The sequence below is a fragment of the Pseudomonas sp. P5_152 genome (assembly GCF_033989915.1).
Lineage (GTDB): Bacteria > Pseudomonadota > Gammaproteobacteria > Pseudomonadales > Pseudomonadaceae > Aquipseudomonas.
This window is the reverse complement of sequence record NZ_JASFAH010000002.1, coordinates 1,095,760-1,152,907: the sequence shown is the minus strand read 5'-3', so window position 1 is coordinate 1,152,907 and position 57,148 is coordinate 1,095,760. Positions and strand designations below refer to the sequence as shown.

General features: G+C 61.6%; 49 protein-coding genes (2 of these 49 running past the window's edge). 21 read left to right on the top strand and 28 right to left on the bottom strand.

Annotated elements, in window-relative coordinates; all coding sequences use genetic code 11:
• From QMK50_RS05015 to QMK50_RS05005, 3 genes are all read left to right on the top strand, one after another.
• Positions 1-557 carry the 3' portion of an NADP-dependent oxidoreductase gene (locus QMK50_RS05015; RefSeq protein WP_320332673.1) on the top strand. 478 nt of this gene lie to the left of the window's left edge, so only the last 557 of its 1,035 coding nucleotides appear in the window; the start codon falls outside the window, past its left edge; its stop codon occupies positions 555-557.
• A gap of 76 nt (positions 558-633) precedes the next feature.
• Positions 634-1,236, top strand: a complete 603-nt coding sequence (gene recR / locus QMK50_RS05010; protein ID WP_095165387.1) for a recombination mediator RecR — start codon at positions 634-636, stop codon at positions 1,234-1,236.
• 114 nt (positions 1,237-1,350) lie between these two features.
• Positions 1,351-2,499, top strand: coding sequence for an acyl-CoA dehydrogenase family protein (locus QMK50_RS05005; protein WP_320332672.1), 1,149 nt, complete (start codon positions 1,351-1,353; stop codon positions 2,497-2,499).
• A gap of 47 nt (positions 2,500-2,546) precedes the next feature.
• Here QMK50_RS05005 and QMK50_RS05000 read toward each other — a convergent pair whose 3' ends face one another.
• The 17 genes from QMK50_RS05000 to ccoN (QMK50_RS04920) form a co-directional block, all read right to left on the bottom strand.
• Positions 2,547-3,095, bottom strand: coding sequence for an adenine phosphoribosyltransferase (locus tag QMK50_RS05000; protein WP_095165383.1), 549 nt, complete (start codon positions 3,093-3,095; stop codon positions 2,547-2,549).
• 78 nt (positions 3,096-3,173) lie between these two features.
• The gene (gene fnr / locus QMK50_RS04995; protein WP_095165381.1) at positions 3,174-3,908 is read right to left on the bottom strand and encodes a fumarate/nitrate reduction transcriptional regulator Fnr; all 735 of its coding nucleotides are present in this window, start codon (positions 3,906-3,908) and stop codon (positions 3,174-3,176) included.
• Between the two features lie 110 nt (positions 3,909-4,018).
• Positions 4,019-5,401, bottom strand: a complete 1,383-nt coding sequence (gene hemN, locus QMK50_RS04990; protein WP_320332671.1) for an oxygen-independent coproporphyrinogen III oxidase — start codon at positions 5,399-5,401, stop codon at positions 4,019-4,021.
• Positions 5,402-5,499: 98 nt separating this feature from the next.
• A complete protein-coding gene (locus QMK50_RS04985) occupies positions 5,500-6,183 on the bottom strand; it encodes a sulfite exporter TauE/SafE family protein (RefSeq protein ID WP_159997070.1) in 684 nt (227 codons plus the stop codon).
• A complete protein-coding gene (gene ccoS, locus QMK50_RS04980) occupies positions 6,176-6,403 on the bottom strand; it encodes a cbb3-type cytochrome oxidase assembly protein CcoS (RefSeq protein WP_095165375.1) in 228 nt (75 codons plus the stop codon). The genes QMK50_RS04985 and ccoS overlap by 8 nt, the downstream gene beginning before the upstream one ends.
• A 22-nt stretch (positions 6,404-6,425) precedes the next feature.
• On the bottom strand, positions 6,426-8,876 hold the full coding sequence (locus QMK50_RS04975; RefSeq protein WP_320332670.1) for a heavy metal translocating P-type ATPase: 2,451 nt from the start codon (positions 8,874-8,876) through the stop codon (positions 6,426-6,428).
• Positions 8,877-9,022: 146 nt separating this feature from the next.
• The gene (locus QMK50_RS04970; protein ID WP_159997066.1) at positions 9,023-9,562 is read right to left on the bottom strand and encodes a FixH family protein; all 540 of its coding nucleotides are present in this window, start codon (positions 9,560-9,562) and stop codon (positions 9,023-9,025) included.
• An 11-nt stretch (positions 9,563-9,573) separates the two neighbouring features.
• Positions 9,574-10,989 (bottom strand): cytochrome c oxidase accessory protein CcoG, encoded by a 1,416-nt coding sequence (gene ccoG / locus QMK50_RS04965; protein ID WP_095165370.1) that lies wholly within the window; start codon positions 10,987-10,989, stop codon positions 9,574-9,576.
• A gap of 305 nt (positions 10,990-11,294) precedes the next feature.
• On the bottom strand, positions 11,295-11,501 hold the full coding sequence (locus QMK50_RS04960) for a hypothetical protein (protein ID WP_159997061.1): 207 nt from the start codon (positions 11,499-11,501) through the stop codon (positions 11,295-11,297).
• 488 nt (positions 11,502-11,989) lie between these two features.
• Positions 11,990-12,967: a cytochrome-c oxidase, cbb3-type subunit III gene (gene ccoP / locus QMK50_RS04955; protein ID WP_320332669.1), complete on the bottom strand. Its 978-nt coding sequence runs from the start codon at positions 12,965-12,967 to the stop codon at positions 11,990-11,992.
• Entirely contained in the window at positions 12,964-13,149 is a 186-nt protein-coding gene (locus QMK50_RS04950) for a CcoQ/FixQ family Cbb3-type cytochrome c oxidase assembly chaperone (protein ID WP_003175465.1), read from the bottom strand. The genes ccoP (QMK50_RS04955) and QMK50_RS04950 overlap by 4 nt, the downstream gene beginning before the upstream one ends.
• Before the next feature lie 5 nt (positions 13,150-13,154).
• Complete coding sequence (ccoO, locus tag QMK50_RS04945) at positions 13,155-13,763, bottom strand: cytochrome-c oxidase, cbb3-type subunit II (protein WP_009042961.1); 609 nt, start codon at positions 13,761-13,763, stop codon at positions 13,155-13,157.
• Complete coding sequence (gene ccoN / locus QMK50_RS04940; protein WP_095165365.1) at positions 13,763-15,205, bottom strand: cytochrome-c oxidase, cbb3-type subunit I; 1,443 nt, start codon at positions 15,203-15,205, stop codon at positions 13,763-13,765. Before ccoN (QMK50_RS04940) ends, ccoO (QMK50_RS04945) begins: the two co-directional genes overlap by 1 nt.
• Before the next feature lie 481 nt (positions 15,206-15,686).
• A complete protein-coding gene (gene ccoP / locus QMK50_RS04935; RefSeq protein ID WP_095165363.1) occupies positions 15,687-16,640 on the bottom strand; it encodes a cytochrome-c oxidase, cbb3-type subunit III in 954 nt (317 codons plus the stop codon).
• A complete protein-coding gene (locus QMK50_RS04930) occupies positions 16,637-16,852 on the bottom strand; it encodes a cbb3-type cytochrome oxidase subunit 3 (protein ID WP_095165361.1) in 216 nt (71 codons plus the stop codon). Before QMK50_RS04930 ends, ccoP (QMK50_RS04935) begins: the two co-directional genes overlap by 4 nt.
• A 3-nt stretch (positions 16,853-16,855) precedes the next feature.
• Positions 16,856-17,464: a cytochrome-c oxidase, cbb3-type subunit II gene (gene ccoO, locus QMK50_RS04925; protein WP_095165359.1), complete on the bottom strand. Its 609-nt coding sequence runs from the start codon at positions 17,462-17,464 to the stop codon at positions 16,856-16,858.
• 10 nt (positions 17,465-17,474) lie between these two features.
• A complete protein-coding gene (ccoN, locus tag QMK50_RS04920; RefSeq protein WP_095165357.1) occupies positions 17,475-18,899 on the bottom strand; it encodes a cytochrome-c oxidase, cbb3-type subunit I in 1,425 nt (474 codons plus the stop codon).
• A gap of 98 nt (positions 18,900-18,997) precedes the next feature.
• On the opposite strand from ccoN (QMK50_RS04920), the gene QMK50_RS04915 reads away from it, so the two are divergent.
• Complete coding sequence (locus QMK50_RS04915) at positions 18,998-19,672, top strand: alpha/beta family hydrolase (RefSeq protein ID WP_320332668.1); 675 nt, start codon at positions 18,998-19,000, stop codon at positions 19,670-19,672.
• 619 nt (positions 19,673-20,291) lie between these two features.
• On the opposite strand, the gene QMK50_RS04910 is transcribed toward QMK50_RS04915, so the two are convergent.
• Positions 20,292-21,857, bottom strand: a complete 1,566-nt coding sequence (locus QMK50_RS04910) for a methyl-accepting chemotaxis protein (protein ID WP_159997057.1) — start codon at positions 21,855-21,857, stop codon at positions 20,292-20,294.
• On the opposite strand from QMK50_RS04910, the gene QMK50_RS04905 reads away from it, so the two are divergent.
• A complete protein-coding gene (locus QMK50_RS04905) occupies positions 21,856-22,038 on the top strand; it encodes a hypothetical protein (RefSeq protein WP_320332667.1) in 183 nt (60 codons plus the stop codon). The genes QMK50_RS04910 and QMK50_RS04905 overlap by 2 nt on opposite strands.
• 43 nt (positions 22,039-22,081) lie before the next feature.
• On the opposite strand, the gene acnA is transcribed toward QMK50_RS04905, so the two are convergent.
• Positions 22,082-24,823, bottom strand: coding sequence for an aconitate hydratase AcnA (gene acnA, locus QMK50_RS04900; RefSeq protein ID WP_320332666.1), 2,742 nt, complete (start codon positions 24,821-24,823; stop codon positions 22,082-22,084).
• A 198-nt stretch (positions 24,824-25,021) separates the two neighbouring features.
• Here acnA and rlmM point away from each other — a divergent pair, with 198 nt between their 5' ends.
• Entirely contained in the window at positions 25,022-26,095 is a 1,074-nt protein-coding gene (gene rlmM, locus QMK50_RS04895) for a 23S rRNA (cytidine(2498)-2'-O)-methyltransferase RlmM (protein ID WP_320332665.1), read from the top strand.
• Between the two features lie 116 nt (positions 26,096-26,211).
• Entirely contained in the window at positions 26,212-26,454 is a 243-nt protein-coding gene (gene tusA / locus QMK50_RS04890; protein ID WP_174244624.1) for a sulfurtransferase TusA, read from the top strand.
• 76 nt (positions 26,455-26,530) lie between these two features.
• Here tusA and QMK50_RS04885 read toward each other — a convergent pair whose 3' ends face one another.
• Positions 26,531-27,946: an MATE family efflux transporter gene (locus QMK50_RS04885; RefSeq protein ID WP_159997051.1), complete on the bottom strand. Its 1,416-nt coding sequence runs from the start codon at positions 27,944-27,946 to the stop codon at positions 26,531-26,533.
• A gap of 148 nt (positions 27,947-28,094) precedes the next feature.
• Between QMK50_RS04885 and pdxB the strand changes: the two genes are divergently transcribed.
• Positions 28,095-29,237: a 4-phosphoerythronate dehydrogenase PdxB gene (pdxB, locus tag QMK50_RS04880; protein WP_320332664.1), complete on the top strand. Its 1,143-nt coding sequence runs from the start codon at positions 28,095-28,097 to the stop codon at positions 29,235-29,237.
• A gap of 63 nt (positions 29,238-29,300) precedes the next feature.
• Here the strand turns inward: pdxB and QMK50_RS04875 are convergent, their stop codons facing one another.
• Positions 29,301-29,480: a PA1571 family protein gene (locus QMK50_RS04875; protein WP_095165344.1), complete on the bottom strand. Its 180-nt coding sequence runs from the start codon at positions 29,478-29,480 to the stop codon at positions 29,301-29,303.
• A gap of 260 nt (positions 29,481-29,740) precedes the next feature.
• Here QMK50_RS04875 and QMK50_RS04870 point away from each other — a divergent pair, with 260 nt between their 5' ends.
• On the top strand, positions 29,741-31,516 hold the full coding sequence (locus QMK50_RS04870) for an ABC transporter transmembrane domain-containing protein (protein ID WP_320332663.1): 1,776 nt from the start codon (positions 29,741-29,743) through the stop codon (positions 31,514-31,516).
• Positions 31,517-31,584: 68 nt separating this feature from the next.
• Entirely contained in the window at positions 31,585-32,643 is a 1,059-nt protein-coding gene (locus QMK50_RS04865) for a Fic family protein (protein ID WP_320332662.1), read from the top strand.
• 72 nt (positions 32,644-32,715) lie between these two features.
• Here QMK50_RS04865 and QMK50_RS04860 read toward each other — a convergent pair whose 3' ends face one another.
• Positions 32,716-34,644, bottom strand: a complete 1,929-nt coding sequence (locus QMK50_RS04860) for a transglycosylase SLT domain-containing protein (RefSeq protein ID WP_095165339.1) — start codon at positions 34,642-34,644, stop codon at positions 32,716-32,718.
• 213 nt (positions 34,645-34,857) lie between these two features.
• Between QMK50_RS04860 and QMK50_RS04855 the strand changes: the two genes are divergently transcribed.
• On the top strand, positions 34,858-36,774 hold the full coding sequence (locus tag QMK50_RS04855; protein WP_095165638.1) for an ATP-binding cassette domain-containing protein: 1,917 nt from the start codon (positions 34,858-34,860) through the stop codon (positions 36,772-36,774).
• A gap of 201 nt (positions 36,775-36,975) precedes the next feature.
• Here QMK50_RS04855 and QMK50_RS04850 read toward each other — a convergent pair whose 3' ends face one another.
• Complete coding sequence (locus QMK50_RS04850; RefSeq protein ID WP_095165337.1) at positions 36,976-37,413, bottom strand: universal stress protein; 438 nt, start codon at positions 37,411-37,413, stop codon at positions 36,976-36,978.
• Positions 37,414-37,517: 104 nt separating this feature from the next.
• Between QMK50_RS04850 and QMK50_RS04845 the strand changes: the two genes are divergently transcribed.
• The 7 genes from QMK50_RS04845 to QMK50_RS04815 all read left to right on the top strand — a co-directional run bounded on the left by QMK50_RS04845 (position 37,518) and on the right by QMK50_RS04815 (position 45,937).
• The gene (locus QMK50_RS04845; protein ID WP_095165335.1) at positions 37,518-37,955 is read left to right on the top strand and encodes a hypothetical protein; all 438 of its coding nucleotides are present in this window, start codon (positions 37,518-37,520) and stop codon (positions 37,953-37,955) included.
• 516 nt (positions 37,956-38,471) lie between these two features.
• A complete protein-coding gene (gene fadB / locus QMK50_RS04840) occupies positions 38,472-40,619 on the top strand; it encodes a fatty acid oxidation complex subunit alpha FadB (RefSeq protein ID WP_095165333.1) in 2,148 nt (715 codons plus the stop codon).
• Between the two features lie 31 nt (positions 40,620-40,650).
• Positions 40,651-41,826: an acetyl-CoA C-acyltransferase FadA gene (gene fadA / locus QMK50_RS04835; RefSeq protein WP_095165331.1), complete on the top strand. Its 1,176-nt coding sequence runs from the start codon at positions 40,651-40,653 to the stop codon at positions 41,824-41,826.
• Positions 41,827-41,925: 99 nt separating this feature from the next.
• The gene (locus QMK50_RS04830) at positions 41,926-42,162 is read left to right on the top strand and encodes a DUF1653 domain-containing protein (protein ID WP_095165329.1); all 237 of its coding nucleotides are present in this window, start codon (positions 41,926-41,928) and stop codon (positions 42,160-42,162) included.
• Positions 42,163-42,276: 114 nt separating this feature from the next.
• Positions 42,277-44,898, top strand: a complete 2,622-nt coding sequence (topA, locus tag QMK50_RS04825) for a type I DNA topoisomerase (protein WP_095165327.1) — start codon at positions 42,277-42,279, stop codon at positions 44,896-44,898.
• Between the two features lie 143 nt (positions 44,899-45,041).
• Positions 45,042-45,563 (top strand): DUF6586 family protein, encoded by a 522-nt coding sequence (locus QMK50_RS04820; RefSeq protein WP_159997041.1) that lies wholly within the window; start codon positions 45,042-45,044, stop codon positions 45,561-45,563.
• A gap of 140 nt (positions 45,564-45,703) precedes the next feature.
• Complete coding sequence (locus QMK50_RS04815; RefSeq protein ID WP_095165324.1) at positions 45,704-45,937, top strand: hypothetical protein; 234 nt, start codon at positions 45,704-45,706, stop codon at positions 45,935-45,937.
• A gap of 107 nt (positions 45,938-46,044) precedes the next feature.
• Here the strand turns inward: QMK50_RS04815 and sulA are convergent, their stop codons facing one another.
• Positions 46,045-46,518 carry an SOS-induced cell division inhibitor SulA gene (sulA, locus tag QMK50_RS04810; protein ID WP_159997039.1) on the bottom strand — a complete coding sequence of 158 codons (474 nt, stop codon included), beginning with the start codon at positions 46,516-46,518 and terminating at the stop codon, positions 46,045-46,047.
• A 10-nt stretch (positions 46,519-46,528) separates the two neighbouring features.
• On the bottom strand, positions 46,529-47,137 hold the full coding sequence (gene lexA, locus QMK50_RS04805) for a transcriptional repressor LexA (protein ID WP_095165320.1): 609 nt from the start codon (positions 47,135-47,137) through the stop codon (positions 46,529-46,531).
• A gap of 252 nt (positions 47,138-47,389) precedes the next feature.
• Here lexA and QMK50_RS04800 point away from each other — a divergent pair, with 252 nt between their 5' ends.
• Complete coding sequence (locus tag QMK50_RS04800; protein WP_320332661.1) at positions 47,390-48,097, top strand: TetR/AcrR family transcriptional regulator; 708 nt, start codon at positions 47,390-47,392, stop codon at positions 48,095-48,097.
• A gap of 197 nt (positions 48,098-48,294) precedes the next feature.
• A complete protein-coding gene (nagZ, locus tag QMK50_RS04795; RefSeq protein ID WP_159997035.1) occupies positions 48,295-49,305 on the top strand; it encodes a beta-N-acetylhexosaminidase in 1,011 nt (336 codons plus the stop codon).
• An 82-nt stretch (positions 49,306-49,387) separates the two neighbouring features.
• Here the strand turns inward: nagZ and QMK50_RS04790 are convergent, their stop codons facing one another.
• From QMK50_RS04790 to mfd, 3 genes are read right to left on the bottom strand one after another with little or no spacing between them, the layout of a single operon-like run.
• Entirely contained in the window at positions 49,388-52,078 is a 2,691-nt protein-coding gene (locus QMK50_RS04790; protein WP_320332660.1) for a DEAD/DEAH box helicase, read from the bottom strand.
• 11 nt (positions 52,079-52,089) lie between these two features.
• On the bottom strand, positions 52,090-52,656 hold the full coding sequence (locus QMK50_RS04785) for a CsiV family protein (RefSeq protein WP_095165316.1): 567 nt from the start codon (positions 52,654-52,656) through the stop codon (positions 52,090-52,092).
• A gap of 10 nt (positions 52,657-52,666) precedes the next feature.
• Positions 52,667-56,116 carry a transcription-repair coupling factor gene (gene mfd, locus QMK50_RS04780; protein ID WP_320332659.1) on the bottom strand — a complete coding sequence of 1,150 codons (3,450 nt, stop codon included), beginning with the start codon at positions 56,114-56,116 and terminating at the stop codon, positions 52,667-52,669.
• Between the two features lie 353 nt (positions 56,117-56,469).
• On the opposite strand from mfd, the gene QMK50_RS04775 reads away from it, so the two are divergent.
• Positions 56,470-57,148: the start of a glyceraldehyde-3-phosphate dehydrogenase gene (locus QMK50_RS04775; RefSeq protein WP_095165314.1), read on the top strand. 785 nt of this gene lie beyond the right edge of the window; only the first 679 of its 1,464 coding nucleotides appear in the window; its start codon is at positions 56,470-56,472; its stop codon lies off the right edge, out of view.

The window sequence follows — 57,148 nt, the reverse complement described above, 5'->3', positions numbered from 1 at the left end:
GGGCCGTGGGCTCGGTGGTGGGCCAGGTGGCGCGGATCAAGGGCCTGAAGGTGGTCGGCGTCGCCGGCGGCGCGGATAAATGCCGCTACGTGGTCGATGAGCTGGGTTTTGACGCGTGCATCGATCACAAGAGCGCGGACTTTGCCGAGCAACTGGCGCAGGCGTGCGGTGCTGGTATCGACATCTACTTCGAAAACGTTGGCGGCAAGGTGTTCGACGCGGTCCTGCCGTTGCTCAATCCCAAGGCGCGGGTCCCGGTGTGCGGCTTGATTGCCCAATACAACGCGCACGAGGCGCCACCGGGCCCGGACCGCATGCCGCTGCTGCAGCGCACGTTGCTGACCAAGCGGGTGCGGATGCAGGGGTTTATCGTGTTCGACGACTATGGTGATCGCCACTCCGAGTTTGCCAAGGCCATGGCGCCCTGGGTACGCGAAGGCAAGGTGAAGTTCCGCGAGGACGTGGTCGAAGGCCTGGAGCAGGCGCCCGAGGCCTTTATTGGCCTGCTGGAGGGGCGCAACTTCGGCAAGCTGGTGGTGCGGGTGGCCAAGGACTGACCGACCGATGAGCATTTGACGCTGGCCAGAGGCGCGGGTATAAACCGCGTCTCGTTGTTTTGTCGGACCTTTGCCCATGAGCTTCAGCCCTTTGATTCGCCAACTGATCGACGCCCTGCGCACCTTGCCTGGGGTCGGCCAGAAAACTGCCCAGCGCATGGCGTTGCAACTGCTCGAACGCGACCGCAGCGGTGGCTCGCGGTTGGCGCTGGCCTTGAGCCAGGCAATGGAAGGGGTCGGTCATTGCCGTCTGTGCCGTACCCTGACCGAAGAAGAACTGTGCCCGCAGTGCTCCGACACCCGCCGCGACGACAGCCTGCTGTGCGTGGTGGAGGGGCCGATGGACGTGTATGCCGTGGAGCAGACCGGTTTTCGCGGTCGCTACTTCGTGCTCAAGGGCCATTTGTCGCCACTCGACGGCCTGGGGCCGGAAGCCATTGGCATTCCGCAATTGCTGGCACGGATCGAAGACGCCGGTACCTTCAGCGAAATCATCCTCGCCACCAACCCGACCGTGGAAGGTGAAGCCACCGCTCACTACATCGCCCAGTTGCTCGCCAACAAGGGCTTGATCACCTCGCGTATCGCCCACGGCGTACCGTTGGGGGGCGAGTTGGAACTGGTGGATGGCGGCACACTGGCGCATTCGTTCGCCGGGCGTAAGCCGATCGCGTTGTAATCCAGCATCTGGTTTGATGCCTTCGCGGACAAGCCTTGCTCCTACGGGCATAAATCTGTTGAAAACCAAGCAAGCGCTCGGTTAACTTCGCTGAACCTTCAGTGGAGTTCGCCGATGCCTGCCTTCCAGGAATACTTCGATCCCAGCCATGAATTGGTCCGCGATAGCGTAAGACGTTTCGTCGAACGCGAGATCATCCCGGACATCGATCAGTGGGAGGAGGCCGAGGGCTTTCCTCGCGAGCTCTACCTCAAGGCCGGCGCGGCGGGCATCCTGGGCATCGGTTACCCCGAAGCGCTGGGTGGTAGCCACGAGGGTGACCTGTTCGCCAAGATCGCCGCCAGCGAAGAGCTGATGCGCTGTGGCTCCGGCGGGCTGGTGGCCGGGCTGGGATCGCTGGACATCGGACTGCCGCCGATCGTCAAGTGGGCGCGGCCCGAGGTGCGTGAGCGGGTGGTGCCGCAGGTGCTCAGCGGCGCAAAGATCAGCGCGCTGGCGGTCACCGAGCCTAGCGGCGGCTCCGACGTGGCCAACCTGCAGACCCGTGCTGTGCGCGACGGCGATCACTACCGGGTCAATGGCAGCAAGACCTTCATCACCAGCGGGGTGCGCGCGGACTTTTATACGGTGGCGGTGCGCACCGGTGACACCGGGTTCGGCGGCATCAGCTTGTTGCTGATCGAGCGCGACACCCCAGGGTTCAGCGTTGGGCGCCAATTGAAGAAAATGGGTTGGTGGGCGTCGGACACCGCCGAGTTGTTTTTCGACGATTGCACAGTGCCCGTCGGGAACCTGATCGGCGCCGAGAACATGGGCTTTGCCTGCATCATGGGCAACTTCCAGAGTGAGCGCCTGGCCCTGGCCCTCATGGCCAACATGACCGCGCAACTGGCACTGGAAGAAAGCCTGAAGTGGGCCCGCCAGCGCGAAGCGTTCGGCAAGCCCATTGGCAAGTTCCAGGTGCTCAAGCATCGCCTGGCGGAAATGGCCACGGCGCTGGAGGTGTCCCGGGAGTTCACCTATCGCCAGGCGGCAAAAATGGCTGCCGGGCAAAGTGTGATCAAGGAAATCTCCATGGCCAAGAACTTCGCCACCGACACCGCGGATCGCATCACCCACGACGCGGTGCAGATCCTCGGCGGGCTGGGCTACATGCGCGACAGCCTGGTGGAGCGGCTGTACCGCGACAACCGGATCCTGTCCATTGGCGGCGGCACGCGGGAAGTGATGAACGAGATAATCAGCAAGCAGATGGGGCTGTAGATTGCGCTGTGGCGGCTTGCCCGCGATGATCTCAGCACCGACACCGGCTACTGTTCGGACAAGGCAAACTGCGTCAGGCAGAACGTCGGGATGCCCATGTCTTCCAGGCGCTGCGAGCCGCCCAGTTCCGGCAGGTCGATGATCGCTGCCGCTTCGAAAATTTTCGCGCCCATGCGCCGGACCAGATTGGCCGCGGCAATCAGGGTGCCGCCGGTGGCGATCAGGTCATCGAACATCAGTACTGAGTCGCCTTCGCACAGGCTGTCGGCGTGGACTTCGAGGAAGGCTTCGCCGTACTCGGTCTGGTAACCCTCGGCCAGTACGTCGGCCGGCAGCTTGCCTTGCTTGCGAAACAGCACCAGTGGTTTGTTCAGTTGATAGGCCAGCACCGAGCCGATCAGGAAACCACGGGCATCCATTGCACCGATGTGGGTGAAATCGGCTTCGACATAACGATGGGCAAAGCTGTCCATCACCAGGCGCAGGGCCTTGGGCGACTGGAACAAGGGAGTGATATCGCGAAAGATCACGCCAGGCTTGGGAAAGTCGATCACGGGGCGGATCAGGGATTTGATGTCGAAGGAGTCGATGAGCATCGTCGAGATGTCCTGGCAGGCTGCAAATGCAGCAGTATAACGGCGGCCGAGCAGGTTCGCTCGGCCGCCCGTGCCTCCTCAGCCTTCGACAGAGCCGCCGGCCAGCGCGCACAGTTGGATCGGGTCGAGGATGTGTACTTCCTTGCCCTCGGCGGCGATCAACTGGTTTTGCTGGAAGCGGGTGAACACCCGGGACACGGTTTCCACCGCCAGCCCCAGGTAGTTGCCGATTTCGTTGCGCGACATGCTCAGGCGGAACTGGTTGGCCGAGAACCCGCGTGCGCGGAAACGCGCCGAGAGGTTGACCAGGAAGGTGGCGATTCGCTCGTCCGCGGTCTTTTTCGACAGCAGCAGCATCATTTGCTGGTCGTCGCGAATCTCGCGGCTCATCACCCGCATCAACTGACGGCGCAATTGCGGCAGTTGCAGGGCCAGTTCATCGAGACGCTCGAAAGGGATTTCGCACACTGAAGTGGTTTCCAGCGCCTGGGCGGACACCGGGTGAGACTCGGTGTCCATGCCCGACAGGCCGACCAGTTCGCTCGGCAAGTGGAAGCCGGTGATCTGTTCTTCACCGCCGTCGCTGAGGCTGAAAGTCTTCAGGGCGCCGGAGCGCACGGCAAATACCGAATCGAATCGGTCACCCTGACGGAACAGGAACTCGCCCTTTTTCAGCGGACGGCCGCGTTTTACGATGTCGTCCAGCGCATCCATGTCTTCCAGATTCAGCGATAGTGGAAGGCAGAGGGGGGCCAGGCTGCAATCCTTGCAGTGAGCCTGGCTGTGAGCGCGCAGTTTAACTGGCTCGGACATTTCTTAGATCCTTGTGGGAAAAACACACATAAGACGTAAGGGTACCCCACGGGAGGACCCGGAGGCCAGACTGCGGCAACATGGCGCAGTCTATTTGTCCGTAGCCTGGGTCAAATTACTCGCGAAAAACGCTGGCGGTTCTGCTGTTCCAGGTATGCGTCGAACACCATGCACACCGATCGCACCAGCAGGCGCCCGGCCGGCAGGATCAGGATTTTCTCGCTATCGAGTTCAATCAGGCCATCAGTGGCCATGGCCTGCAACTGCGGCCAGAGCTCGCCGAAGTAGCCACGAAAGTCGAGGTTGAACTGCTGTTCGATGGTTGCGAACTGCAGATGGAAATTGCAGATCAACTGCTGGATCACCGCTCGCCGGATCCGGTCGTCCTGGGTGCAGACCAGGCCACGGCTGGTGCCCAGTTGGGAGCTGGCCAGGGCATTCTGGTATTCGTTGAGATCGCTGCTGTTCTGGCAGTACAGGTCGCCGATCTGGCTGATGGCCGAAACCCCCAGGCCAATCAGGTCGCAATGTCCGTGGGTGGTATAGCCCTGGAAGTTGCGCTGCAGGGTGGTCTCTTCCTGGGCAATGGCCAGTTCATCGTCCGGCAGGGCGAAGTGGTCCATGCCGATGTAGCGATAACCGGCGGCGGTCAATTGCTCGATGGTGCGCTGCAGCATCTGCAGTTTTTCCGCCGGAGCGGGCAGGTCGCTGCTGTTGATCCGCCGCTGCGGCATGAAGCGCTCGGGCAAGTGGGCGTAGTTGAACACCGAGAGCCGGTCCGGCTGCAGGCTGATGACTTCCTCGACGGTGCGAGCGAAGTTTTCCGCGGTCTGCTTGGGCAGGCCGTAGATCAGGTCGATATTGATCGAGCGAAATTGCAGAGTGCGCGCCGCATCGATCACCGCACGGGTCTCTTCCAGGCTCTGCAGGCGATTGACCGCCCGCTGCACTGCCGGATCGAGGTCTTGCAGGCCGATGCTGACCCGGTTGAAGCCCAGTTCGCGCAGCAGGCCCATGGTCGACCAGTCGGCCTCGCGTGGGTCGATCTCGATACCGTAGTCGCCGGAGTCATCGTCCAGCAGGTTGAAATGCTTGCGCAGTTGCGCCATCAACTGGCGCAACTCGTCGTGGCTGAGGAAGGTCGGGGTGCCGCCACCAAAATGCAATTGCTCGACTTTCTGCTGCGGGTCCAAGTGGCAGGCCACCAGCTGGATTTCCTGCTCCAGGCGTTGCAGGTACGGCAGCGCACGGCCACGGTCCTTGGTGATGACCTTGTTGCAGGCGCAGTAGTAGCAAATGTTCGCGCAGAACGGCACATGCACGTACAGCGACAACGGTCGCTGGGCCTTGCGACTCTCGCGTAGGGCGTGGAACAGGTCGAAGGAGCCGACCTGGCTGTGGAATTGCACCGCGGTCGGGTAGGAGGTGTAGCGAGGTCCCGCCAGGTCGTAACGGCGGATCAGATCTGTGTCCCAACGAATGGCGTCGAGCATGCGGGCATTCCCCGGATAGGCTGGCAGTGACAGCGAGTCTAGGGGGTTGCCAACGTGGGCATGTTGACTTGTATCAAGGGGCGCGGCGGGCGCCGTGCTCAGTGCCCCATCAACCAATGCTGATGCGGCCCCGGCAGGGTCCAGATGCCGAACAGGATCACCAGCAGGCCACCCGCCATGCGCACGCTACGCTTGCGCAGCAGGGCGGTGACTCGTTCGGCGGCCAGCCCGGTGGCCAGCAGCACCGGCCAGGTGCCGAGGCCAAAGGCGAGCATCAGCAGCGCACTGTCCAGCGCATTGCCCTGGCTGGCGGACCACAGCAGGGTGCTGTACACCAGCCCGCAAGGCAGCCAACCCCACAGCGCACCCAGCAGCAAGGCGCGCGGCAGGCTCGAGACTGGCAGCAAACGGTTGGCCACTGGCTGGATATAACGCCACAGGCCACGGCCCAGGCCTTCGATGCGGGTCAGGCCGCTCCACCAGCCCGCCAGGTACAGGCCCATGGCGATCAACAGCAGGCCGGCGAGGATGCGCATGAACATCGCCGCCGGGCTGTTGGCCACTGCCCATCCCGCCAGGCCGATCAGCAGGCCGGCGGTGGCGTAGCTGAGAATCCGCCCGAGGTTGTACGCCAGCAGCAGGCGAAAACGCCGACTGCGTTGTTCCTTGGGGATCGCCAGGGTCAGCGCGCCCATCAGCCCGCCACACATGCCCAGGCAGTGGCCGCCACCGAGCAGCCCGAGGATCAGTGCCGAGACCAGCAGGGGTGCCAGTTCAAGCATGGGGTGGGGTCTTGTCGGTCGGCTTGGCCGGATCCGTCGGGTGGCCGTCGGCTTCGTTGATCGCTGCCTGGTGGTTAGGGTCCTGGTCGTCGAACAGGATGCTGTGGGCCGGTCCGTCGAGGTCGTCGTACTGACCGCTGTCGACCGCCCAGAAGAAAATGTAGATAGCGATGGCGACGATCAGCAGTGCCGCCGGGATCATCACGTAGAGAGCTGGCATCGGGACTCCATGCGCGCGCGGCTCAGGCCGGCAGCGCGGGGGTGTGTGGCGGGGTGCTTGCGGGCGCGCTCGGCAGGCGAGTCAGGCGCAGGGCATTGAGCACCACGGTCAACGAACTGATGGACATGCCGACCGCGGCCCACACCGGAGTGATCCAGCCGAGGGCCGCGAAGGGCAACATGAGGCCATTGTACAGCCCGGCCCACAGCAGGTTCTCGATGATTACCCGACGGGTCCGGCGAGCCAGGCTGAAGGCTTGCACCAGGGCGTCCAGGCGGTTGGACAGCAACACCGCATCGGCGCTGGTTTTCGCCAGGTCAGTGGCCGAGCCCATGGCCACGCTGATGTCGGCGGCGGCCAGCACCGGCACATCATTGACCCCATCGCCGAGCATCAACACCTTGCGGCCTTGCTGTTGCAGTTGCTTGAGCACTTGCAGCTTGTCGTCCGGGCGCAAACCGCCCCGGGCTTCATCGATGCCCAGCTCGGCGGCCACGCTGGCGACCATTGGCGAACTGTCGCCGGACAGCAGCAGCGTACGCCAGCCCCGGGCCTTGCAGGCGGCGAGCAGGGCGGGGGCGTCACTGCGCAGGCGGTCGTCGAGGACCAGCCAGGCCAGTGCGCCGCTGCTGTCACCCAGCAGCAGCCACTGCCCGGCTTCCTCAGGCATGGCCGGCACCGCACAGCCGCTGAGCGCGCAGACGAAGGCCGGTTGGCCAATGCGCAGGCGCTGCTCGCCGACTCGCCCTTCGAGGCCCAGGCCTGGGCTGCTGAGGACTTCTTCGGCGGCCAGCGGGGCGCGGCCGAATGCGCGGGCAATCGGGTGTTCGGAACGGTTTTCCAGGGCGGCGGCGAGGGCCAGGCACTGGTCGCTGTCGAGGCTGGCCAGGGGCCGGATCGAGCGTAAGGCCAGGCGTCCTTCGGTGAGGGTGCCGGTCTTGTCGAAAATCACCGTGTCGATCTGGTTCAGGCCTTCGAGCACATGCCCACGGGTCAGCAACAGGCCGAGTTTGTGCAGGGTGCCGGTGGCGGCAGTCAGGGCGGTGGGCGTGGCCAGTGACAAGGCGCACGGGCAGGTAGCCACCAGCATCGCCAGGACGATCCAGAACGCCCGGGACGCATCCAGTTGCCACCACAGCAGGCCGATCACCGCGGCGGCCACCAGTGACAGCAGGAGGAACCATTGCGCGGCTTTGTCGGCGATCTCCGCCAGCCGCGGTTTTTCCGCCTGGGCCCGCTCCAGCAAGCGGACGATGGCCGACAGGCGCGTGTCCTGGCCGAGGGCCTGGACCTCGACGGTCAGCGCGCCTTCGACATTCAGCGTGCCCGCGGTGACCGCATCGCCACGCGTGCGGGCCTGGGGCAGGTATTCGCCGGTCAGCAGCGACTCATCGACGCTCGACTGGCCGTCGAGAATCCGCCCGTCCGCCGGCAGGATCGCGCCGGGGTGCACCAGCACCTGGTCGCCCAGGCGCAACTCGCTGAGCAGGATCCGTTCGCTTTGGCCATCGGTGCTCAGGCGCAGGCAGGAGGCCGGTAGCAGGTTCACCAGCTGCGCGGTGGCCGCGGCCGTGCGCTCCCGGGCCCGGCGCTCCAGATAACGCCCGGCCAGCAGGAACAGGGCGAACATGCCGACCGCGTCGAAATACAGCTCGCCGGTGCCGGTGATCGAGGTCCAGATGCCCGCCAGGTAGGCGCCGCCAATGGCCAGCGAGACCGATACGTCCATGGTCAGGTGGCGGGTGCGCAGGTCGCGCATCGCCCCTTTGAAGAACGGCGCGCAGCTGTAGAACACAATCGGCGTGGTCAGGAACAGCGCGACCCAGCGCAAGATGGTGTGCAGTTCGGGGCTGAGGTCGATGTTGAATTCCGGCCATGTCGCCATGGTCGCCATCATCGCCTGGAACCACAGCAGGCCGGCTACACCCAGTTGGCGCAGGGCCAGGCGGTTTTCGCTGGCCAGTTGTTCGCTGGCGCGGTCGGCCTGGTAGGGGTGGGCGGCATAGCCAATGTGGCGTAATTCGCTGAGCACCTGACTCAACGGCAACTGGCTATCGACCCAGCGCACGTGCAGGCGATGGTTCGACAGGTTCAGCCGCGCCTCGGCCACGGCAGGCAGGCCGCGCAGGTGTTTTTCGATCAACCAGCCACAGGCGGCGCAACTGATGCCTTCCATCAGTAGCGTGGTTTCGGCCAGGTCGCCGTCGTGGCGGACGAAGGGTTGCTGCACGTCGGCGCGGTCGTACAGTGCCAGTTCGTCGACCAGTTGCACCGGCAAGGCTTCGGGGTTGGCCGAGGCTTCGCTACGGTGACTGTAGTAATGCTCCAGGCCACCGGCGACTATCGCTTCGGCCACCGCCTGGCATCCTGGGCAGCAGAGCTCGCGGGTTTCGCCGAGGATCACGGCAGTAAACCGGCTGCCAGACGGGACGGGCAGGGCGCAGTGGTAGCAGGGGGTCGGGGTGGTGGTCATGGGGTAATCACTAGTACCGCTGGATCTCTATCGTCGGATAGGGCCGCTTCGCGGGCAAACCCGCTCCCACAGGGATCGTTGGCGAGCTCACGACCGCTGATCAACTGTGGGAGCGGGCTTGCCCGCGAATGCGCGAAGCGCAGTTTTTAGTTCTTCAGGTCTTCGGCGCCTTGCAGTGGTTCGTCACCCAACAGCAGGTCCTTGTCGTGGCTGACCTGTTCTTCTTCGAACATGCGCCAGATGTGATCGTCCTGGCTGCCGAGCAATTCGACAAAGCGGCGGCCTTCGACCTTGTCGGTCACCTGGCCGATGTAGCGGCCTGGTTCGGTTTCGCTGCGAGTCAGGGTGATCTTGCGGTCTTTCTCTGGCTGGGTCGGCGAGATCAGGTTCAGCTCCAGGGTCTTGGGCTGGCTGTTGCCGGTCAGGTGCAGGTCGACTTCGCCGGTGACCCCATCCAGGTGCACGCTGGCGCGCAGCAGCAGGGTCTGGGCCAGCAGCTCACGGTCCAGGGAGCGGTTGATGCCTTTGCCAGCCTCGTAGTAATTGTCGTTGACCAGGTTGTCCGGGTTGTTCACCGCGATGGTCACCATCGACAGGGTCAGCGTCACCGAACAGGCCAGGATCGCGATGATGATCCAGGGCCAGAGGTGCTTGTACCAAGGGCTGGTGGCATTTGCTGCAGGCATGATGACTTCTCTCAACGAATTTGTGGGCCGATGAATCGGCTCTTGGCTTCAATGTGGACGCTGTCGTCGTCGGCATCCTTGAGGATGAATTTCACCTCGTTGGTGCTCGACGGCAGTTGCTCCGGTGCACTCGACAACTCGACCGGCATGCTGAAAATTTCCCCGGCGGCGACCTTGATCTCACGCTTGCCTTGCAGCTTGAGGTCTGGCAGGCCAGCGGCTTCCAGCAGGTAGGTATGGTCGCGCTGGTCCTTGTTCATGACTTTGAGGCTGTAGACGTTCTCGATCCGCCCTTCGGCGTTCTCGCGGTACAGCACGCGGTCCTTGCTGACGTCGAAACCCACCAGTGGGCGCATGAAGAAAGCGGTCACCAGGAGGCTGATCATTGCCAGCAACACCAGCGCATAGCCGATCAGGCGCGGTCGCAGTTTATGGGTTTTCTGGCCGGACAGGTTGTGCTCGGTGGTGTAGCTGATCAGGCCGCGGGGGTAGTCCATCTTGTCCATGATGCTGTCGCAGGCGTCGATGCACGCGGCACAGCCGATGCACTCGATCTGCAGGCCGTCGCGGATGTCGATGCCGGTCGGGCAGACCTGTACGCACATGGTGCAATCGATGCAGTCACCCAGGCCCTGGGCCTTGTAGTCCACGCCTTTTTTGCGCGGGCCACGGGCTTCGCCGCGGCGCGGGTCGTAGGAGACGATCAGGGTGTCCTTGTCGAACATCACGCTCTGGAAACGTGCATACGGGCACATGTAGATGCACACCTGCTCGCGCAACCAGCCGGCGTTGCCGTAGGTGGCGAGGGTGAAGAAGCCGACCCAGAAGTACGACCAGCCATCCGCCTGGCCGGTGAAGAAGTCGATGACCAGCTCACGAATCGGCGAGAAATAGCCGACGAAGGTCATGCCGGTGACGAAACCGATCAACAGCCACAGGCTGTGTTTGCTGAACTTGCGCAGGAACTTGTTGGCGCTCATTGGCGCCTTGTCGAGCTTGATGCGCTGGTTGCGGTCGCCTTCGGTGACCTTCTCGCACCACATGTAAATCCACGTCCAGACGCTCTGCGGGCAGGTATAGCCGCACCAGACGCGTCCGGCGTAGACGGTAATGAAGAACAGCCCGAAGGCGGCAATGATCAGCAGGCCCGAGAGCAGGATGAAGTCCTGCGGCCAGAAGGTGGCGCCGAAAATGAAGAATTTGCGTTCAGGCAGGTTCCACCACACGGCCTGGTGGCCGCCCCAGTTGAGCCACACCGTACCGAAATACAGCAGGAACAGCCCGGCACCGCCCATCATCCGCAGATTGCGGAACAGGCCGGTGAAGGCGCGGGTGTAGATTTTTTCTCTTGAGGCGTAAAGGTCGACGCTGTTGTTCGCGTTCTTGGCAGGTGGTGTAACGTCGTGTACCGGAATCTGATTGCTCATCATTGCATCCCACGGCAGTGGAAAAATGCCTCGGTCAGTACGTGCCGACCGCGGTCAAAAAGGCTGTTGCAGTGGCGCAATGATACGCCTGAAGCTCTAGCGCAAGGGTGCGACCTTTGGTCGCGTTGGGGAAAGTGAAAGGATGGTGTAGCAAATGTAACAAAACATGATGCAGGTCAATTGACTCTAGCCGATTCCCCTTTTTCCTTGGCTGCCTGCACATGATTTGGCTCGGGGAGGGGTGTGCGGCGGGTTGGCGCAGCACACCGGTTACCTGTGTAGTTCACTCTGATGATGCGCTGGCGTCAAGGAAGGTTACCGCCTCCGAGAGAATCCAGCCCACCGGTACCGCGTTTTTTATCAGCGGCGCTTTCAATGTCCGCGGAGCGTACTCGGCGCTTTTGGGTATCGGTTTTGTTAGTCTTAGTCGCTCCCTTTGGAGGACGAATCTCGCAATTGATCGTTTGTTCGGTGTTGTTGGGTTCGTTATCCGTGGTGTTGTTTTTACTCATGTCATAACTTCCTTGTTTGTTGGCCCACTGTTTTGTCAGCTTTGATCGTAGTGGCTGGAATATGATTATTTAGCCATTGATCAAGCTGAGTGAGAAGTTATCAGTTGGCGCGAACCTGATCTATTGCTTGTTGATTTCAAGGCGTGAAATTTGTAGTGCATGATGTTTGTAAAAGCGCTCCCCAGCCTATGATAGGTGCTTCTGGTCCGCAGCAGCCTTGGGGGAACGTTCGCCGATGGCAATAGTGTGGATGCCGTTATTGATTACCGGAGTTGTTGTCTTTAATCAGGGTGGTGAAAGTTTTTATATTGAATTGGTGTTCGAGGGTGAATGGGGGGGCGTGATGTGCGGCCCGGGTAATACCGTTGCTTGAAACAGTCGTTAACCAGATCGATGAAGTTGTCCGCGTATTCAACTAACCGGGAAATGCAAACGGCCCCGCCAATTCTCATTGGCGGGGCCGTTTCTTGTTACTTCAAGCGTTTGCCTTACTTGGCGTCCGCTGCCTTCTCGCCGTGCGACAGGCTGTAGACATAAGCGGCTAGCAGGTGAACCTTGTCGTTACCCTGCATTTGCTCTTGCGCAGGCATCTGGCCCTGACGGCCGTAACGGATGGTCTGCTGCAGTTGAGCAAAGCTCGAGCCGTAGATGAACGCGCCCGGGTGAGTCAGGTCAGGTGCACCCATTGCTGGCGTGCCTTTGCCCGCTGGGCCGTGGCAGGCCACGCAGTTGGCGGCGAACAGCTTCTGGCCAGCAACCGGGTCGGCTTTGCTGCCTTCTGGCAGTTTACGGCCATCGAGGTTGGTCAGGACAAATGCCGCAACGTCGCTGACGCCTTGTTCACCGATCACTTCAGCCCAGGCCGGCATCACGGCGTGACGACCGCCGAGGATGGTGGCCTTGATTTCTGCTGGCGAACCGCCCCAGCGCCAGTCGGCGTCGGTCAGGTTCGGGAAGCCATAAGCGCCCTTGGCGTCGGAGCCGTGGCAAACCGAGCAGTTGGAGGCGAACAGGCGGCCACCCATCTTCAGGGCTTGTGGGTCCTTGGCGACCTCTTCGATCGGCATGGCTGCGAACTTGGCGAAGATCGGACCGAACTTGGCGTCCGACTTGGCCATTTCCTTTTCCCACTCGTGAACGCCGGTCCAGCCGGACTGGCCGTTGGCGAACGGGGTCTGCTTCTCGTTATCGAGGTAGCTGTAACCCGGCAGCAGGCCTTTCCAGTTGCCCAGGCCCGGGTACAGCACCAGATAACCCAGGGCGAAGACGATGGTGCCGACGAACAGCATGAACCACCATTTCGGCAGCGGGTTGTCGTACTCCTCGATCCCGTCGAAGGAGTGGCCAACCGTCTCATCTGTCTGCTCGCTGCGCTGGCCCTTGCGGGTCGACAGCAGCAGCCAGGTCAGGGCGAAGATGGTACCCAGACTGAGGACTGTGACGTACAGACTCCAGAACGTAGTCATTCTTTGTTACTCCTAGAAGCTTGCTCGACGTGCTTGATGGCTTCGGGATCATCCGCGAAAGGCAGCAAGGTCGCGTCTTCAAACTCGGACTTGCGCTTGGGGCTGAACACCCACAAGGCCAGACCGATAAAGGCAACCATCACGACAACGGTGCCCAGGCCACGAATCATCCCGATATCCATCTAAATCACCGTTTGCTTTTGATGATGGTGCCCAGGCCTTGCAGATAGGCCACCAGCGCGTCCATTTCGGTTTTGCCCTTCACAGCATCCTTGGCACCGGCGATGTCTTCGTCGGTGTAAGGGACGCCGAGCGTACGCAAGACTTCCATTTTCTTCGCGGTGTCCTTGCCGTCGAGCTTGTTTTCCACGAGGAACGGGTAGGCCGGCATTTTCGACTCGGGCACCACGTTGCGCGGGTTGTACAAGTGCGCACGCTGCCAGTCATCGGAGTAACGACCGCCGACGCGGGCCAGGTCCGGACCGGTACGCTTGGAACCCCACAGGAACGGGTGGTCCCAGACGCTTTCACCGGCTACCGAGTAGTGGCCATAACGTTCGGTTTCAGCGCGGAACGGACGGATCATCTGCGAGTGGCAGCCGACACAACCGTTGGCGATGTAGACGTCGCGGCCTTCCAGTTCAAGGGCGGTACGTGGCTTCATGCCTTCGACCGGCTTGTTGGTGACATCCTGGAAAAACAGCGGGACGATCTGGGTCAGGCCGCCGATGCTGACGGCGATGACCATGAAGAAGGCCAGCAGGCCAATATTCTTCTCGACTGCTTCATGCTTCATCAGTGAGCTCCAACTACAGCAATCTGTTCGGCGGCTTTGGCTTCTGCCGGGTTCGAGGCGCGTACGGTACGGAATACGTTGTAGGCCATGAACAGCATGCCGGAGGCGAAGAATGCACCGCCCAGGGCACGAACGATAAAGCCCGGGTGGCTGGCTTGCAGCGCTTCAACGAACGAGTAGGTCAGGGTGCCGTCGTCGTTGATTGCACGCCACATCAGGCCCTGGGTGATGCCGTTGACCCACATCGAAGCGATGTAGAGCACGGTACCGATGGTCGCGAGCCAGAAGTGGGTGTTGATCAGGCCAGTGCTGTGCATCTGCGCACGACCGAACAGTTTCGGGATCATGTGGTAGATCGCGCCGATCGAGATCATCGCTACCCAGCCCAAGGCACCGGCGTGTACGTGGCCGATGGTCCAGTCGGTGTAGTGCGACAGCGAGTTGACGGTCTTGATGGCCATCATCGGGCCTTCGAAGGTCGACATGCCGTAGAACGCCAGGGAGACCACCAGGAAGCGCAGGATCGGGTCGGTGCGCAGCTTATGCCAGGCGCCCGACAGGGTCATCATGCCGTTGATCATGCCGCCCCAGCTTGGAGCCAGCAGGATGATCGACATCGCCATGCCCAGGGACTGAGCCCAGTCCGGCAGTGCGGTGTAGTGCAGGTGGTGCGGACCGGCCCAGATGTACAGGGTGATCAGGGCCCAGAAGTGCACGATCGACAGGCGATACGAGTAGATCGGACGCTCGGCCTGCTTCGGCACGAAGTAGTACATCATCCCCAGGAAGCCGGTGGTCAGGAAGAAACCTACCGCGTTGTGGCCGTACCACCACTGGATCATGGCGTCGGTCGCACCGGCGTAGGCCGAGTAGGACTTGAAGAAACTGACCGGCAGGGAGGCGTGGTTGACGATGTGCAGCATCGCCGTCACAACGATGAAGGCACCGTAGAACCAGTTACCGACGTAGATGTGCTTGGTCTTGCGCTTGGTGATGGTGCCGAAGAACACCAGACCGTAGGTGACCCAGACGATAGCCAGCAGGATAGCCAGAGGCCATTCCAGTTCCGCGTATTCCTTGGTGGTGGTGTAACCCAGCGGCAAGGTAACAATCGCGCCGACGATCACCGCTTGCCAACCCCAGAAGGTGAAGGCCGCGAGGCTGTCGGAAATCAGTCGCGTTTGGCAGGTTCGCTGCACGACGTAATAAGAAGTGGCAAACAATGCACAACCACCGAAGGCGAAGATCACCAGGTTGGTGTGCAGTGGGCGCAGGCGTCCAAAGCTCGTCCACGGCAGACCGAAGTTCAACTCCGGCCAGACCAGTTGCGAGGCGATGAAGACACCGAGCCCCATGCCAAGGATCCCCCAGACCACCGTCATGATGGCGAACTGGCGGACTACCTTATAGTTATAAGCAGTCGGACTGATTGCTGTGCTCATTCTAAGGTTCCACGGTTTGGGTGTTTTATTAGGGATAAAAATCGGCCGCAAGTATGGAGAAAGCGGGGGGTCATTGCAACGCGCCATGACCTGCGTCAATGCTTTCAAAAGCTGATTCTGCGGCCTTTCCATGCGCCGCGTAGGGACAAATTTGCCCAGGGGGAAAATGTCCCGGCAGGGGAAAAGGGCGAGGGGGTCGGGTCAGTTGTAACGGGGTGTGTTCAAACGAGGCGTGCAGGTGACAGACGGCAACTTGGACGACAGCCGGTGTCTACCGGCCTTTGCGGCCTGTCATCGAACCGAATCGTCGAACCCATCCTTTACGGTTGACCTGTGACCGGCCTTTGCCAGTCCGCTTGGCAGCAAGCTTAGACGTGAATCTGCCGGACGCAAAGGCAGACCTTTTTGGGGTGCGACAATGCGTCGCAAAGAGGTAGGGAACTGCCGCACCAGGAAGGTGCGACAGTAATGCGGTTGCGAGTTATTCGCTTTTGCCCTCTGCCTGCAGCGGCTGAGCGCTGGCACCGTGGGAGAGGCTGTAGACGTACGCTGCCAGCAATTGCACTTTGTCATTGCCGAGCAGTTCGTTCTGCGCCGGCATGTGACCCTGGCGACCATGGCGAATGGTCTGCTGCAACTGGGCCAGGCTAGTGCCGTAGATGAACGCCGCCGGGTGCGTCAGGTTTGGCGCGCCCATCAGTTCCATGCCCTGGCCATTGGCGCCGTGACAGGCTACGCAGGTGGTGCTGTACGCTTGCTGTCCGGCGACCAGGTCGGCACCGCTGTCCTCTGGCAACGGCAGGCCGGCGAGTTCGTGGCGCACATAGGCGGCAACGTTTTTCACCCCGGCATCGCCCAGGACTTCACCCCAGGCCGGCATCGCCGCCATCCGCCCACCCATGATGGTGGTCTTGATCGCCTCCGCGCTACCGCCCCAGCGCCAGTCGCTGTCCGCCAGGTTGGGGAAGCCGAAGGCACCCTTGGCATCCGAGCCGTGGCACACCGAGCAGTTGGAGGCGAACAGGCGTCCGCCCATCTTCAGTGCTTGTGGGTCCTTGGCTACTTCTTCCACGGGCATGGCTGCAAATTTGGCGAAGATCGGCCCGAACTTGGCGTCGGCCTTGGCCATTTCCTTGTCCCATTCCTTGGTCTGGGTCCAGCCGTCCTGATAGCCCGGCAGGATGCCTTTCCAGTTACCCAGGCCCGGGTAGAGGATCAGGTAGCCCACGGCAAACACCAGGGTCCCGGCGAACAGCAGGAACCACCACTGGGGCAGCGGGTTGTCATATTCCTCGATGCCGTCGAAGGCATGGCCCATGGTCTGGTCGACACTGCCCTTGGTCTCACCCTTGCGGGTGCCGACCAGCAGCCAGGTCAGGCCGATCAGGCTGCCGATGGTCAGTACGCAGATCCACGTACTCCAGAAGGTGGTCATGGCCGGGTACTCCTTGTTGCGGGTTCTTGAGTGCTGGCGTCTTCGGCCAGGGGTTCATCGGCAAACGGCAGCAGGCGGGCTTCGGCGAATTGCGCGCTGCGCTTGCTGTTGAACACCCACAGGGTCAGGCCGATAAAGGCCACGAACACCACGACGGTGCCCAGGCCGCGGATCATTCCAGTGCTGATTACGCTCAATATTTCATAGGGCATGGCTCACCTCTTGCTCTTGATCGCAGTGCCGAGCACTTGCAGGTAGGAGACCAGGGCGTCCATCTCGGTCTTGCCCTTGAGCGTGGCGACTGACCCGGCGATGTCCTCGTCGGTGTAGGGCACGCCCAGGGTGCGCATGACCTTGAGCTTGGTTTCGGTATTGCTGCTGTCCACGGCCTGGGTAACCAGCCATGGATAGGCCGGCATTTTCGATTCCGGTACCACGTTGCGCGGGTTGTACAGGTGGGCGCGGTGCCAGTCATCGGAGTAACGACCGCCGACCCGTGCCAGGTCCGGGCCGGTACGCTTGGAACCCCATAGGAACGGGTGGTCCCACACGCTTTCACCGGCTACCGAGTAGTGGCCATAACGTTCGGTCTCGGCGCGGAACGGCCGGATCATCTGCGAGTGGCACTGCACGCAGCCTTCGCGGATGTAGATGTCTCGACCTTCCAGTTGCAGTGCGGTGTAGGGCTTCATGCCTTCGACCGGCTTGTTGGTGACGTCCTGGAAGAACAGCGGGACGATCTGCGTCAGACCGCCGATGCTCACCGCAAAGACCATCAGCAATAGCAGCAGGCCGACGTTTTTTTCAATCGTTTCGTGTTTCATGGTGGACTCCTCAGGCCATCTGCGCCGCGGCGGCGACTTCGGCTGGTTGGGCCTCACGCACGGTGCGCCAGGTGTTGTAGGCCATCAGGAACATGCCGCTCAGGAAGATCGCCCCGCCAACCAGGCGTACGACGAAGCCTGGGTGGCTGGCCACCAGGGTTTCCACGAAGGAGTAGGTCAGGGTCCCGTCTTCGTTGACGGCACGCCACATCAGGCCCTGGGCAATGCCGTTGACCCACATCGAGGCGATGTAGAGCACGGTGCCGATGGTGGCGAGCCAGAAGTGCGCGTTGATCAGGCCGACGCTGTGCATCTGCGTACGACCGAAGATTTTCGGGATCATGTGGTACAGCGCGCCGATGGAGATCATCGCTACCCAGCCGAGGGCGCCGGCGTGTACGTGGCCGATGGTCCAGTCGGTGTAGTGGGAGAGGGCGTTGACGGTCTTGATCGCCATCATCGGGCCTTCGAAGGTCGACATGCCGTAGAACGCCAGGGACACCACCAGGAAGCGCAGGATCGGGTCGCTGCGCAGCTTATGCCAGGCGCCCGAGAGGGTCATCATGCCGTTGATCATCCCGCCCCAGCTCGGCGCCAGCAGAATCAGCGACATCACCATGCCCAGCGACTGAGCCCAGTCCGGCAGCGCGGTGTAGTGCAGGTGGTGCGGGCCGGCCCAGATGTACAGGGTGATCAGGGCCCAGAAGTGCACGATCGACAGGCGATAGGAGTACACAGGGCGCTCGGCCTGCTTCGGCACGAAGTAGTACATCATCCCCAGGAAACCGGCAGTGAGGAAGAAGCCTACGGCGTTGTGGCCGTACCACCACTGGACCATGGCATCGGTCGCACCGGCATACACTGAGTAGGACTTGGTCAGGCTGACCGGCAGCTCCAGGTTGTTGACGATGTGCAGGATGGCCACGGTGATGATGAACGCGCCGAAGAACCAGTTGCCGACGTAGATGTGCTTGGTCTTGCGCTTCATCAGCGTGCCGAAGAACACGATGGCGTAGGCGACCCAGACGATGGTGATCAGGATGTCGATCGGCCATTCCAGCTCGGCGTATTCCTTGGAGCTGGTGTAGCCCAGCGGCAGGGTGATGGCTGCCAGCAGGATCACCAGTTGCCAGCCCCAGAAGGTGAACGCGGCGATTTTTGGCGCGAACAATTGCGTCTGGCAAGTGCGTTGGACCGAGTAGAACGAGGCGGCAAACAGCGCGCAGCCACCAAAGGCGAAGATCACCGCGTTGGTGTGCAGCGGGCGCAGGCGACCGAAGCTGGTCCACGGCAAATTGAAGTTCAGTTCGGGCCAGACCAATTGAGCCGCGAGAAAAACCCCGAGCCCCATGCCGACGATGCCCCATACCACCGTCATAATGGCGAATTGGCGGACCACCTTGTAGTTATAGGCGGTACTTAAAGAAGTGTTCATGGTTCCCCATCCACGGTTCAGCCGAAGTGAAGGCGTCTGCGCAAGGCACGAACGCTCCCTTCGCCTGGAGTTATAGGCAGATTAAAAGCGAGGCAAGCATGGACAAAGAGCACAGGGCCAGTATTGACGGGGATCAATGGGCGCAGTGTGTGCGGGATCATGGATGGTTGTGGAATGCCGCCGCCGCACCGGCTAGGGCAACGCTGATTCTTGCCCATGGGGCGGGTGCGCCGATGGACAGCGCATGGATGGCCGACATGGCTGGACGCCTTGCGGCCCGTGGGGTCAATGTGCTGCGTTTCGAGTTTCCCTACATGGCCCAGCGACGCCTGGACGGCGGTCGGCGGCCGCCCAATCCGGCGCCGAAGCTGCTCGAGTGCTGGCGAGAGGTGTATGCCCTGGTGCGACGTCATGTCGCTGGGCCCCTGGCCATTGGTGGCAAGTCCATGGGCGGGCGGATGGCCAGTTTGCTGGCGGATGAGTTGGGGGTGGATGCGTTGGTGTGCCTGGGGTATCCGTTTTACCCCGTGGGTAAGCCGCAGAAACCGCGAGTGGAGCATTTGGCCGGATTAAAGACCCGGGCCTTGATTATCCAGGGTGAGCGGGATGGGTTGGGTAATCGGGATACGGTGGAGGGTTATGACTTGGCGCCTTGCATCGAGTTGATGTGGCTGGTGGCAGCGGATCATGACTTGAAGCCGCTGAAGGCTTCTGGGGTTAGTCATGAGCAGCATTTGGCTGCTGCGGCTCAGAGAATTGCGGCATTTTTGTAGTGGTCGATTGAGTGTGATGGCTACAGGGGGTGGTGGGCATATCCGTTGCTGCGGTGATGGCTACTTAGGGTTCCGCCCTTACGGCGGGTCACTTGGAAAAGCGGAACGCCGCCCGGCCCCAAGTAACCAAGGGCTCTGTCCCCTGACGTACGGCCCCTCGCTACGGTGCCTGCCGATGGGGCAGGTAGATCAAGATCAAAAGCCAGAGCACGGCGACCTGCCGGTCGGCCTGAGTGGTAAGGGCGGGCGAGGCGGCCTACCGGCCTGCCTGCTTTTCTGGTCGGAGTATTTCTGTGGGAGCGGGCTTGCCCGCGATGGACGTCAACGATTACGCGAAAATCCAGGACGAGCGCGGTGTGCTCGAGACCATCGCGGGCAAGCCCGCTCCCACAAGCATCCGGGATAAACCTGGCAATCGGCAGGAGCAAATACGGACGCCGCAAAAGCTCGGCAAGCCTTGCTCCTACGGTCCTCGGGGTGCCGCATGCCATATGGACACAAAGGACTCTGTGGGAGCGAGCTTGCTCGCGATAGGGCCAGCACAGCCAGCATTCATGGCCCCTGACACACCGCCATCCGGGGCAAGCCCGTTCCCCCAGGGTCATGCGATCAATCGCAATCAGCGGTTGAAGCGCTCCACCAGTGAATACTGGGTATTTGCGGTCCGGGTCAGTTCTTCGCTGAGGAGGGCCGAGTTCTGCGCCTGTTCCGAGGTCTGGTCGGCCAGTTCGGAAATGTTGCTGATGTTGCGGCTGATCTCTTCGGCCACCGCGCTCTGCTCCTCGGTGGCGGCGGCGATTTGAGTGGTCATGTCGGTGATATTGGCCACCGCTTCGCTGATGCCCACTAGGGCCTGGTCTGCCTCAAGGACCCGCGCCACGCCTTCTTCGGCCTGGCGATGGCCGGCTTCCATGGTTTGCACGGCGGTGCTGGCGGTTTGCTGCAGCTTGGCGATCAGGCTGTGGATCTGCCCGGTCGACTCGCTGGTGCGTTGTGCCAGTTGGCGGACTTCGTCGGCCACCACCGCAAAACCCCGGCCCATTTCGCCGGCGCGGGCGGCTTCGATGGCGGCGTTGAGGGCCAGCAGGTTGGTCTGGTCGGCAATGCCTTTGATCACATCGACCACACCACCGATTTCGTCGCTGTCCTTGGCCAGTTGGGTCACCGTCAGGCCGGTTTCCCCGACTACTACCGACAGGCGCTGGATGGCGTCGCGGGTTTCCCCGGCGATATCGCGACCACGCCCGGTCAGGCGGTTGGCTTCCTGGGTCGCGTCTGCGGTGCGCTGGACGTGGCTGGCCACTTCCTGGGTGGTGGCGGCCATCTGGTTGACGGCGGTGGCCACCTGCTCGGTTTCCACGCGCTGACGTTCCAGGCCAGTGGAGCTGTTATGCGCCAGTTGGTCAGATTGACGTGCCTGCTCCGTCAGGTGCTCGGCGGTGTCCTGCAGGCGGGTCAGGCAGGTTTTCAAGCGGGCTTCCTGGCTGAGGATCGACATCTCCAGGCGCGCCTGGGCGCCACGGCTGTCGGTGTACATCTGGGCGATCAGCGGGTCGGAGGTGGTCTGCTCGGCGAGGCGCAACAGGCGCTTGAGACCGCGTTGTTGCCAGCTCAGCCCCAGCAGGCCCAGCGGCACCGAAAGGCCGGCAGCGAGGGCAAAGCCCCATTGCGAATTGAGGGTGGCGCCGATCATGAAGCTCAACTGGCTGACCAGGATGAATGGCAGCCAGTCCTGCAGCACGGGCAGCCATTTGTCACGCTGGGGAACGGCGGACTTGCCCTGGTTGATGCGCTGGTACAGGGTCTCGGCGCGGCGGATCTGCTCGGCGGTGGGCTTGACCCGAACTGACTCGTAGCCGATCACCTGGTTGCCGTCGAATACCGGGGTCACGTAGGCGTTGACCCAGTAATGGTCACCGTTCTGGCAGCGATTCTTGACAATGCCCATCCATGGCAGGCCTTGTTTTAATGTGCCCCACATATGCGCGAAGACCGCCGACGGGACGTCGGGGTGACGGACCAGATTGTGCGGCGCACGGATCAGTTCTTCACGGGAGAACCCACTGATCTCGACAAAAGCGTCGTTGCAGTAGTTGATCACGCCTTTGGCATCGGTGGTGGAAATCAACCGTTGCTGAGCCGGGAAGGTCCGTTCGCGTTGAGTGATGGGCTGGTTATTACGCATGGCTTTTTCAATCCGCAAGGCTTTGACAGGGTTTCGGCCAGCCCGCTGGATTATTGAAATTTTTTTTCAAGAAATCGGCGCTGCGTCGCAAAACGACTGGTGCGTCATTTGCCGTCAGATAAACCCTTGCGGGTTGAGGCAGGCGTTTTTGGCCCTGCCAATCATGTACTCGCGCGGCTGAAAAGGCAGCGCGAGTACCCACCGAAAAGCGCTCGGGGCTGCCCTTATGAGGCAATCAACTGGCGCAACACGTAGTGCAGGATCCCCCCGGCCTTGAAGTACTCCACTTCATTGAGGGTGTCGATCCGGCACAGCACTTCGACTTTCTCGCGGCTGCCGTCCTCGCGGGTGATGATCAGGGGCAGGTTCATCCGTGGCGTCAGTTCCACGCCGCTGAGCCCCTGGATGCTCAGGGTTTCCTTGCCGGTCAGGTTCAGGCTCTTGCGGTTCTGGTCGAGCTTGAACTGCAGCGGCAGGACGCCCATGCCCACCAGGTTGGAGCGGTGAATTCGTTCGAAGCTTTCGGCGATCACCGCCTTGACCCCCAGCAGGTTGGTGCCCTTGGCCGCCCAGTCGCGGCTGGAGCCGGTGCCGTATTCCTGCCCCGCGATCACCACCAGCGGCGTGCCGGCGGCCTGGTAGCGCATGGCCGCGTCATAGATCGCCATTTTCTCGCCAGTGGGGATATACAGGGTGTTGCCGCCTTCTTCGCCGCCGAGCATTTCATTGCGGATGCGAATGTTGGCGAAGGTTCCGCGCATCATTACTTCATGGTTGCCGCGCCGTGAGCCGTAGGAGTTGAAGTCCCGTGGCTCGACCCCTTGCTCGCGCAGGTAGCGGCCGGCCGGGCTGTCGGCCTTGATGTTGCCGGCGGGGGAGATGTGGTCGGTGGTCACCGAGTCGCCGAGCAGCGCCAGTACCCGGGCGTGGCTGATGTCCTCGACCACTGGCGGAGGGCCGTCGATGTGGTCGAAGAACGGTGGGTGCTGGATGTAGGTGGAGTCTGGCTGCCAGACGTAGGTAGCCGCTTGCGGCACCTCGATGGCTTGCCACTGCTCGTCGCCGGCGAACACTTCGGCGTACTCCTTGTGGAACATCGCGGTGTTGACCTGGTTGACCGCTTCGGCGATCTCTTGCGTGCTAGGCCAGATGTCGCGCAGGTACACCGGGTTACCGTCCTTGTCGTCGCCCAGTGACTCGCGGCTGATATCGATGCGCACCGTGCCGGCCAATGCATAGGCCACCACCAGCGGTGGCGAGGCGAGCCAGTTGGTTTTCACCAGGGGGTGGACCCGGCCTTCGAAGTTGCGGTTGCCCGACAGCACCGAAGCGACGGTGAGGTCGGAGCCCTGGATGGCTTTTTCGATCGGCTCCGGCAAGGGGCCGGAGTTGCCGATGCAGGTGGTGCAGCCGTAACCCACCAGGGCAAAGCCCAGTTGATCGAGGTATTGGGTCAGGCCGGCGGCCTTGTAGTAGTCGGTCACGACCTTGGAGCCGGGCGCCAGGGAGCTCTTGACCCAGGGTTTGCGCTGCAGGCCTTTTTCCACGGCTTTTTTTGCTACCAGCCCGGCGGCCATCATCACGCTGGGATTTGAGGTGTTGGTGCAGGAGGTGATGGCGGCTATCACTACCGCGCCGTTTTTCAGGCGATAGGTCTGACCCTCGTATTGGTAGTCCGCCTCGCCGACCAGGTCGGCATTGCCTACGGCCACACCGCCACCGCCTTCACTTTCCAGGCGGCCTTCTTCCTTACTGGTGGGTTTGACCTGCAGGCCGAGGAAATCGCTGAAGGCTTGGGCCACATTGGGCAACGAGACCCGGTCTTGCGGGCGTTTTGGTCCGGCGAGACTGGCTTCGACGCTGCCCATGTCCAGCGCCAGGCTGTCACTGAACAGCGGTTCCTGGCCGGGCAGGCGCCACAGGCCCTGGGCTTTGCTGTAGGCCTCCACCAGTTTGACCACCGCAGTCGGACGGCCGGACAGGCTCAGGTAGTCCAGCGTTACCTGGTCCACCGGGAAGAAGCCGCAGGTCGCGCCGTATTCCGGCGCCATGTTGGCGATGGTGGCTCGGTCGGCCAGGGGCAGTTCGGCCAGGCCGTCGCCGTAGAGCTCGACGAATTTGCCCACCACGCCTTTTTTGCGCAGCATCTGGGTCACGGTCAGCACCAGGTCGGTGGCGGTGATGCCCTCCTTGAGCTTGCCCGTGAGCTTGAAGCCAATCACCTCCGGAATCAGCATCGACACCGGTTGGCCGAGCATCGCCGCTTCGGCCTCGATCCCGCCGACACCCCAGCCCAGTACTCCGAGGCCGTTGATCATGGTGGTGTGGGAGTCGGTGCCCACCAGGGTGTCGGGGAAGGCATAGGTACGGCCGTCCTCGTCCTTGGTCCACACCGTGCGTGCGAGGTATTCGAGGTTCACCTGGTGACAGATGCCGGTGCCCGGCGGTACCACGCTGAAGTTGTCGAAGGCGCTCTGGCCCCAGCGCAAGAAGGCATAACGTTCGCCATTGCGCTGCATTTCGATGTCGACGTTCTCTTCGAATGCGCTGCTGCTGGCAAATTTGTCGACCATCACTGAGTGGTCGATCACCAGGTCCACCGGCGACAGCGGATTGATCCGCTGTGGGTCGCCGCCGGCCTTGGCCATGGCGGCACGCATGGCGGCCAGGTCGACCACCGCCGGCACTCCGGTAAAGTCTTGCATCAATACCCGCGCCGGGCGGTACTGGATTTCCCGGTCGCTGCGCCGCTCCTTGAGCCAGCCGGCGAGGGCCTTGAGATCGGCGCCGGTGACGGTTTTCCCATCCTCCCAGCGCAGCAGGTTTTCCAGCAGTACCTTGAGCGACATCGGCAGCTGGTCGAGGTTGCCCAGGGCTTTGGCAGCCGTCGGCAAGCTGAAGTAGTGATAGGTCTTGTCGTCGACTTGCAGGGTGCTAAGGGTTTTCAGGCTATCGAGGGACGGCATTGAAATGACTCCTTTGGGTCCGCACGGCTACGGACTGACGGGACGGACAGAGCATTAAACCTAGCTCTGTTTTAAGTAGCTGGCTAATTACTGGACTCTATGGGCGGGTCCAGGGTTCCGAAGTCAGTTATCATGCGCCGGTTTTCGTGACAGGCTTTGCTACAGGGCAAGTTTGCGCGCACTTGCCCAGGAGATTTAATGAACATCCTCTTTATGCATTGCCGGCCGGGCTTCGAAGGTGAAGTCTGCTCGGAGATCGCCGAACATGCCGCGCGTTTGAACGTGGCCGGCTACGCCAAGGCGAAAACCGCCAGCGCCTGCGCCGAGTTCGTCTGCACCGAGGAAGACGGCGCCGAGCGCTTGATGCGCGGCCAGCGTTTTGCCCAGTTGATCTTCCCGCGGCAATGGGCACGCGGGATCTTCATCGACCTGCCGGAAACCGATCGCATCAGTGTGATCCTCGCCCACCTGGCGCAGTTCCCGGTGTGCGGCAGCCTGTGGCTGGAAATGGTCGATACCAATGACGGCAAGGAGCTGTCGAACTTCTGCAAGAAATTCGAAGGCCATTTGCGCAAGGCCCTCATCGCGGCTGGCAAGTTGGTGGAAGACCCGCTCAAGCCACGTTTGCTGCTGACCTTCAAAAGTGGGCGCGAAGTGTTCATGGGGCTGGCTGAAGCCAACAACTCGGCGATGTGGCCGATGGGTATTCCGCGCCTGAAGTTTCCCCGCGAAGCGCCAAGCCGCTCGACCCTGAAACTGGAAGAGGCCTGGCACCACTTCATCCCGCGCGATCAGTGGGATGAGCGCTTGCACAGCGACATGACCGGTGTCGACCTGGGTGCCGCACCGGGTGGCTGGACCTGGCAACTGGTCAATCGGGGCATGCTGGTGACGGCCATCGACAACGGGCCGATGGCGCAAAGCCTGATGGATACCGGGCTGGTACAGCATTTGATGGCCGACGGCTTCACCTTCAAGCCCAAGCAGCCGGTGGACTGGATGGTCTGCGACATCGTCGAGAAACCGGCGCGTAACGCGGCGATGCTGGAAGAGTGGATCGGTGACGGGCATTGCCGCGAAGCGGTGGTCAACCTCAAGCTGCCGATGAAGCAGCGTTATGCCGAAGTGAAGCGCCTGCTCGAGCGCATCGCGGAAGGTTTCAAGGCCCGCGGGATCCGGGTCGACATCGGCTGCAAGCAGCTGTATCACGACCGCGAGGAAGTAACCTGCCATTTGCGTCGCCATGATGTGAAGAAAACCAGGTCCCGTTGAGTGGGGCCCGTCGCGAGCGTGGGCGCTGGCACAGTAATGGTGTTATGCCATAGCTGACGGGGGCCCCGGCTTTGCGCGACAATGCCGGCCTGTTTCAGGAGTCAGACATGAGTGAATTGATCCATACGCCGGTTGACGGCACCCTTGACGCCACCGGCCTGAACTGTCCGGAACCGGTGATGATGCTCCACCAACACATTCGCGACCTGGTCCCGGGCGGCCTGCTCAAGGTGATCGCCACGGACCCCTCGACCCGTCGCGACATTCCCAAGTTCTGCGTGTTTCTCGACCATGAGCTGGTCGGTCAACATGAGGATGGCGGCACCTACCTGTACTGGATTCGCAAGAAGTCCGGTTGATCGGCGTTTGGGGCAGCCACAAGTACGCGTTTGCGTTGACGTCCATCGCGAGCAAGCCGCAAGCGGGCACCCGCTCCTACACGGCCGGGGTGCGCTGGTGAATACGAATCCGCTTGCGGGCACTGCGCACCAGGCGGATCGACAGCATCAGCGCTGCGCAGCTCAGGCCGGCGATCAGTCCTTCCCATAACCCGCTCGGGCCGCTGGCGGGGCCGAACCAGTCGGTCAGTCCCAGTACGTAACCCACCGGCAGGCCGATGCCCCAATAGGCGAACAGGGTCAGGATCATCGTCACCCGGGTGTCCTGATAGCCTCGTAGCGCACCGGCGCAGATCACCTGGATCGCGTCGGAGAACTGGTACAGCGCGGCATACACGATCAGCATCGAGGCGATCTGGATCACGCTCTGGTCAGGGGTGTAGATCGAGGCGATGGGTTCGCGCAGCAGCAGGATCAGGCTCGCCGAGAATGCCGCGAACACCAGAGCTGCACCCAGCCCGACCTTCGCCGCGAAACGCGCCTGGTAGGGATTGCCGGCACCCAGTGCCTGGCCGACCCGAACCGTGACCGCCATGCCCAGCGAGTAGGGAATCATGAACAGCAGCGAGCTGATGTTCAGCGCGATCTGGTGCCCGGCCACCACGGTCGAGCCGAGGCTGCCGATCAGCAGGGCGATGACCGCGAAGATGCTCGATTCGGCGAATACCGCGATGCCGATCGGCAGGCCGATGCCGATCAGGCGCTTGATCACTGCCCACTGCGGCCAATCGATCCGCACCAGCACCCGGGTGCGGGCATAGAAGGGCGCCCAGCGGGTCCAGCCGGCCATGCTCAAGGCCATGAACCACATCACGATGCCACTGGCCCAGCCGCAGCCAACGCCGCCCATGGCCGGCAGGCCGAAGTGGCCGTAGATCAGCGCATAGTTGAGCGGGATGTTGAGCAGCAGGCCGCTCAGGCCGATGGCCATGCTCGGGCGGGTGCGACCCATGCCGTCGCTGTAGCAGCGCAGTACGTAGTAGAAGGCGATGCCCGGAAAACCGAAGGCGATGCCCTGCAGGTAGCCCATGCTCGGGTCGATCAGCAGCGGGTCGACTTTCATCCAGTGCAGGATCGGCTCGGCGCTGAGCAACAGGCCGCTGCCCAGCAATCCGACGACCAGCGCCAGCCACAGGGCCTGGCGGGTCAGTGGGCCGATCTGCTCGAATTGTCCGGCGCCAAAACGCTGGGCGACCTTGGGCGTGGTGGCCAGCAGGACGCCGGTCATCAACAGGTACACCGGAATCCAGATCGAGTTGCCCAGGGCCACTGCCGCCAGGTCCCGTGGGCTGACCCGGCCGGCCATCACTGCATCGACAAACCCCATGGCGGTAGTGGCCAGTTGCGCGACCATGATCGGCAGGGCCAGGCCGAGCAGGCCTTTGAGCTCCAGGCGAACCGGGGTTGTGCGGGGCGGGGCAGTAGCGGCGGTGCTGTCAGTCACGGAGTTCACAGGCGAAGCGTCCAAAGGGTTTTGATGCGCAAGGCGGCGCATTCTACGCCCTGACGCAGCAGTCAGGAAAACTCCAGTGTTGCGGATTTGTAATCGCCGCCTCTGGCGGGAGCTGAGCTACACTGCCGGTCCGCCAAAGGAGCCTGCCATGCTGATTGTTGCTGACGAAAATATTCCGCTGCTCGATGCCTTCTTCGAAGGTTTCGGCGAAATCCGCCGCGTGCCGGGCCGCTCCATTGATCGCGCCACTGTCGAGCAGGCCGATGTTCTGCTGGTGCGCTCGGTGACCAACGTCAGTCGCGATCTGCTGCAAGGCAGCAAGGTGCGGTTTGTCGGCACCTGCACCATTGGCACCGATCACCTGGACCTCGATTACTTTGCCGAGGCCAATATCGGTTGGTCCAGCGCCCCGGGCTGCAATGCCCGTGGGGTGGTCGACTATGTGCTGGGTAGCTTGCTGACCCTCGCCGAGATCGAAGGCGTAGCACTGGCCGAGCGCACCTATGGGGTGGTCGGGGCTGGCGAAGTGGGTGGGCGGCTGGTCAAGGTGCTGCAAGGCCTGGGCTGGAAGGTGCTGGTCTGCGACCCACCGCGCCAGGCAAGCGAGGGAGGCGATTACGCCAGCCTTGAGCAAGTCATCGCGCAATGCGACGTGATCAGCCTGCACACTCCTTTGACCTCGTCCGGCGAGCAATCGACCCGGCACCTGTTTGATCGCCAGCGCCTGGAGCAACTCAAGCCGGGTGCCTGGCTGATCAATGCCAGTCGCGGCCCGGTGGTGGACAACCAGGCACTGCGTGAAGTGCTGCTGGAGCGCGAAGACCTGCAAGCGGTACTGGACGTCTGGGAAGGCGAGCCGAGTGTCGATATCGCCCTCGCCGAACTGTGCGTGATTGCCACCCCGCATATCGCCGGCTACAGCCTCGATGGCAAACAGCGAGGCACTGCGCAGATCTATCAGGCGTTGTGCCAGTTCCTTGGCCAGCCTGCGACTGTGTCGCTGGACCAACTGCTACCTGCCCCCTGGCTGGCGCAGGTCAGCCTGAGCGCCAGCAGTGATCCGGCCTGGGCCTTGGCGATGCTCTGCCGTGGGGTGTACGACCCGCGTCGCGACGATGCGGATTTTCGTCGCAGCCTGGTGGTCAGCGGCGCTGAGCAGCGCACGGCATTTGACCTGTTGCGCAAGCACTACCCGCAGCGCCGTGAGATTGACGGGCTGCGCGTGCAGATCGAGGGTCAGGCGCCTGAGTTGCGACAGATCGTGGCAGCCTTGGGTGCGCAGGCGGTATAGCGTAATCGCGGCGATAAAAAACCCGGCCTAGGCGGGCCGGGTTCGAAGACATCAGGCTATATGTCACTTTTGTTCGGCAGGCTTGACCAATCGCTGTTCCAGCTCGCGGCATGCGCTCTGGATCATGTCTTCAGTGATCGGTACTTCGCGGCCTTGGGCGTCAATAATGGCGCACCCTAGAGACTGGTGCGGCTGCGTGCGGATCACTTGAATCTTGTCATCGCTGCTGTGTTGCAAGGACATGGCCTGTCTCCTCATCAGGTTGTGCGCTTACTCTAGATCCGCCAGGTGACCACGCTGTGACAGCTCTACACAGGCCGATCAGGCGGTATCTCCACTCCACCAGAAATACTCTTCAACTTCCAGCCGGACTTTAGACCGATAGCATCTAGGCTCTATTGTTACAGGTCATATTCAATCCGACTGATTACGATTTACCCAAGTTCCCTTGAATTGACCGGTGTACGCTGGCCCGCGTTAATTCTTTCAGTCGGCCCTTTTGGATGATCCTGATGCTGTCAGCCCGCCACCGTCGCGCGATTCGTTTGTCCCTGCGTTTTATTGCGCCCTATCGCTGGCAGGCGTTAGGTGCCTTGCTGGCGCTGATCGTCACTGCCGGCATTACCCTGTCCATGGGGCAGGGCATTCGGTTGTTGGTGGACCAGGGTTTCATGACCCAGTCGCCGCACCTGCTCAACCAGAGCATCGGCCTGTTCCTGCTGCTGGTGGTGGGTCTGGCGATCGGCACCTTCACCCGCTTTTACCTGGTGTCGTGGATTGGCGAGCGCTGCGTGGCGGACATCCGTCGGCAGGTGTTCAACCACCTGATCTACCTGCATCCCGGGTTTTACGAGGACAACCGCAGTTCCGAGATCCAGTCGCGCCTGACCGCCGACACCACCTTGCTGCAATCGGTGATCGGTTCGTCGCTGTCGCTGTTCTTGCGCAATGCCTTGATGGTGATCGGCGGCATCGTGCTGCTGTTCATCACCAACCCCAAGTTGACCAGCATTGTGGTGGTGGCGCTGCCGCTGGTGCTGGCACCGATCCTGATTTTCGGCCGGCGCGTACGCAGCCTGTCGCGCCTGAGCCAGGACCGGATAGCCGATGTCGGCAGCTATGTCGCTGAGACCCTGGGCCAGATCAAGACTGTCCAGGCCTACAACCATCAGGCCCAGGACGAGCAGCGTTTCGCGGCCACGGTGGAGCAGGCGTTCGACACCGCGCGCAAACGCATTCTGCAGCGTGCCTGGCTGATCACGTTGGTGATCATCCTGGTGCTCGGCGCAGTCGGGGTCATGCTCTGGGTGGGTGGCATGGACGTGATCGCCGGTCGCATCAGCGCTGGGGAACTGGCGGCGTTCGTGTTCTACAGCCTGATCGTCGGCGGTGCCTTTGGCACCCTGAGCGAGGTGATTGGCGAATTGCAGCGGGCTGCCGGTGCGGCCGAGCGGATTGCCGAGTTGCTGCGTTCGGAAAACATCATCCAGCCGCCACCCAGTGGCCAGGTGACCTTGCCCGAGCGAGTACGCGGCGAGTTGCAACTGCAGGAGGTGCGCTTTAGCTACCCGTCGCGCCCGCAAAGCTACGCTGTCGACGGTTTGAGTCTGCGGATCAACGCCGGCGAAACCCTGGCGCTGGTCGGGCCTTCGGGGGCGGGCAAGTCGACGGTGTATGACCTGCTGCTGCGCTTCTACGACCCGCTGCAGGGGCAGATCCTGCTGGATGGCGTCGACCTGACCCGGCTCGACCCGCAGGATCTGCGGCGCTGCTTCGCCCTGGTCTCACAAAACCCAGCGCTGTTTTTTGGCAGCATTGAAGAGAACATTCGTTATGGCAAACCCGAGGCAACCCTGGCACAGGTCCAGGAGGCCGCGCGGATTGCCTACGCCCACGACTTTATCGAGCAGATGCCCGCCGGCTACCAGACCCACCTGGGTGATGGCGGGTTGGGGCTTTCCGGTGGTCAGCGGCAACGCCTGGCCATCGCCCGCGCCTTGCTGGTGGACGCACCGATCCTGTTGCTGGACGAGGCCACCAGCGCCCTCGATGCGCAGAGCGAACACTTGATCCAGCAAGCCCTGCCCAGCCTGATGAAAAACCGCACCACGCTGGTCATCGCCCATCGCCTGGCCACGGTGAAAAACGCCGACCGGATCGCCGTGATGGACCAAGGCAAGCTGGTGGCGGTGGGCACCCATCAGCAACTGATCGGCAGCAACGCGTTGTACGCGCGGCTGGCAGCGTTGCAGTTCAGTGATGGGCATGAGGTGTCATGAATGAAGGCTGCTGAATGCATCCGCCTTCGGGCATTATGTCGGGCTCAAGGAAATACCTGGATCCGCCAATGAGCCGCTATCAACCCACGTTGACCCTGAACACCAGAATTCTGACGCTGATCGCTGAAATCAGCGAGCAGATCGGTCAGCTTTCGGCAGTGGACGAAGCTCGGCAAACCCCTCAACTGCGTCGCGGGAACCGGATCCGTACTATTCAGGCTTCGTTGGCCATCGAAAACAATTCCCTCAGCCTCGCGCAAGTGACGGCGGTGCTGGCGGGGCAGCGAGTGCTGGGGTTACCCAGGGAGATTCAGGAGGTGCGCAACGCGTTTGCGGCCTATGAGTCCATGCCGCAGTGGCGTGCCAGCAGTCGGACCGATCTGCTGTCGGCGCACCAGTTGTTGATGCAGGGCTTGATCGACGACTGTGGTCGGTTCCGCCGCGAGGGAGTCGGTATTTACCGAGGCGAGCAACTGGTTCATATGGCTCCACCACCAAGTCGTGTGGCAACCCTGATCGATGACTTGCTGGCCTGGCTGGATGCCAGCGATTGGCATCCGCTGATCCTCAGCTGTGTCTTTCACTACGAATTCGAATTCATTCATCCCTTCGCTGACGGCAATGGACGCATGGGGCGGCTGTGGCAGACCCTGATTCTCAGTCAGTGGCGGCCGGTGCTGGCCTATCTGCCGGTCGAGGCGGTCATTCGCGAGCAACAGGATGCTTATTACGCGGCCTTGTCCGCCGCCGATCGGATGGCCGAATCGACACCTTTTGTCGAGTTCATGTTGCAGTCTTTGAGCCTGGCCTTGGCCGAGGCCGTCCTGAACGACCCAGTAACCGACCCAGTAACCGATCCAGTAACCGACCCAGTCACCGACCAAGTGGCCAGGCTGTTGGGCGTGCTGGCGGGGGCAGGAGCGCTGAAGATCAGTGAACTGATGGCTGAGGTTGGATTGACGCATAAAGCGACATTCCGGGCTAACTACCTCAAGCCCGCATTGATGGCAGGTTTGATCGAGATGACTCAGCCGGACTCGCCCAACAACCCTGCTCAAAGGTATCGCCTGACTGAGCTTGGCGAGAGGGTCGCGGCACGCTCTGGTCCTGTTACGCGAGGTAGGTGAGGCACGTTTATCGAAGTACAAAAAAATGCCCGCATCCAATGATGCGGGCATTTTTTGTTTCAGCCGGGAAGGTTACTGATCGTCAAAATAGCGCTCATGCCAATCCACCAGCGGCTGGGGTGAGTTGAGCTTCTGCCCGTAGATCACCGAATAAGACAGCACGTTCTGCACATACTGGCGGGTTTCGTCGAACGGGATGCTTTCTACCCAGACGTCGAAGCTCAGGTGATCGGCGCCACGCAGCCATTGGCGCACGCGGCCGGGGCCGGCGTTGTAGGCGGCAGAAGCGAGTACCCGGTTGCCGTTGAACTGGCTGTGGACCTGGCTCAGGTACGCGGCGCCGAGCTGGATGTTGGTGTCCGGATTCAGCACTTGCTGGGGCGAGGCCAGGGGGATGTTGAACTTGCGCGCGGTTTCCTTGGCGGTACCGGGCATCAACTGCATCAGGCCGCTGGCGCCGACGCCGGAGCGGGCGTCATCCATGAAGGCGCTTTCCTGGCGGGTAATGGCGAACACCCAGCTGGAGTGCAGGCCACGCACCTTGGCTTCGCGGACCAGGGTGTTGCGGTGGGCCATCGGGAAACGGATGTCCAGGTCGTCCCAGTACTGCGCCTGGCTGATGGTGCGGATGGCCGGGAAGTACCATTTCAAGTCGTAGGCCAGCTTGGCCTGGGCGACCATTTCGTCGCGGTTGAAGTGGCGACTGACGTGGTACCACTCGCGGCGGCCGTCGACGATCTGCCCGCGGGCATGGAATTCCAGGGCGCGGCGCACGCCGGGGGTGTTGCGCACTTTATTGATCAAAGCCTGGCTCATCACCAGGGGCTTGTTGTTCAGCGAGTACGCAGACTGCGAGCGGTCGGCGGCGAGGAAGCCGTAGAAGTCCCGCTCACGGGCGAGGTTGCGGTACAGGGTCTGCGCTTCCGGGTTCTGCGGTTGTGCCAGTTCCAGGCTGCGGGCCTGCCAGTAGCGCCAGCGATTGGTGGTGGCCAGGTCTTGCGGCAGGCGCCGGGTCAGCTGATAGGCGTCGTCCCAGCGGGCCAGGCGCAACAGCAGGCGCAGGCGCCATTCGGACACGGTGTTGTCGCGCAGTTCTGGGTCGTATTTGGTCATCACGTCCAGGGCGCGGCTGTCGAAGCGGCGGGCCAGGGTCAGGCCGATCTCGCGGGCAATCGCGACTTTTTCATCGCGGGAAAAATGCATGCTGGCGGCATAACCATCGAGCAGGGCCATGGCCTTTTCCGGGTCCTGGCGGGCCAGGCGACGCAGGCCCAGGCTGACCACATCGGCCATGGGCTCATCCGCCGGGGTGAAGCGCGATGGCTGGTTCAGCAGTTCGGGTTTCTGCGCCACGTCCACCAGTAGGCGGCCGCGGGGTGCCAAGGTGGTCATGCTGCTGACCAGGCTGTTGGCCAGCGCGTAGTTACGCGCCTGGGCGGCCAGCTTGGCGCGTTCCCAGCGTTTCTGTTCGGTGAGTTGGCCTTGGGCCGCCCACATGCCGAACAGGGCGTCGCATGCGGCCGGCTGGGATTTGCCGGTCAACCAGAGTTTTTCGGTGTTGGCGTAGCCTTCAGCCTTGAGGTTGTGGCTGATCTGGTACTGCGCGTTGAGACAGTCCAGCTCGGTGAAGTTGAGCTTGGGGTCGTAGTATTTCTGGAAGGTCGCCCAGTCCCCGCGATCGGCCAGCCAGCGCAACCAGCGCAGCTTCATCCAGTTGGCCTGGGGCAGGTCGCCGTGTTCGGCGAGGAATTTCTCGATTTCGGCGTTGCTCGCGCTTTTCAGGCGGGCGGTCAGCTCGTCATACGCCAGGTAGGGCTCCAGCGGGTAGTCGGCGAGGGCCTGGCTGTAGCGAAAGTACGGGCCAGTGTCACCCTTGGCCAGGGCGCGCTTGGCTTCATCGTAATACTGGCGTTGGGTGGACAGGTCCACTGCCTGGGCGGATTGAACGGCTGTGGCAGAAAGAAGCAGACAGGATAAAAAGCTGAAGAGGCGACTGCGCATGAGACATCCGGGCAGAGAAATCATGACAAGTGCCAGCAGGTGCCAGCACTGATTATCTGTAGCTTAGCCTTTTGCCAGCAACGGGTGAAAGCTTTGCCGGCCCGCCGGCACAAGTTCGCAACAATTAATGTGCAGAGTGCTCCTTCAGTGAAAATGCCAGCCTTCTGACGCCTCAAGTCAGGTAGAATGCGCGCCCAGTTTTTGGAGAAGCTCATGACCCTGCTCAAATTCAGCGATGTGTCCCTTGCTTTCGGCTCTATGCCGTTGTTGGACAAGGTGTCCTGGCAGATCGCCCGTGGTGAGCGGGTGTGCATCATCGGCCGCAACGGCACAGGCAAGTCCAGCATGATGAAGCTGGTCAAGGGCGATCAGAAGCCCGATGACGGCTCCGTCTGGCGCGCACCTGGCCTCAAGATCGGCGAATTGCCGCAAGAATTGCCGGTGGCCGACGAGCGGACCGTGTTCGACGTGGTCGCCGAAGGTCTGGACGGTGTTGGCGAACTGCTCGCGCAGTACCATCACCTGAGCCAGAACATCGTTACCGATGCCGACCTGGACAAGCTGATGCACGTCCAGCACGACCTCGAAGCCCGTGACGGCTGGCGCTTGCAGCAATTGGTCGACAGCACCCTGAGCCGTCTGCAATTGCCTGCCGACAAGACCCTCGCCGAATTGTCCGGCGGCTGGCGTCGTCGCGTCCTGCTGGCGCAGGCCCTGGTTTCCGAGCCGGACCTGCTGCTGCTCGACGAACCAACCAACCACCTGGACATCGGTGCGATTGCCTGGCTTGAAGAAGCCCTGAAGGATTTCCAGGGCGCCGTGCTGTTCATCACGCACGACCGTTCATTCCTGCAGAACCTTGCCACCCGCATCCTCGAACTGGATCGCGGCGGGCTGATCGACTGGAACGGCGACTACGCCAGCTTCCTGGTGCACAAGGAAGCCACGCTGGCGGCCGAAGAGACCGCCAACGCGCTGTTCGACAAAAAACTGGCCCAGGAAGAAGTCTGGATCCGCCAGGGCATCAAGGCCCGTCGCACCCGTAACGAAGGCCGCGTGCGTGCCCTCAAGGCCCTGCGTGTTGAGCGCAGCGAGCGTCGTGAGCGTACCGGCAAGGCGAACATCCAGCTGGACACCGCTGACAAATCCGGCAAGCAGGTGATGGTCCTCGAGAACGTGAGTTTTGCTCACCCGGGTGGCCCGTTCCTGATCAAGGATTTCTCGATGGTCCTGACGCGCGGCGACCGTATCGGCCTGCTCGGCGCCAACGGTACCGGCAAGACCACCTTGCTCAAGCTGATGCTCAACGGTCTGCAACCGACCAGCGGCAAAGTGGAAGAGGGTACGCGCATCGACGTGGCTTACTTCGACCAGTTGCGCCACCAGTTGGACCTGGAAAAGACGGTGATCGACAACGTCGCCGAAGGTCGCGATTTCATCGATATCGACGGTCAGAGCCGCCACGTGCTGAGCTACCTCGGCGACTTCCTGTTCAGCCCGCAGCGTGCCCGCACGCCGGTCAAGGCGCTGTCCGGGGGCGAGCGTGCCCGTCTGTTGCTGGCCAAGTTGTTCAGCAAGCCAGCCAACCTGCTGGTGCTCGACGAACCGACCAACGACCTGGACGTGGAAACCCTCGAACTGCTGGAAGAGGTCCTGCTGACCTTCAACGGCACCGTGCTGATGGTCAGTCACGACCGGGCATTCCTCGACAACGTGGTGACCAGCACTCTGGTCTTCGAAGGCGAAGGCAAGGTGCGTGAATATGTTGGCGGATACCAGGACTGGCTGCGCCAGGGTGGCTCGCCACGTCTGCTGGGCGTGACCGAGAGCAAATCCGGCAAGGCTGACCTGAACTCGGCCGTGGTCGCTGCGGCGCCTGCGCCAGCGGCAGCGGTGGAAGCTCCAGCGGCCAAGAAGAAGCTCAGCTACAAGTTGCAGCGTGAGCTCGAAGCCCTGCCGGGGCAGATCGAAGCCATGGAACAGCAGATTGCGGCAGTTGAAGCGCAAATGGCCGACGCCAGTTTCTATCAGCGTCCCGCTGCCGAGACAGCGGCCGTGATTGCCCAGCTGGAGCAGTTGCAGGCTGAGCTGGAAGTCATGGTCGAGCGTTGGGCCGAGCTGGATGCCTGAGTGATCCTGCGATAAAAAAGCCCGGCGCTCAGTGATGAGTGCCGGGCTTTTTGTATGCAGCAGGATCGAAACGATCCTCTGTAGGGGCGGGCGCCCGCTTGCGGCTTGCTCGCGAAGGACGTAAGGACGCCGCGCTGAATCAGGCTTGACGCGTCATCGTTGACGACCATCGCGAGCAAGCTCGCTCCTACAGGGGGCGTGTCAGCTTTTGACCAGGCGTACCGCCAGCACATCGCACGGCGCGCCGTGCAGTACGTCGTTGGCGGTGGAACCCAGTAGCAATGCCAGGCCGTGGCGACCATGGCTGCCAACCACGATCAGGTCGCACGCCTGTTCCTTGGCGAAATGGTGGATTTCCTGGCGCGGCTGGCCGTAGGTCAGGTGGCTGCAGTCCTTGGTCAGTTCCGGATACTTGAGGATCAGGCGCTCGAGGCGTTCCTTGGCCTGGTCGAACTGTTGTTGTTGCAGTTGCGACAGGTCCATCGGCACGTCACCACCAAAGGCCATGGCCATTGGTTCGACGATGTGCACCAGGGACAGTTTGGCGCTGTTGCCCACTGCCAGCTCGCGAGCGCGGTGAATCACCGGATCGCACTCTTCGGTTAGATCGACGGCGACCAGAATATGGTGGTAGGGCATGGGGTGCACCTCCTGAGGATTGCGATAAGGGTAAGTATGGCTGGTTTCAAGCGTATTGGTTTCGACAGAGATCAATGCGCCCATCAAGAATCGGGAGTACAGATATGACGGTCTGGATAGTGGTGTCAATCCTTGCGGTAATGCTCAGCCCCCTGGCATGGCTCGCGCCGTCGCGTCGCCAGGGCGGCAGGATGGCTTTGCGCATGGAGGCGCGACGCATCGGCCTGGCCATGCAACTGGCGCCGCAGGAGTGGCCGCACTGGCTGCAACCGGAGCCCCCTAGCCCGTGCGCGCAGTACCATCGGCCGCGCCGGGGCACTCGGCCGGCGTGCTGGAGCTACTGGCAGAAAACTCCTGGGCAGTGGGTCAATCAGTGGCAGGAGCCCTGCGAGGATCCGGCCTTGCTGATTCATTTCGAAAAGTTGCCAGGCAACGTGTACAAGGTCGAGGCGGACAAGCAGATGATCACCTTGTATTGGGGTGAGAAGGGCGAATCCCAGGTACTGCAGCAGATCGATGCCACCCTCAAGGCGCTTGCTTGAGCGCAGGGCGTTTAATGATCGGCAATAAAAAGCCCGACAATCAGCATCGGGCTGGAGTTGGCCAGGCAGGCCGGAAATTTTCTGTCGTACTGATCCTGCGCTCGGTTTCCCTCCCGGCGCGCTGATTTTTCCTCTATCGCCCCTGCCAGCGTAGCTGCTAAAGCAACGCCTGCCGCAGATTAGGGCGACGATTCTAAATATTGATTCTATGAATGACAGTACATGCAGCCGCGTGTTGCTGGTCTTCGTGGTACGGAAATGACCGCAAAGTCGCGTTTAAACCAACGTTTTGGGCGATTGACAATTGTCGGAAATTCCGTGAAGGTGGCGTACCCAAATCAAACGGGCGTATGAATTGAGCGTTTGTATGTCAGAACGCTCCTACAGAATCCCGACTATCGCGTTGGCGGGTGTGCCTGGTGGAATGGCGTTAGCATCGACAGTAGCGTCCATGCCCAGCCAGGACATCAGCGTCCGACGTGTACTGTTCAGCTTCCATATCGTGGAGATCAGTTGATGATTTACGAAGGTAAAGCCATCACGGTTAAGGCTCTTGAAAGTGGCATCGTCGAACTGAAGTTCGACCTCAAGGGTGAGTCCGTCAACAAGTTCAACCGTCTAACCCTGAACGAACTGCGTCAGGCCGTGGACGCCATCAAGGCAGATGCGTCGGTCAAGGGCGTGATCGTCAGCAGCGGTAAAGACGTGTTCATCGTCGGCGCCGACATCACTGAGTTCGTCGACAACTTCAAGCTGCCGGATGCCGAGCTGGTTGCTGGCAACCTCGAAGCCAACAAGATTTTCAGCGATTTCGAAGACCTCAACGTGCCAACCGTCGCCGCGATCAATGGCATCGCGCTGGGTGGCGGCCTGGAAATGTGCCTGGCGGCGGATTACCGCGTCATGTCCACCAAGGCCAAGATCGGTCTGCCGGAAGTCAAGCTGGGCATCTACCCGGGCTTCGGCGGTACCGTGCGTCTGCCGCGCATCATCGGTGCCGACAACGCCATCGAGTGGATTGCCGCCGGCAAGGAAAACCGTCCTGAAGACGCACTGAAAGTCGGTGCGGTGGATGCGGTGGTTGAAGCCGACAAACTGCAGGAAGCTGCGCTGGAACTGATCAAGCGCGCCATTTCCGGCGAGTTCGACTACAAGGCCAAGCGTCAGCCGAAGCTGGAAAAGCTCAAGCTCAACGCCATTGAGCAAATGATGGCGTTCGAAACCGCCAAGGGTTTTGTCGCCGGTCAAGCGGGCCCGAACTACCCGGCGCCGGTTGAAGCGATCAAGACCATCCAGAAGGCCGCGAACTTCGGTCGCGACAAGGCCCTGGAAATCGAAGCTGCCGGTTTCGTCAAACTGGCCAAGACCTCTGCTGCGCAGAGCTTGATCGGTCTGTTCCTGAACGATCAGGAGCTGAAGAAAAAGGCCAAGGCCTACGACGAAATCGCCAAGGACGTGAAGCAGGCTGCCGTATTGGGCGCCGGTATCATGGGCGGCGGTATCGCGTATCAGTCGGCGTCCAAAGGCACGCCGATCCTGATGAAAGACATCAATGAGCACGGTATCGAGCAGGGCCTGGCAGAAGCCGCCAAGCTGCTGGTGGGCCGCGTTGATAAAGGTCGCATGACCGCCGCGAAAATGGCTGAAGTGCTCAACGGCATTCGTCCTACCTTGTCCTACGGCGACTTCGGTCACGTCGACCTGGTGGTTGAAGCCGTGGTCGAGAACCCGAAGGTCAAGCAAGCCGTGCTGGCTGAAGTCGAAGATCAGGTCAAAGAGGACACCATCCTCGCGTCCAACACCTCGACCATTTCCATCAGCCTGCTGGCCAAGGCCCTCAAGCGTCCGGAAAACTTCGTCGGCATGCACTTCTTCAACCCGGTGCACATGATGCCGCTGGTGGAAGTGATTCGTGGCGAGAAGTCCAGCGAGCTGGCGGTGGCCACCACCGTTGCCTACGCCAAGAAAATGGGCAAGAACCCGATCGTGGTCAACGACTGCCCGGGCTTCTTGGTCAACCGCGTGCTGTTCCCGTACTTCGGCGGCTTCGCCAAGCTGGTCAGCGCCGGTGTGGACTTCGTGCGCATCGACAAGATCATGGAAAAATTCGGCTGGCCGATGGGCCCGGCGTACCTGATGGACGTGGTCGGCATCGACACCGGTCACCACGGTCGTGACGTGATGGCTGAAGGCTTCCCGGACCGCATGAAAGACGACCGTCGTTCGGCCGTTGACGTGCTCTACGAAGCCAAGCGCCTGGGCCAGAAGAACGGCAAGGGCTTCTACGCCTACGAGACCGACAAGCGTGGCAAGCAGAAGAAAGTGGCCGACCCGTCGGTACTGGAAGTGCTCAAGCCAATCGTTTACGAGCAGCGCGAAGTCACTGACGAAGACATCATCAACTGGATGATGATCCCGCTGTGCCTGGAAACCGTGCGTTGCCTGGAAGACGGCATTGTCGAGACTGCTGCCGAAGCCGACATGGGTCTGGTCTACGGTATTGGTTTCCCTCCATTCCGTGGCGGCGCACTGCGCTACATCGATTCGCTCGGTGTTGCCGAGTTCGTTGCCCTGGCTGACCAGTACGCTGATTTGGGCGCGCTGTACCACCCGACCGCAAAACTGCGTGAGATGGCCAAGACTGGCCAGCGGTTCTTCGGTTAAGCGTCCAACTTTTGAGCGAGAGTGAAATTTTATGAGCTTGAATCCTAGAGACGTCGTGATTGTCGACTTCGGTCGTACTCCGATGGGCCGCTCCAAGGGCGGCATGCACCGCAACACCCGCGCTGAAGACATGTCGGCGCACCTGATCAGCAAACTGCTGGAACGCAACGTCAAGGTCGATCCGAGCGAAGTCGAGGACGTGATCTGGGGCTGCGTCAACCAGACCCTGGAGCAGGGCTGGAACATCGCCCGCATGGCGTCCCTGATGACGCAGATCCCGCACACCGCTGCCGGCCAGACCGTCAGCCGCCTGTGTGGCTCGTCGATGAGTGCGCTGCACACTGCCGCGCAAGCAATCATGACCGGCAACGGTGACGTATTTGTCGTCGGCGGCGTCGAGCATATGGGTCACGTGAGCATGATGCACGGTGTCGATCCGAACCCGCACATGTCGCTGTACGCGGCGAAAGCCTCGGGCATGATGGGCCTGACCGCGGAAATGCTCGGCAAGATGCACGGCATTACCCGTGAGCAGCAGGATGCCTTCGGCGTGCGCTCCCACCAACTCGCCCACAAGGCGACCGTGGAAGGCAAGTTCAAGGACGAAATCATCCCGATGCAGGGCTACGACGAGAACGGTTTCCTGAAACTGTTCGACTACGACGAAACCATTCGTCCGGAAACCACCCTGGAAAGCCTGGCGGCTCTGAAGCCAGCGTTCAATCCAAAGGGCGGCACCGTGACCGCCGGTACTTCGTCGCAGATCACCGATGGTGCTTCGTGCATGATCGTGATGTCGGCGCAGCGTGCCCAGGACCTGGGTATCCAGCCAATGGCGGTGATCCGTTCGATGGCAGTGGCGGGTGTGGATCCGGCGATCATGGGCTATGGTCCAGTACCGGCGACACAAAAAGCACTGAAGCGCGCGGGTCTGAGCATCTCCGACATCGACTTCTTCGAACTCAACGAAGCTTTCGCTGCACAGGCCCTGCCGGTGCTGAAAGATTTGAAAGTGCTCGACAAGATGAACGAGAAGGTTAACCTGCACGGCGGCGCGATCGCCCTGGGTCACCCATTCGGTTGTTCCGGTGCGCGTATCTCCGGCACCCTGCTCAATGTCATGAAGCAGAATGGCGGCACCTTCGGTGTATCGACCATGTGCATTGGCCTCGGCCAGGGCATTGCCACCGTCTTCGAACGCGTTTAAGCGTTGCGTTGACGGAAGCCGGGGCCAAGTGCCCCGGTTTTTGTTTTTCTGAAGATTTTTTTGTTTTTTATTTCGACGTATTTGAACGAGGCCCAGAGCATGCCGATCCAACCCGGGCTCTACCAGCATTACAAAGGTCCGCAGTACCGTGTTTTCAACGTTGCACGGCACTCCGAAACCGAAGAAGAAGTGGTCTTCTACCAAGCCCTGTATGGCGATTACGGCTTTTGGGTGCGCCCTTTGAGCATGTTCCTGGAGTCGGTCGAAGTTGACGGCGAGCAGGTCCCGCGCTTTGCTTTGGTGCAGGCCGAACCCAGCCTTTTTTCCCGGCCATAAGCGCAAGTCGCGCAGAACCCTGCGCTTGACCTCACCTTGTTGCCACTATATATAGCGGTGCCGCGTCAGGCGCCAATCGCCTTTCACTTCTCGAATTCAGGAATTTTCTGATCCATGGGCAAATCGCTGGTCATTGTGGAATCCCCGGCTAAGGCCAAGACCATCAACAAGTATCTGGGCAACCAATACGTGGTGAAGTCGAGTATCGGCCATATCCGAGACCTGCCCACCAGCGGTTCGGCTAGCGCCAGCAAAGAGCCAGCCGCCAAGCGCGGCAAGGCCGCTGCTGGTGAAGTGCCGGCGCTGTCGCCTAAGGAAAAAGCGCGCAAGCAACTGGTTGCGCGCATGGGTGTCGATCCGGACCACGGCTGGAAAGCCAAGTACGAGATCCTCCCGGGCAAGGAAAAGGTCATCGAAGAACTGCGTCGGCTCGCCAAGGACGCCGACACCATCTATCTCGCAACGGACTTGGACCGCGAAGGGGAAGCCATTGCCTGGCACCTGCGCGAAGCCATCGGTGGGGATGACAGCCGCTACAAGCGCGTGGTGTTCAACGAAATCACCAAGAAGGCGATCCAGGAAGCCTTCTCCCAGCCAGGCGAGCTGGATATCGACCGGGTCAACGCCCAGCAAGCACGGCGCTTCCTCGACCGCGTAGTGGGCTACATGGTCTCGCCGCTGCTGTGGTCGAAGATCGCCCGTGGCCTGTCGGCCGGCCGTGTCCAGTCGGTTGCCGTGAAGCTGGTGGTGGAGCGTGAGCGCGAGATTCGTGCGTTCAACCCCGAAGAGTACTGGGAAGTCCACGCTGACCTCGGCACCGCCAAGGGCGCCAACGTGCGTTTTGAAGTGGCCCGTGAAAACGGTGAAGCCTTCAAGCCGCTCAACGAAGCCCAGGCCATGGCGGCCCTGGAAAAGCTCAAGTCGTCCAGCTACACCATTGCCAAGCGTGAAGACAAGCCGACCAGCAGCAAGCCGTCGGCCCCGTTCATCACCTCCACCCTGCAGCAGGCCGCCAGTAACCGCCTGGGCTTCGGTGTGAAGAAAACCATGATGATGGCCCAGCGTCTGTACGAAGCCGGCTACATCACTTATATGCGTACCGACTCGACCAACCTCTCGGCCGATGCCGTGGCGATGGCGCGCACTTATATCGAAGGCGAGTTCGGCGGCAAGTACCTGCCGGAAACCCCGAATGTCTACAGCAGCAAGGAAGGCGCCCAGGAGGCTCACGAAGCGATTCGTCCTTCCGACGTGAATACCGATCCAAGCAAGCTGTCGGGCATGGAACGTGATGCTGAGCGTCTCTACGAGCTGATCTGGCGCCAATTCGTCGCCTGCCAGATGCTGCCGGCCAAATACCTGTCGACCACCGTCAGCGTCGCTGCCAGTGGCTTCGAGCTGCGTGCCAAGGGCCGTATCCTGAAGTTCGACGGCTATACCCGCGTGATGCCGCAAATGGCCAAGCCGGGCGACGATGATGTGCTGCCGGACATGGCCCAGGGCGATGTGCTGAAGCTGATCAAGCTTGATCCCAGCCAGCACTTCACCAAGCCGCCGGCGCGCTACTCGGAAGCGAGCCTGGTCAAGGAAATGGAAAAACGCGGTATCGGTCGTCCGTCGACCTATGCGGCAATCATTTCGACCATCCAGGACCGTGGCTACGTCGCGCTGCACAACCGTCGTTTCTATTCGGAAAAAATGGGTGACATCGTCACCGAGCGTCTGTCCGAGAGCTTCTCCAACCTCATGGACTACGGCTTTACCGCCGGCATGGAAGAGAACCTCGATGACGTCGCCCAGGGCGAGCGTGACTGGAAAAGCGTGCTGGACGAGTTCTACGGCGACTTCAAGAAGAAGCTCGAAGTGGCCGAGAGTCCGGAGCACGGCATGCGGGCCAACCAGCCGGTAATGACCGATATCCCGTGCGTGACCTGCGGTCGCCCGATGCAGATCCGTACCGCGTCGACCGGCGTGTTCCTCGGATGCTCGGGCTACAGCCTGCCGCCGAAAGAACGCTGCAAGGCCACCGTCAACCTGGTGCCGGGCGATGAAATCGCCGCGGACGACGAGGGCGAGTCGGAGTCCCTGGTGCTGCGTGGCAAGCACCGTTGCCCGATCTGCAGCACCGCGATGGATGCTTACCTGCTGGATGAGAAGCGCAAGCTGCACATCTGCGGGAACAACCCCGATTGCGATGGCTACGAGATCGAGCAGGGCAGCTACCGGATCAAGGGCTACGAAGGCCCGAGCCTGGAATGCGATAAGTGTGGCAGCGAAATGCAGCTCAAGACCGGCCGTTTCGGCAAGTTCTTCGGTTGCACCAACGCCACCTGCAAGAACACCCGCAAACTGCTGAAAAGCGGTGACGCGGCGCCGCCGAAGATGGACCCGGTGAAGATGCCCGAGCTCAAGTGCGAGAAGGTCAACGACACCTACATCCTGCGCGACGGTGCTTCCGGCCTGTTCCTGGCGGCCAGCCAGTTCCCGAAAAACCGCGAGACCCGTGCCCCGCTGGTGATCGAGATCGTGCCCCACAAGGACGAGATCGATCCCAAGTACCACTTCCTCTGTGAAGCGCCGAAGAAGGATCCGGATGGCCTGCCAGCCGTGATTCGCTACAGCCGCAAGACCAAGGAGCAGTACGTGCAGACTGAAGTCGAGGGCAAGCCAACCGGTTGGAAGGCCTTCTACGACGGCGGCAAATGGGTGGTTGAAGACAAGCGCGTAGCCAAGTAAGCCGGCAGCGCGTTACAAGCAGGCCGCATGCCTACCCTCGGGTGAGCATGCGGCCTTTGTTTTGGGCTTGCGGATGCCTTGTCTGATCCGTGACACTGTCAGGCCAGCATTACGCGTCCTATTTCGTTGTGGAGACTGCCGTCATGGCCTTTGAGCTCTATACCCGCACCAACCAGAAAATCTACTTCGCCGGCTTGTCGCTAGAGGCCCTGGCCCGAGCGGAAGACGGGAGGGCGATGAACTCCCCGGCGCTGATCCAGGCCGGGCGCGAGTCAGCGCTGTTTCACTTGTACGGCGCGTTGCTGGGGCTGTGCCATGAGATCGCCGGGTTCTACCGCCTGCCGCAGGCCAATGCACCTCGGGCGGAGCTCTTGCTGACCCCTGAGGTGCTCGAGACCCTGGCCATCCCAGAGCTGGCGGAAATGGTCGAGCTGGCCCGCAATCGTGAAACCTGGCTGGCCAAGCTGTTGGCGGCCCACACCGCGCTTTTTCAGCCGCCTCGTGCACCGCACAAGCCCAAGGGCGACGTGACGCAACCGCTAATCGTGGCGGTGAGTCTCGATGAGGAGCCTGAAGAGGAGCTGAGCAGGGAAGAACTGGAAAGCTGGCGCCAGAACCTCAAGAGCCTGGCACTGCGTTTCCGTGAAGGCTTGAACGAGTGCTGAAACATCCGGCAGGAAGCTGAGCAGCAAGGGTCAGGGATGATCTCAAACAAGGGTTTCGGTTACATGCTGTCGGTCAATATCCTGAGCGAAGCATCACCGATGCCTATATAATCCCCGCCTTTCGTGGAGAACAGACCTTTATGCCAACGTCCTTTCTAGAAATTGTCGAACTGCCAGACGGCCGAATTGAACTGCGCAGGGCTGAGGACGAGGGTTCCCTGGTGACGCTGGACTTCTCGGAAGATGCCAAGGCGTTCCTGCAAGGCCAGCACGTTGAAGTCGCCAAGGCGATGTTGAGCGTGGGTGTGCAGATGGCTGGGCGCCTGGTTGAAGGCGATTTTGAAAAGGAAGAGGGGCCGCGGATTCTGCATTGATTCCGTCTGTCGGCTTTTTTCGTAAGTATCCTTACAGATCTTCGTTACAGATTGGCTTCTCTGCCCTGGAGAAGCCCTGCGTCTAACGCGTGCGCCCTGGCTGCTACTTAGCCCAATCGAATATTCAGACTTTGTGCATCGCCGATACGTGCGGCGCCGATCAACTGTTGCCGCGCGCTGCTGTTCAGCGGGTTCAGCCAGCTGACAACGGTGTGGCTGCGGCCCAGGCGCAGGGCTTCGCAGGCCAGTTGCTGGGCGCTTTGCGTGCCGCGTGGGTGGAGCAGGAGAATGCGCTCGCGGTTCAGGCCTGCATCGCGCAGCCAGGCTTGGGTCAGGCTGGCTGGAGGGGCGATAAGGGTCAGCCAGCGGGCGTCCTGGTCCTGGCTCAACTCCCTGAGGATCGGCGCCAGGAGGCTCAGGCAGTTCCCGGCCGCACCACGTAGAGACAGCTCGCTGAATGCTTCAGGTTCGGCGCTCCAGGGCGCCTCGACCACGTCTTTGAGGATCGGCGCCAGTGGCTGGGCCATGAACGCTTCGAACAACGGCAGTTGGGCGGGCTGTGGTGTGTGTGGGAACTGCATAACGCCTCCTTTATCGGCGAATGACGCCGACACTCAAGCCTTCGATCACCAGGTCCTGATCTTTCAGGTTCACTTCGATCGGGGCGAACTCGGGGTTTTCGGCCATCAGCCAGACCTTGCTGCCATCACGCTTGAAGCGTTTGACGGTGACTTCATCGCCAATGCGTGCGACGACAATCTGGCCGTTGCGGGCCTCGCGAGTGGTGTGGACGGCCAGCAGGTCGCCGTCGAGTATCCCGACGTCCTTCATGCTCATGCCGTGTACGCGCAACAGGTAGTCGGCGCGCGGATGAAAGAAGGCCGGGTTGATGTTGCAGGACTCTTCGATGTGCTGCTGGGCGAGGATTGGTGCACCGGCGGCGACCCGGCCAATGATCGGCAGGGTGGATTCGTCGGCCTTGGCCTCGAAACCAGGAATACGAATGCCGCGCGATGCGCCGGGGGTCATTTCGATAGCGCCCTTGCGGGCCAGGGCCTTGAGATGTTCTTCCGCCGCATTGGGCGATTTGAAGCCGAGTTCCAAGGCGATTTCCGCGCGGGTTGGCGGATAACCGTTGTCTTCGAGGCAACGTTTGATAAAAGCCAGAATCTCAGCTTGGCGTGGCGTCAGTTTTAGCATCTCGATCGCTCTGTCTTTTTATACAGTGACTGGGATTATATACAGTGGAATGATCTTGGCAATCCTCCTTTTTGCGGTGACCGCCGGACGGTCGGCCGGCAGTTCGCTGCTGCCGGTGTTGTAGGACTGGCTACAGCCAGCAGCTTGTATGGTTAAATAGCTGACTGAGCATTCCCAAAACGGACGGGCAGACTTGACAATACACAGGCTGAAACGTATGTTTCAAACAAGTGTTTGTCAGGCGGAGTAGCCATGGCCCAGTCGGAAACCGTAGAACGCATTCTCGATGCTGCCGAGCAGTTGTTCGCGGAAAAAGGTTTTGCCGAAACTTCATTGCGGTTGATCACCAGCAAGGCCGGGGTCAACCTGGCTGCGGTGAACTATCATTTCGGCTCCAAGAAGGCCTTGATCCAGGCAGTCTTCTCGCGTTTTCTCGGGCCGTTCTGCACCAGCCTCGATCGTGAGCTGGAGCGGCGTTCCGCCAAGCCGGACAACAAGCCGAGCCTGGAAGAACTGCTGGAAATCCTCGTCGAACAAGCCCTGGTGGTCCAGCCACGCAGCGGCAATGACCTGTCGATCTTCATGCGCTTGCTCGGCCTGGCCTTCAGCCAGAGCCAGGGGCACTTGCGGCGTTACCTGGAAGATATGTACGGCAAGGTGTTCCGCCGCTACATGACGCTGGTCAACGAAGCCGCCCCGCGTATTCCGCCTATCGAGCTGTTCTGGCGGGTGCACTTCATGCTGGGGGCCGCGGCGTTCAGCATGTCCGGGATCAAGGCCCTGCGTGCGATCGCCGAGACCGATTTCGGCGTCAATACCTCGATCGAACAGGTGATGCGCCTGATGGTGCCGTTCCTGGCCGCAGGTATGCGCGCCGAAACCGGCGTCACCGACGCCAGCATGGCTGCCGCGCAACTGCGCCCACGCAGCAAGTCGGTACCGGCCGCCGCCAAGGTTTAGCCGCGTATGGCTGGGCGCGGCAGCGGACATCCGCTAAGCTAGCCGCCCATGCCGACTGCCGTTTCAACCCTGTCCCCTGTTTCCCCGACCGCGCTCATTTTGCCGGGCATCGCCTGTGGCGCCGAAGCTGCGTGGCTGCGTTGGGCTCGGGACTTTCAAGACGCGCCGCGCGCGCATTTCCAGATCAAGGAATTTTTATGACTGCTGGCCTGCAAGGCTCGTTGATGGTAGACGTCGCCGGTACCTGGCTGACGGCTGAAGATCGCCAACTGTTGCGTCAGCCCGAGGTGGGTGGCCTGATCATTTTTGCTCGCAATATCGAGCATCCACGCCAGGTGCGCGAGTTGAGCGCGTCGATCCGCGCCGTGCGTCCCGACCTATTGCTGGCAGTGGACCAGGAGGGTGGTCGGGTGCAGCGTCTGCGCCAGGGTTTTGTTCGGCTACCAGCGATGCGGGCGATTGCCGATAACCCGAACGCCGAGTACCTGGCCGAGCAGTGTGGCTGGATCATGGCTACCGAAGTGCTGGCCGTGGGCCTGGACCTGAGCTTTGCCCCGGTGCTGGACCTGGACTATCAGCGCAGTGCGGTGGTCGGCACGCGCTCCTTCGAGGGTGATCCCGAGCGCGCGGCGTTGCTCGCCGGCGCGTTCATGCGTGGCATGAACCAGGCTGGCATGGCCGCCACCGGCAAGCACTTCCCGGGACATGGCTGGGCCGAGGCGGATTCCCACGTGGCGATCCCTAATGATGAGCGCAGCCTGGAGCAGATCCGCGCCCACGACCTGGTGCCGTTCGCCCGTTTGAGCAAACAGCTGGCGGCGGTGATGCCGGCCCACGTCATTTACCCGCAGGTCGATTCGCAACCCGCAGGTTTCTCGCGGCGCTGGCTGCAAGACATTCTGCGTGGCGAGTTGCAGTTTGATGGGGTGATTTTCAGTGACGACCTGTCAATGGCTGGAGCCCACGTGGTGGGAGATGCCGCCAGTCGCATCGAGGCGGCGCTGACTGCCGGTTGCGACATGGGTCTGGTGTGCAATGACCGGGCAGCAGCCGAGCTGGCACTGACCGCGGCGCAACGCTTGAAGGTCAAGCCGTCTGCGCGTATCGCGCGGATGCGCGGCCAGGCGTTCGCCAGCACCGACTATCGCCAGGACCCGCGCTGGTTGGCGGCGTTGGGTGCGCTCAGGGATGCGCAGTTGATCGATTGAGGGCTTGGTTGCGCTTACCGAGTTGAACCCATCGCGGGCACCCGCTTGCGGCTTGCTCGCGATGGCGATCTGTCAGGCTCTGCTAGACCTTCGACTTGTCCGGCAGCGGCGCAAACAGGGCGTCAATGTCGTCGCTCTGCAGCTTCCAGTCACCCGTGGTGCGGCCGTCCAGCACGCCGGCGGCGAGGTCGGATTTTTCCTTTTGCAGATGCTGGATTTTCTCCTCGACCGTGCCGCGGGCGATCATCTTGTAGACGAACACGGGTTTCTCCTGGCCGATCCGGTACGCGCGGTCCGTGGCCTGGTTCTCGGTAGCCGGGTTCCACCATGGGTCGTAGTGAATCACGGTGTCGGCTTCGGTCAGGTTCAGGCCCACGCCACCAGCCTTGAGGCTAATCAGAAAGATCTGATGCTTGCCGCTCTGAAAATCCTTCACCGGGCTGCGCCGATCCCGAGTCTGCCCGGTCAGCAGCGCGTAGGCGATACCGCGTTTTTCCAACTCCTGCTCGATCAGCGAGAGCATTGAGGTGAACTGGGAAAACAGTAGGATCTTGCGCCCCTCCTCGAACAGCTCCTCAAGCATCTCCATCAGGCTGTCCAGCTTGCCCGAAGTGCTGCCGCGGGTGGGTAGGGCGGCGTCATTGACCAGGCGTAGATCGCAGCACACCTGGCGCAACTTGAGCAGCGCCTCGAGAATGATGATCTGGCTGCGGGCCACGCCTTTGCGGGTGATTTCGTCGCGGACTTTCTTGTCCATCGCCAGGCGCATGGTTTCATAAACGTCGCGCTGGGCCTCGTTGAGGTCGACCCAGTGGATGATTTCGGTTTTTGGCGGCAGCTCGGTGGCCACCTGTTCCTTGGTGCGACGCAGCAGGAAGGGTTTGATCCGGCCATTGAGGTGCTGCAGGCGGACGTCGCTGGCGCGCTTTTCAATTGGCACGCGGTAGTCGCGGTTGAAGCTTTTGACATCCCCCAGCCAACCGGGCAGCAGGAAGTGGAACAGTGACCACAGTTCGCCCAGGTGGTTTTCCAGGGGCGTACCACTGAGGCACAGGCGCTGCCGGGCAGTCAGCTCGCGAGCCGCTTGCGCCGCCTTGCTGGTGGGGTTCTTGATGTATTGCGCTTCGTCGAGCACCAGGATGTGCAGGGGTTGCTGGGCCAGGCGCTCGACATCCTTGGGCAGCAGCGCATAAGTGGTGAGGATCAGGTCGTAGTCGGCCAGGTGATCGAAGTGTTTTTTGCGCGCGGCGCCATACAGTGCCAGGACCTTGAGCTGGGGCGCGAAGTGCGCGGCTTCGTCGAGCCAGTTGGGAATCAGGCTGGTGGGCATCACCACCATGCACGGCCGGTCGAGGCGCCCGGCGTTTTTCTCGGTCAGTACGTGGGCCAGGGTCTGCAGGGTTTTGCCCAGCCCCATGTCGTCCGCCAGGATCCCGCCGACTTCCAGTTCCCGCAGCGATTGCATCCAGCTCAGGCCTTCCAGCTGATAGGGGCGCAGCGTCGCGTTGAGACCGACCGGGGGCTCGGCGCTGTAGTCCTTGATGTCTCGCAGGCGCTGGGCGAAGGAGCGGATGTGCTCGCCGCCTTCCCATAGCAGTGGCAGGTCTTCCAGTGGATTGAGGCGCGTGGCGTCGGCGCTGCTCAAGCGCAGGCTGGTTTCGCCGGGTTCTTGCAGATAGAACTCGCCCAGGGTCGCCAGTACCGGCTTCAAGCGGCCGAACGGCAGGGCCACTTGGAGCGGGCCCTGCTCGGAGTTGGGGCGGTGGGGAATGTTCACCAGGATCAGTTCGTCGTCACGGCGCCGGGCCAGGCGTTCCGGGTTGAGGATTTCGGTATGCGAGCGCATCAGGTTCAGCAGGATCGGCAGCAGGCTCAGGCGCTCGCCGTTGACGATGATCCCTAGCTCGAGGTCGAACCAGTCGCGCTCCGGCGCCTCATCGACCGTGGCGTACCAGTCGTCGACGGTGGTCAGGTCGAAACCGAAGTCCTCGTCGATCTCCAGCTCCCAGCCCTGGCTGCGCAGCTTGGGCAGCTCATTGAGGGTGAAGGTCAGCCAGGCGCTGTCATTGACCATCTCATAGAGTTCGCCGGCACTTTCCGGCAGGGCCTTGCTTTGCCGGGTCGCGACCTTGAAGCCGAGGATACGCAACTGCTCGCGGTAGAGCTTTTCCACTTCCGGCTGGCGTTTGATGCGCAGGGTCTGGTGTTCCTGGCGGATCAGCACGTCGTTGTTTTTCTGCCCGCTGACGTACTCGTCCAGGTAGCTGAATGAGAGTGCCGCGCGGTGCTGGATGTAGCGCTGCATCTTGCCATTGCGTGGCTCGAAGGCGCTGAACTCGACGCTGGCCAGCCACAGGCGTGGCAGTGGTTGCACATTGTCCAGCACCTGCTGTGGCAACGGCGCGGGCGCGCGGTTCTCCAATACGGCCTGGAGTTTTTCCAGGAGCAGGGCGTCCTTGGCGGCGGCCGGGTACTCCAGGGTGTCCTGGACTTTGAGCAGCACCGCGGCGCAGTGCTTGCAGTTGACCCGTACCGGGCAACTGCAGGTGGCTTCCACCAGCAGCAAGGTGCTTTTGGCTGATTCGCGCAGGGTGATGGTCTGGCGGTAGACATTGCCGCCAGAGCCTTCGCAACTGGCGGTGAGGGTGCTGTCGCCGGCTTCGACGATCCTGACGCGGTTCTCCAGGGCGTAGCGACGGCCGCGCTCCAGGCTCTGTTCCTTGAATCGACTGACCCAGGAAGGGGCCAGGGGTTTGCTCAGGCTCGGGGACATAGGGACTTCAATCAGTCCGGTACGACATCAGGCGCTTGTTGCGGGGCCGGTGCCGTCAGCGAGGTGATCTTGATCAGCAGGCCCAGGTGGCCGTTGTCGAGAAAGTTCAGTTGGCCATTTTTGGTGTGGCTTTCCTGTTGCAGGCGTTCGCTGGCGCTGACCAGTCCATCGCTGCTGAACTGATTGACCCAGAAGCTGGCGTTGACGTCGGTAAACCGACCCAGCTTGAGATCCAGCGTGCCCTCGATCGGGAAGTGCCCGTATTGCTCTTCGCCGTCGCTGATCGCCACTTTGCTCGAGGTCTCGCCGAGGTTCTGCTGCCAGGTTTTATGCAGCAGCACGCTGTAGTCGGCACTGGTGCCGAGTTTTTCCACTTCGGCGTTGAGGGCCGGAGTGCGTAGGCTGTCGGCGCTGATCGACTGTGCCCCGGCGGCCCAGTCCTCCGGCGCGGCGCGGCTGGCCACGGCGGGTACGGCGTTCTGGCGCACCAGGATCATTTCTACCTGGTACAGGCTGTCGGCAAATGCCGTCGGGGCGACCAGCGTGAGCAACAGGGTCAGTGAGCGAAACAGGCGCATGTGGCGTCCTTCAAGCAGTTTTCGGGATGAGGCGCTCTAGCAGCGCCTCTACGGTGTTGAAGCGCTCTTCCGGGCGCTCCATCGGCACCTGGAACTTGAACATCGTGGCGCCTTCGAATTTGTATCGTTTGGGCTGGCTCTGGATCAGCTTGATCAGGGTCAGCGGGTCGACCGGCGTTTGCGAGTCGAACTCGATACGGCCACCCTGGGGGCCGCCATCGATCTTCTTGATCCCCAGTTGTTCGGCCTGCAGTTTCAGCGCGGTGATGCGCACCAGGTTCTTGGTCGGCTCCGGGAGCAGGCCGAAGCGGTCGATCATCTCCACTTGCAGGTCCTTGAGGCCTTCCTCGTCGGTAGCCGAGGCAATACGTTTGTACAGGATCAGGCGCGCGTGCACGTCCGGCAGGTAGTCCTCGGGGATCAGGGCCGGTACCCGCAGGTTGACCTCCGGACCGCCACCCAAGGGCTGGTCGAGGTTCGGTTGCTCGCCCTTGCGGATCGACTTCACGGCCCGTTCGAGCATTTCCATGTACAGGGTGAAGCCGACGGCCTGGATCTGCCCGCTCTGGCCGTCGCCCAGCAGTTCGCCGGCGCCACGGATTTCCAGGTCGTTGGTGGCCAGCACAAAACCGGCGCCGAGGTCCTGGGTATTGGCGATGGCTTCCAGGCGTTTTTCCGCGTCCGTGGTGATTTGCTGGCGCGGCGGTGTCAGCAGGTAGGCGTAAGCCTGGTGGTGACTACGTCCGACGCGGCCGCGTAATTGGTGCAACTGCGCCAGGCCGAACTTGTCGGCCCGCTCGATGATGATGGTGTTGGCGCTCGGCACGTCGATGCCGGTCTCGATGATGGTCGAGGCAATCAGCACGTTGAAGCGCTTGTGGTAGAAGTCGCTCATCACCTGTTCGAGTTCGCGTTCACGCATCTGCCCGTGGCCGATGCCGATCCGTGCTTCCGGCACCAGTTCGGCGAGGTCGGCGGCGCATTTCTCGATGGTCTTGACATCGTTGTGCAGGTAGTAGACCTGGCCGCCGCGCAGCAGCTCGCGGAGCAAGGCTTCTTTGACCGTGCTCTTGTTCTGCTCCATGACGAAGGTGCGTACCGACAGGCGTCGCGCCGGTGGCGTGGCGATGATCGACAGGTCGCGCATGCCCGACACTGCCATGTTCAGCGTGCGCGGAATCGGCGTGGCGGTCAGGGTCAGGATGTCGACTTCGCTGCGCAGGGCCTTGAGTTGTTCTTTCTGCCGTACGCCAAAGCGGTGCTCTTCGTCGATGATCACCAGCCCGAGGTTTTTGATCTTGACGTCGTCCTGCAGCAGCTTGTGGGTGCCGATGACGATGTCGATCTTGCCCTCGGCCAGGTCGGCCACTGCGGCATTGACCTCCTTGGTCGACTTGAAACGGCTCATCACCTCAACGGTCACCGGCCAGTCGGCGAAGCGATCGCGAAAGCTGTTGTAGTGCTGCTGGGCGAGGAGGGTGGTCGGCACCAGGATCGCCACCTGGCGACCGCCGTGCACGGCGATGAAGGCGGCGCGCATCGCCACTTCGGTCTTGCCGAAACCGACATCGCCGCAGACCAGGCGATCCATCGGCTTGGGGGCGAGCATGTCGGCGCGCACGGCGTCGATGGTGGTTTGCTGGTCCGGGGTTTCTTCGAACGGGAAGCCGGCGCTGAAGGTTGCGTAGTCGGCTTTCGGGTCGGCGAACGCATAACCTTCGCGGGCGGCGCGACGGGCATAGATGTCGAGCAGCTCGGCGGCGACGTCGCGCACCTGTTCGGCGGCTTTGCGCTTGGCTTTCTGCCAGGTTTCGGAGCCCAGGCGATGCAACGGGGCCAGGGCGTCGTCGCTGCCGGTGTAGCGGGCGATCAGGTGCAGGTTGGCCACCGGCACATACAACTTGGCGCCCTCGGCGTATTCAAGGGTAAGGAATTCGGCGGCCTGGTTTTCGATCTCCAGGGTTGCCAGGCCCAGGTAGCGGCCGACCCCATGGTCGATGTGCACCACCGGCGCGCCTTCACGCAGCTCGGTGAGGTTCTTGATCACCGCGTCGTTGTTGCCGTCGGCGCGTTTCTCCCGGCGCCGACGCTGCATCACGCGCTGACCGAACAGCGGGCTTTCGGCAATCAGGGCCAGGGCCGGGTCGTCCAGTAACAGGCCTTCGTCGAGTGGGGCGATGGTGATCGCCAAGCGTTCTTTGCCAACGACGAAGTCCGGCCAGCTGTCGACGGTTTTCGGCCGCAGCTTCAGGCGTTCCAGCAACTCCAGCAGCACCTCGCGGCGCCCCGCCGATTCAGCGGTGAACAGCACGCGGCCGGGGAACTGGTCGAGGAAGCCGGCCAGGGCTTCCAGTGGCTGGTTGGCTTTGGCTTCGATCGCCAGGTTAGGCAGCGCCTGGGCCGGGAAGCGCTCGCGGCCGACCCCGGTTTCGACATCCTGTTGGCTGGCCACCACGCGCGGCCAGTTTTTCAGGCGAGCAAAACAGTCTTCCACCGGCAGGAACAGTTCGGCAGGCGGCAATAAAGGTCGCGCAGGATCGACGCGGCGCTCTTCGTAGCGATTGCGCACGTCGTTCCAGAAATTCTCCGCAGCCTGTTCGATGCCCGGCAGGGAGAACACCTGGGTGTCCTGCGGCAGGTAGTCGAACAGGGTCGAGGTTTCGTCGAAGAACAGCGGCAGGTAGTACTCGATACCGGCCGGGGTGATCCCGCTGCTCAGGTCCTGGAAGATCGGGCAGCGCCGGAAGTCGACATCGAAGCGTTCACGAAAGCGGGCCTTGAAGCGCGTGACTGCATCTTTCTGCAGCGGAAACTCGCGGGCCGGCAGCAACTTGACCGATTCGACCTTGTCGATGGAGCGCTGGTTTTCCGGATCGAAGGTGCGCAGGGTCTCGATTTCGTCATCGAACAGATCGATGCGATAGGGCAGTTTGCTGCCCATCGGGAACAGGTCGATGAGCGAGCCGCGCACAGTGAATTCGCCATGTTCGTACACGGTGTCGACGTATCGATAGCCGGTGGCTTCCAGGCGGGTGCGCATTTGCTCGACGTCGAGCTTCTGGCCGATATCCAGCACCAGGCTGCTGCCCAGCAGGAACTTGGTCGGCGCCAGGCGATGCAGGGCGGTGGTGATCGGCACCACCAGCACGCCATGGCTCAGCTCGGGCAGGCGATAGAGGCTGGCGATGCGCTGGGAAATGATGTCCTGGTGCGGGGAAAACAGATCGTAGGGCAGGGTTTCCCAGTCAGGGAAATGCAGCACCGGCAAATCGGGGGCGAAGAAACTCAGCTCCTGTTCCAGCCTCTCAGCGCTTTGGCTGTCGGCGGTCAGTAGCAGGGTAAAGCGCTTGGCAGCGCTGGCGGCCTCGGCAATGGCCAGGCTCAGGGCGGCACCGGGCAGATTGCCCCAGTGCTGTTTACCTGCCGCGGCAGGGAGAAGCGGTAGACGCAGAACGGGCACGGAAGGTTGAGCTCCAAGCGTTGCGACAAAGTCGGTAATTGTAACGGTCCCGGGTGCCGCCTGTCAGTTTCAGACTGTGTCTATTACACAGGTTGGGCGAAATGTAGTGGTAATCACAAAATCCAGCGCTTTTTTAGTGATTATGTAGTGACAAAAGGAGCGAGTGTTACGGAGGGTTACAGACAAGACAGCGCTGTCTATGAAAAATGGGGTGTGCTGCAGGCCACGGTTTTACTGGGCTTCAGCGGGGTCGATGTTTTTTCAGGGGAAAATTGTTACTGTCTGCACGACAAGCGCGCATTGCTACGGGAGGGAGTCGGCGGCATAATGTAGCCCCTTTTTTCTGCCCCTACATGTGGAAGGTTACCGTGACTCAGAAGCCCGACCAGTGTCTTGGTGAATGGATCGACCGTGAAGCACTCGCAGAAGCGATGATTCCGCTGATCGGCCAGCTCTACCGCAATAACAACGTGGTGAGCTCGATCTATGGCCGCAGTCTGATCAACCAGTCTGTCATCGCGATTCTCAAAGCTCACCGCTTTGCTCGCCACCGTTCTTCCGACGACAGCGAACTCTCCGTCCACGAAACATTCCCACTGCTTAAAGCCATGAGCGAGCTCAAGCTCGGCGCGGCTTCGGTAGACCTGGGCAAGTTGGCGTTCAAATTCCGCAACGAAGGCAATGGCCGCAGCGCCGAGCAGTTCGTACGTGAAGAAATGGCTGACGTGGTTGGCCAGCAAAACGCTTCGGCCCGCAAAGGCACCGACGTTGTCCTGTACGGCTTCGGTCGCATCGGCCGTCTGCTGGCCCGCATCCTGATCGAAAAAACCGGTGGTGGCGACGGCCTGCGTCTGCGCGCCATCGTGGTGCGCAAAGGCGCCGAAAACGATCTGGTGAAACGCGCCAGCCTGCTGCGTCGCGATTCGGTCCATGGTTCGTTCAACGGCACCATTACCATCGACGAAGAAAACAACACCATCACCGCCAACGGTAACCTGATCCAGGTTATCTACGCCAAGAACCCAACTGAGG

What these genes read in the sequence shown, in the direction of transcription:
- recR (WP_095165387.1), top strand. Translation starts at nt 634, where the DNA reads ATGAGCTTCAGCCCTTTGATTCGCCAACTGATCGACGCCCTGCGCACC.
- QMK50_RS05005 (WP_320332672.1), top strand. Translation starts at nt 1,351, where the DNA reads ATGCCTGCCTTCCAGGAATACTTCGATCCCAGCCATGAATTGGTCCGC.
- QMK50_RS05000 (WP_095165383.1), bottom strand. Translation starts at nt 3,095, where the DNA reads ATGCTCATCGACTCCTTCGACATCAAATCCCTGATCCGCCCCGTGATC.
- fnr (WP_095165381.1), bottom strand. Translation starts at nt 3,908, where the DNA reads ATGTCCGAGCCAGTTAAACTGCGCGCTCACAGCCAGGCTCACTGCAAG.
- hemN (WP_320332671.1), bottom strand. Translation starts at nt 5,401, where the DNA reads ATGCTCGACGCCATTCGTTGGGACACAGATCTGATCCGCCGTTACGAC.
- QMK50_RS04985 (WP_159997070.1), bottom strand. Translation starts at nt 6,183, where the DNA reads ATGCTTGAACTGGCACCCCTGCTGGTCTCGGCACTGATCCTCGGGCTG.
- ccoS (WP_095165375.1), bottom strand. Translation starts at nt 6,403, where the DNA reads ATGCCAGCTCTCTACGTGATGATCCCGGCGGCACTGCTGATCGTCGCC.
- QMK50_RS04975 (WP_320332670.1), bottom strand. Translation starts at nt 8,876, where the DNA reads ATGACCACCACCCCGACCCCCTGCTACCACTGCGCCCTGCCCGTCCCG.
- QMK50_RS04970 (WP_159997066.1), bottom strand. Translation starts at nt 9,562, where the DNA reads ATGCCTGCAGCAAATGCCACCAGCCCTTGGTACAAGCACCTCTGGCCC.
- ccoG (WP_095165370.1), bottom strand. Translation starts at nt 10,989, where the DNA reads ATGAGCAATCAGATTCCGGTACACGACGTTACACCACCTGCCAAGAAC.
- QMK50_RS04960 (WP_159997061.1), bottom strand. Translation starts at nt 11,501, where the DNA reads ATGAGTAAAAACAACACCACGGATAACGAACCCAACAACACCGAACAA.
- ccoP (WP_320332669.1), bottom strand. Translation starts at nt 12,967, where the DNA reads ATGACTACGTTCTGGAGTCTGTACGTCACAGTCCTCAGTCTGGGTACC.
- QMK50_RS04950 (WP_003175465.1), bottom strand. Translation starts at nt 13,149, where the DNA reads ATGGATATCGGGATGATTCGTGGCCTGGGCACCGTTGTCGTGATGGTT.
- ccoO (WP_009042961.1), bottom strand. Translation starts at nt 13,763, where the DNA reads ATGAAGCATGAAGCAGTCGAGAAGAATATTGGCCTGCTGGCCTTCTTC.
- ccoN (WP_095165365.1), bottom strand. Translation starts at nt 15,205, where the DNA reads ATGAGCACAGCAATCAGTCCGACTGCTTATAACTATAAGGTAGTCCGC.
- ccoP (WP_095165363.1), bottom strand. Translation starts at nt 16,640, where the DNA reads ATGACCACCTTCTGGAGTACGTGGATCTGCGTACTGACCATCGGCAGC.
- QMK50_RS04930 (WP_095165361.1), bottom strand. Translation starts at nt 16,852, where the DNA reads ATGCCCTATGAAATATTGAGCGTAATCAGCACTGGAATGATCCGCGGC.
- ccoO (WP_095165359.1), bottom strand. Translation starts at nt 17,464, where the DNA reads ATGAAACACGAAACGATTGAAAAAAACGTCGGCCTGCTGCTATTGCTG.
- ccoN (WP_095165357.1), bottom strand. Translation starts at nt 18,899, where the DNA reads ATGAACACTTCTTTAAGTACCGCCTATAACTACAAGGTGGTCCGCCAA.
- QMK50_RS04915 (WP_320332668.1), top strand. Translation starts at nt 18,998, where the DNA reads ATGGACAAAGAGCACAGGGCCAGTATTGACGGGGATCAATGGGCGCAG.
- QMK50_RS04905 (WP_320332667.1), top strand. Translation starts at nt 21,856, where the DNA reads ATGGCTTTTTCAATCCGCAAGGCTTTGACAGGGTTTCGGCCAGCCCGC.
- QMK50_RS04910 (WP_159997057.1), bottom strand. Translation starts at nt 21,857, where the DNA reads ATGCGTAATAACCAGCCCATCACTCAACGCGAACGGACCTTCCCGGCT.
- acnA (WP_320332666.1), bottom strand. Translation starts at nt 24,823, where the DNA reads ATGCCGTCCCTCGATAGCCTGAAAACCCTTAGCACCCTGCAAGTCGAC.
- rlmM (WP_320332665.1), top strand. Translation starts at nt 25,022, where the DNA reads ATGAACATCCTCTTTATGCATTGCCGGCCGGGCTTCGAAGGTGAAGTC.
- pdxB (WP_320332664.1), top strand. Translation starts at nt 28,095, where the DNA reads ATGCTGATTGTTGCTGACGAAAATATTCCGCTGCTCGATGCCTTCTTC.
- QMK50_RS04875 (WP_095165344.1), bottom strand. Translation starts at nt 29,480, where the DNA reads ATGTCCTTGCAACACAGCAGCGATGACAAGATTCAAGTGATCCGCACG.
- QMK50_RS04870 (WP_320332663.1), top strand. Translation starts at nt 29,741, where the DNA reads ATGATCCTGATGCTGTCAGCCCGCCACCGTCGCGCGATTCGTTTGTCC.
- QMK50_RS04865 (WP_320332662.1), top strand. Translation starts at nt 31,585, where the DNA reads ATGAGCCGCTATCAACCCACGTTGACCCTGAACACCAGAATTCTGACG.
- QMK50_RS04860 (WP_095165339.1), bottom strand. Translation starts at nt 34,644, where the DNA reads ATGCGCAGTCGCCTCTTCAGCTTTTTATCCTGTCTGCTTCTTTCTGCC.
- QMK50_RS04855 (WP_095165638.1), top strand. Translation starts at nt 34,858, where the DNA reads ATGACCCTGCTCAAATTCAGCGATGTGTCCCTTGCTTTCGGCTCTATG.
- QMK50_RS04850 (WP_095165337.1), bottom strand. Translation starts at nt 37,413, where the DNA reads ATGCCCTACCACCATATTCTGGTCGCCGTCGATCTAACCGAAGAGTGC.
- QMK50_RS04845 (WP_095165335.1), top strand. Translation starts at nt 37,518, where the DNA reads ATGACGGTCTGGATAGTGGTGTCAATCCTTGCGGTAATGCTCAGCCCC.
- fadB (WP_095165333.1), top strand. Translation starts at nt 38,472, where the DNA reads ATGATTTACGAAGGTAAAGCCATCACGGTTAAGGCTCTTGAAAGTGGC.
- fadA (WP_095165331.1), top strand. Translation starts at nt 40,651, where the DNA reads ATGAGCTTGAATCCTAGAGACGTCGTGATTGTCGACTTCGGTCGTACT.
- QMK50_RS04830 (WP_095165329.1), top strand. Translation starts at nt 41,926, where the DNA reads ATGCCGATCCAACCCGGGCTCTACCAGCATTACAAAGGTCCGCAGTAC.
- topA (WP_095165327.1), top strand. Translation starts at nt 42,277, where the DNA reads ATGGGCAAATCGCTGGTCATTGTGGAATCCCCGGCTAAGGCCAAGACC.
- QMK50_RS04820 (WP_159997041.1), top strand. Translation starts at nt 45,042, where the DNA reads ATGGCCTTTGAGCTCTATACCCGCACCAACCAGAAAATCTACTTCGCC.
- QMK50_RS04815 (WP_095165324.1), top strand. Translation starts at nt 45,704, where the DNA reads ATGCCAACGTCCTTTCTAGAAATTGTCGAACTGCCAGACGGCCGAATT.
- sulA (WP_159997039.1), bottom strand. Translation starts at nt 46,518, where the DNA reads ATGCAGTTCCCACACACACCACAGCCCGCCCAACTGCCGTTGTTCGAA.
- lexA (WP_095165320.1), bottom strand. Translation starts at nt 47,137, where the DNA reads ATGCTAAAACTGACGCCACGCCAAGCTGAGATTCTGGCTTTTATCAAA.
- QMK50_RS04800 (WP_320332661.1), top strand. Translation starts at nt 47,390, where the DNA reads ATGGCCCAGTCGGAAACCGTAGAACGCATTCTCGATGCTGCCGAGCAG.
- nagZ (WP_159997035.1), top strand. Translation starts at nt 48,295, where the DNA reads ATGACTGCTGGCCTGCAAGGCTCGTTGATGGTAGACGTCGCCGGTACC.
- QMK50_RS04790 (WP_320332660.1), bottom strand. Translation starts at nt 52,078, where the DNA reads ATGTCCCCGAGCCTGAGCAAACCCCTGGCCCCTTCCTGGGTCAGTCGA.
- QMK50_RS04785 (WP_095165316.1), bottom strand. Translation starts at nt 52,656, where the DNA reads ATGCGCCTGTTTCGCTCACTGACCCTGTTGCTCACGCTGGTCGCCCCG.